This window comes from Mesorhizobium sp. ESP7-2, from assembly GCF_020164715.1.
Lineage (GTDB): Bacteria > Pseudomonadota > Alphaproteobacteria > Rhizobiales > Rhizobiaceae > Mesorhizobium.
In genome coordinates this window covers 1-45379 of record NZ_JAIUGQ010000047.1, presented here as the reverse complement: position 1 = coordinate 45379, position 45379 = coordinate 1, and the positions used below count along the sequence as shown (strand labels likewise).

Annotated in this window: 35 protein-coding genes and 1 pseudogene; 20 read left to right on the top strand and 16 right to left on the bottom strand. The window is 63.9% G+C overall.

The features are described from left to right. Positions 1-183: 183 nt before the first annotated feature. The 3 genes from LB543_RS29570 (at position 184) to LB543_RS29560 (ending at position 3544) form a co-directional block, all read left to right on the top strand. Positions 184-558 (top strand): YciI family protein, encoded by a 375-nt coding sequence (locus LB543_RS29570; RefSeq protein WP_224592736.1) that lies wholly within the window; start codon positions 184-186, stop codon positions 556-558. Further along, positions 555-1829, top strand: a complete 1275-nt coding sequence (locus LB543_RS29565; RefSeq protein ID WP_140755854.1) for an RNA polymerase sigma factor — start codon at positions 555-557, stop codon at positions 1827-1829. Before LB543_RS29570 ends, LB543_RS29565 begins: the two co-directional genes overlap by 4 nt. Before the next feature lie 200 nt (positions 1830-2029). Continuing rightward, positions 2030-3544: an aldehyde dehydrogenase family protein gene (locus tag LB543_RS29560; protein WP_140755852.1), complete on the top strand. Its 1515-nt coding sequence runs from the start codon at positions 2030-2032 to the stop codon at positions 3542-3544. Between the two features lie 212 nt (positions 3545-3756). On the opposite strand, the gene LB543_RS29555 is transcribed toward LB543_RS29560, so the two are convergent. From LB543_RS29555 to LB543_RS29495, 13 genes are all read right to left on the bottom strand, one after another. Continuing rightward, positions 3757-4584 (bottom strand): hypothetical protein, encoded by an 828-nt coding sequence (locus LB543_RS29555; protein WP_224616664.1) that lies wholly within the window; start codon positions 4582-4584, stop codon positions 3757-3759. A 422-nt stretch (positions 4585-5006) separates the two neighbouring features. Then, entirely contained in the window at positions 5007-7742 is a 2736-nt protein-coding gene (locus LB543_RS29550; RefSeq protein WP_411908795.1) for a molybdopterin-dependent oxidoreductase, read from the bottom strand. 122 nt (positions 7743-7864) lie between these two features. Then, positions 7865-8716 (bottom strand): formate/nitrite transporter family protein, encoded by an 852-nt coding sequence (locus tag LB543_RS29545; protein ID WP_224616662.1) that lies wholly within the window; start codon positions 8714-8716, stop codon positions 7865-7867. 63 nt (positions 8717-8779) lie between these two features. Beyond that, positions 8780-9118: a nitrite reductase small subunit NirD gene (gene nirD, locus LB543_RS29540; protein ID WP_181178317.1), complete on the bottom strand. Its 339-nt coding sequence runs from the start codon at positions 9116-9118 to the stop codon at positions 8780-8782. Continuing rightward, complete coding sequence (gene nirB, locus LB543_RS29535) at positions 9118-11571, bottom strand: nitrite reductase large subunit NirB (protein ID WP_140810479.1); 2454 nt, start codon at positions 11569-11571, stop codon at positions 9118-9120. Before nirB ends, nirD begins: the two co-directional genes overlap by 1 nt. Positions 11572-11612: 41 nt before the next feature. After that, on the bottom strand, positions 11613-13364 hold the full coding sequence (locus tag LB543_RS29530) for an ABC transporter ATP-binding protein (RefSeq protein WP_224616661.1): 1752 nt from the start codon (positions 13362-13364) through the stop codon (positions 11613-11615). Positions 13365-13374: 10 nt separating this feature from the next. Beyond that, positions 13375-14460 carry an ABC transporter permease gene (locus LB543_RS29525; protein ID WP_140810476.1) on the bottom strand — a complete coding sequence of 362 codons (1086 nt, stop codon included), beginning with the start codon at positions 14458-14460 and terminating at the stop codon, positions 13375-13377. Continuing rightward, positions 14460-15887: a CmpA/NrtA family ABC transporter substrate-binding protein gene (locus tag LB543_RS29520; protein WP_224616660.1), complete on the bottom strand. Its 1428-nt coding sequence runs from the start codon at positions 15885-15887 to the stop codon at positions 14460-14462. The genes LB543_RS29525 and LB543_RS29520 overlap by 1 nt, the downstream gene beginning before the upstream one ends. A gap of 362 nt (positions 15888-16249) precedes the next feature. Next, complete coding sequence (locus LB543_RS29515) at positions 16250-17476, bottom strand: CmpA/NrtA family ABC transporter substrate-binding protein (protein ID WP_224616659.1); 1227 nt, start codon at positions 17474-17476, stop codon at positions 16250-16252. A gap of 2 nt (positions 17477-17478) precedes the next feature. Further along, positions 17479-18081: an ANTAR domain-containing response regulator gene (locus tag LB543_RS29510; protein ID WP_224592763.1), complete on the bottom strand. Its 603-nt coding sequence runs from the start codon at positions 18079-18081 to the stop codon at positions 17479-17481. A gap of 122 nt (positions 18082-18203) precedes the next feature. Next, positions 18204-18524: a hypothetical protein gene (locus tag LB543_RS29505; protein ID WP_224616658.1), complete on the bottom strand. Its 321-nt coding sequence runs from the start codon at positions 18522-18524 to the stop codon at positions 18204-18206. Between the two features lie 112 nt (positions 18525-18636). Continuing rightward, positions 18637-19437 carry an endonuclease/exonuclease/phosphatase family protein gene (locus LB543_RS29500; protein WP_140755830.1) on the bottom strand — a complete coding sequence of 267 codons (801 nt, stop codon included), beginning with the start codon at positions 19435-19437 and terminating at the stop codon, positions 18637-18639. A 141-nt stretch (positions 19438-19578) separates the two neighbouring features. Next, positions 19579-21042 carry a phospholipase D-like domain-containing protein gene (locus LB543_RS29495; protein WP_224616657.1) on the bottom strand — a complete coding sequence of 488 codons (1464 nt, stop codon included), beginning with the start codon at positions 21040-21042 and terminating at the stop codon, positions 19579-19581. A gap of 321 nt (positions 21043-21363) precedes the next feature. Between LB543_RS29495 and LB543_RS29490 the strand changes: the two genes are divergently transcribed. The 7 genes from LB543_RS29490 (at position 21364) to LB543_RS29460 (ending at position 30110) form a co-directional block, all read left to right on the top strand. After that, positions 21364-21561 carry a hypothetical protein gene (locus LB543_RS29490; protein ID WP_224616656.1) on the top strand — a complete coding sequence of 66 codons (198 nt, stop codon included), beginning with the start codon at positions 21364-21366 and terminating at the stop codon, positions 21559-21561. 615 nt (positions 21562-22176) lie between these two features. Continuing rightward, positions 22177-22596 (top strand): AraC family transcriptional regulator, encoded by a 420-nt coding sequence (locus LB543_RS29485; RefSeq protein ID WP_224616655.1) that lies wholly within the window; start codon positions 22177-22179, stop codon positions 22594-22596. A gap of 197 nt (positions 22597-22793) precedes the next feature. After that, complete coding sequence (locus LB543_RS29480) at positions 22794-27638, top strand: beta strand repeat-containing protein (RefSeq protein WP_224616654.1); 4845 nt, start codon at positions 22794-22796, stop codon at positions 27636-27638. A 91-nt stretch (positions 27639-27729) separates the two neighbouring features. Next, positions 27730-28278 carry an invasion associated locus B family protein gene (locus LB543_RS29475; protein WP_224616653.1) on the top strand — a complete coding sequence of 183 codons (549 nt, stop codon included), beginning with the start codon at positions 27730-27732 and terminating at the stop codon, positions 28276-28278. A 13-nt stretch (positions 28279-28291) separates the two neighbouring features. Continuing rightward, complete coding sequence (locus tag LB543_RS29470) at positions 28292-28984, top strand: hypothetical protein (RefSeq protein ID WP_224616652.1); 693 nt, start codon at positions 28292-28294, stop codon at positions 28982-28984. 46 nt (positions 28985-29030) lie between these two features. Then, positions 29031-29492: a DUF4189 domain-containing protein gene (locus tag LB543_RS29465; protein WP_224616651.1), complete on the top strand. Its 462-nt coding sequence runs from the start codon at positions 29031-29033 to the stop codon at positions 29490-29492. Between the two features lie 69 nt (positions 29493-29561). Beyond that, on the top strand, positions 29562-30110 hold the full coding sequence (locus LB543_RS29460; RefSeq protein ID WP_224616650.1) for an invasion associated locus B family protein: 549 nt from the start codon (positions 29562-29564) through the stop codon (positions 30108-30110). A 272-nt stretch (positions 30111-30382) separates the two neighbouring features. Here the strand turns inward: LB543_RS29460 and LB543_RS29455 are convergent, their stop codons facing one another. Together LB543_RS29455 and LB543_RS29450 are read right to left on the bottom strand one after the other, a co-directional pair. Further along, entirely contained in the window at positions 30383-31684 is a 1302-nt protein-coding gene (locus tag LB543_RS29455) for an Nramp family divalent metal transporter (protein ID WP_411908796.1), read from the bottom strand. A gap of 411 nt (positions 31685-32095) precedes the next feature. Continuing rightward, positions 32096-32770, bottom strand: a complete 675-nt coding sequence (locus LB543_RS29450; protein ID WP_140755812.1) for a GntR family transcriptional regulator — start codon at positions 32768-32770, stop codon at positions 32096-32098. 310 nt (positions 32771-33080) lie between these two features. Here LB543_RS29450 and LB543_RS29445 point away from each other — a divergent pair, with 310 nt between their 5' ends. From LB543_RS29445 to LB543_RS29400, 10 genes are all read left to right on the top strand, one after another. Further along, on the top strand, positions 33081-34208 hold the full coding sequence (locus LB543_RS29445) for a BMP family ABC transporter substrate-binding protein (RefSeq protein ID WP_224616648.1): 1128 nt from the start codon (positions 33081-33083) through the stop codon (positions 34206-34208). A gap of 27 nt (positions 34209-34235) precedes the next feature. Beyond that, a complete protein-coding gene (locus tag LB543_RS29440) occupies positions 34236-35369 on the top strand; it encodes an ABC transporter permease (RefSeq protein ID WP_224616665.1) in 1134 nt (377 codons plus the stop codon). Beyond that, positions 35369-36295, top strand: a complete 927-nt coding sequence (locus LB543_RS29435) for an ABC transporter permease (RefSeq protein ID WP_140755806.1) — start codon at positions 35369-35371, stop codon at positions 36293-36295. The genes LB543_RS29440 and LB543_RS29435 overlap by 1 nt, the downstream gene beginning before the upstream one ends. 14 nt (positions 36296-36309) lie before the next feature. Then, on the top strand, positions 36310-37011 hold the full coding sequence (locus LB543_RS29430; RefSeq protein WP_224616647.1) for a cysteine hydrolase family protein: 702 nt from the start codon (positions 36310-36312) through the stop codon (positions 37009-37011). A 10-nt stretch (positions 37012-37021) separates the two neighbouring features. After that, on the top strand, positions 37022-38551 hold the full coding sequence (locus LB543_RS29425) for an ABC transporter ATP-binding protein (RefSeq protein WP_224616646.1): 1530 nt from the start codon (positions 37022-37024) through the stop codon (positions 38549-38551). After that, on the top strand, positions 38551-39219 hold the full coding sequence (locus LB543_RS29420; RefSeq protein WP_224616645.1) for a cysteine hydrolase family protein: 669 nt from the start codon (positions 38551-38553) through the stop codon (positions 39217-39219). Before LB543_RS29425 ends, LB543_RS29420 begins: the two co-directional genes overlap by 1 nt. Next, a complete protein-coding gene (locus LB543_RS29415) occupies positions 39212-39562 on the top strand; it encodes a cupin domain-containing protein (RefSeq protein ID WP_224616644.1) in 351 nt (116 codons plus the stop codon). The genes LB543_RS29420 and LB543_RS29415 overlap by 8 nt, the downstream gene beginning before the upstream one ends. Beyond that, entirely contained in the window at positions 39559-41409 is a 1851-nt protein-coding gene (atzF, locus tag LB543_RS29410; RefSeq protein WP_224616643.1) for an allophanate hydrolase, read from the top strand. Before LB543_RS29415 ends, atzF begins: the two co-directional genes overlap by 4 nt. A gap of 676 nt (positions 41410-42085) precedes the next feature. Continuing rightward, positions 42086-42934, top strand: a complete 849-nt coding sequence (locus LB543_RS29405) for a DUF4118 domain-containing protein (protein ID WP_224592824.1) — start codon at positions 42086-42088, stop codon at positions 42932-42934. 81 nt (positions 42935-43015) lie between these two features. Further along, positions 43016-44935 carry a potassium transporter Kup gene (locus LB543_RS29400; RefSeq protein WP_224616642.1) on the top strand — a complete coding sequence of 640 codons (1920 nt, stop codon included), beginning with the start codon at positions 43016-43018 and terminating at the stop codon, positions 44933-44935. 161 nt (positions 44936-45096) lie between these two features. Here the strand turns inward: LB543_RS29400 and LB543_RS29395 are convergent. Continuing rightward, a pseudogene (locus tag LB543_RS29395) lies at positions 45097-45379 on the bottom strand (transposase); the annotation flags it as partial.

Sequence of the window (45379 nt, the reverse complement as noted above, 5' to 3'; positions counted from 1 at the left end):
CGCATCACACCGACAGAATGCTCACACTACTTCGAAAACTCCGGATATGACCGAAACTAATCTCATCCCGCTCTAGCTCGGGCGACGGACGAACACCAAACCCACGGCTGCCGGATTTTTTTATCGACGCCGTGTCGGGATCGGTCATACTGTTTCGTCCTTTGATACAGAAAAGGACCGATCATGCTTTACGCCATCCTCTGCTACGCCTCCGAAGATGTCGTCTGCTCCTGGAGCAAGGAACAGGACGACAAGGTCATGGCCGACCTCCTCGGCGTTCAGGAGAGGTATGCCAACGCCGGCCGGCTTGGGCCCGTGGCGCGGCTTTTGCCGACAACAGCGGCAACGACGCTGCGAAAAGTGAAAGGCGAATCGCTGGTCATCGACGGGCCGTTCGCCGAAACCAAGGAACAGTTCCTCGGCTTCTACACGCTCGATTGCGCCGACCTCGATGAGGCCGTCGAATTCGCCCGCGAGCTTTCCGAGGTCAACCCGAGCGGCGGTTCCTATGAGATCCGGCCGGTATCGGTGTTCCTTCCGACCAGGATTCCAGCATGACTGAACTCGCCTGGATAAGCTCCGCGATCAGCGCTGCCCGCCCGCAGGCGATGGGCGCGCTGCTGCGCTATTTTCGCGATCTTGACACCGCGGAGGAAGCTTTCCAGGACGCCTGCCTCAGGGCAATCAAGAACTGGCCGCAAAACGGACCGCCGCGCGATCCGGCGGCCTGGCTGATCTTTGTCGGCCGCAACAGCGGCATCGATGCGGTGCGCAAGCGCGCCAAGCAGGCGCCGATGCCGGAGGAGGACCAGATCTCAGATCTGGAAGATGCCGAGAGCGACATCGCCGAGCGGCTCGACGGCGCGCATTACCGCGACGACATACTGCGGCTGCTGTTCATCTGCTGTCACCCTGATTTGCCCGCAACGCAGCAGATCGCAGTGGCGCTGCGCGTCGTCTCCGGCCTCACCGTCAAGCAGATCGCGCGCGCCTTCCTGGTTGGCGAGAGCGCCATGGAGCAGCGCATCACCCGTGCCAAGGCGCGCATCGCGGACGCCGGCGTGCCGTTCGAGACGCCGGGCGCGGTCGAGCGCTCCGAGCGGCTCGCGGCGGTCGCGTCCATGGTCTACCTGATCTTCAACGAGGGGTACTCGACCAACAGCGGCGAGGCGCCGGCCCGCGCGCCGCTCTGCGAAGAGGCGATCCGGCTGGCCCGGCTGCTGCTCAGACTTTTCCAGACCGAGCCGGAGATCATGGGGCTGACGGCATTGCTTCTGCTGCAGCATGCGCGCGCACCGGCTCGTTTCGACGGCGATGGCGAGATCGTTTTGCTCGAGGACCAGGACCGGAGCCTATGGAGTCGCAAGATGATCGACGAAGGGCTGGCGCTGGTCGACAAGGCCCTGCGCCACCGCAAGCCCGGTCCTTACCAGGTGCAGGCGGCTATCGCAGCGCTCCATGCGCGAGCGGAGAAGGCCGAGGACACGGACTGGGTGGAGATCGACCTGCTCTACGGCCTGCTCGAACAGATGCAGCCGTCGCCGGTCATCACGCTCAACCGTGCGGTCGCGGTCGCCAAGGTGCGCGGACCGGAAGCGGCGCTGGCGATGATCGAGCCGCTCGAACAGAGACTGTCTGGCTATTTCCATTTCTTCGGTCTCAAGGGCGGGCTCTTGATGCAACTCGACCGGGGCGAGGAGGCGCGCATCGCCTTCGACCGCGCCATTGCGCTCGCCAACACGGCGGCGGAAGCAGCCCATATCCGCATGCATATCGACCGTCTGATCAAGGACGGCGCCGTGCGCGCGCCGGCGAAAAAGGCAAACTGAGCGCGCTCTGTCCGGTCGGCTCAAGAGTCGCCTGGCTCAATCGTGCAGCTTGGGCTTGGACCATGCCGGGGTGGCGATTTTCCCCTGAAACAGGTAATGGCACGCCATGATAGCCCCTTCCAGCCGCGACGGCGCCGGGAAGGCATGGCGCAAGGCGTTGACCCCGCCATACGAGCGGCGGGATCTGAAAGGGACAAAAAATGACGATAGCGAAGGAAACGGCCGAGCTTCTGGCGAAACTGGGCGTGGCCAAGGAGGCGCTTGACGGCGGCGACCTGATCGTGCGCAGCCCGGTGACGGGTGAGCAGATCGCGGCGCTGAAGACGATCTCGCCGGCCGATGCGGCGAAGACGATCGATGCCGCCCACCAGGCATTCCAGTCCTGGCGGCTGGTGCCGGGTCCCAAGCGCGGCGAACTGGTGCGGCTGCTGGGCGAGGAACTGCGCGCACACAAGGCCGAGCTTGGCCGGCTGGTGTCGATCGAAGTCGGCAAGATCCCGTCCGAAGGGCTCGGCGAAGTGCAGGAGATGATCGACATCTGCGATTTCGCCGTCGGTCTGTCCCGGCAATTGTACGGTCTGACCATCGCCACCGAGCGTCCGGGCCACCGCATGATGGAAACCTGGCATCCGCTCGGCGTCGTTGGTGTCATCTCAGCCTTCAACTTCCCGGTCGCCGTGTGGTCATGGAATGCAGCGCTTGCGCTGGTCTGCGGCGATGCAGTGGTATGGAAACCTTCCGAGAAGACACCGCTGACGGCGCTTGCCTGCGAAGCGATCTTCAAGCGTGCGGTCAAGCGCTTCGGCGCGGACGCGCCGCAAGGCCTGGCACCGGTGCTGATCGGCGACCGCGCCGTCGGCGAAATCCTGGTCGACCATCCGAAGGTGCCGCTGGTTTCGGCCACCGGCTCGACCCGCATGGGCCGGGATGTCGGTCCACGCCTGGCCAAGCGTTTTGCGCGCGCGGTGCTGGAACTGGGTGGCAACAATGCCGGCATCGTGTGCCCGACCGCCGATCTCGACATGGCGCTGCGCGCCATCGCCTTCGGGGCCATGGGCACCGCCGGCCAGCGCTGCACGACGCTGCGCCGCCTGTTCGTCCATGACAGCGTCTACGACGCCCTGGTTCCGCGCCTGAAGAAGGCCTATCAGAGCGTCTCCGTCGGCAATCCGCTGGAGACCTCGTCGCTGGTCGGGCCATTGATCGACAAGGCCGCGTTCGATGCCATGCAGAAGGCCTTGAGCGAAGCGACCGCCCATGGTGGCAAGGTAACCGGCGGGACGCGGGTCGAGAATGGCCATCCGGATGCTTATTATGTCCATCCGGCGCTGGTCGAAATGCCGAAACAGGTTGCGCCCGTGACGGAAGAGACCTTCGCGCCGATCCTCTATGTGATGAAGTATTCCGATTTCGACGCCGTGCTCGATGAGCACAATGCGGTTGGCGCCGGCCTGTCGTCATCGATCTTCACTCGCGACCTTCAGGAATCCGAGCGGTTCCTCGGTGTCGACGGCTCGGATTGCGGCATCGCCAACGTCAATATCGGCACGTCGGGGGCCGAGATCGGCGGCGCTTTCGGCGGTGAAAAGGAAACCGGCGGCGGCCGCGAGAGCGGCTCCGATGCATGGAAGGCCTATATGCGCCGCGCCACCAACACGGTGAACTATTCCAAGGCGCTGCCGTTGGCCCAAGGCGTCTCCTTCGACATCGATTGAGAACGCAGCAGTAACGCTGGACAGCTTCTGACGCCTGTCCAGCGTCGGCTTTTCGTGACTGGGCGCTGGCCGAGCCAGCCGACGCTGCCGAGGTCCTCGGCGTCGCGCAGCCACGCAAACACGGAACCGGTCAATCGACCTGTTCTGGCGCAACTCCGGACCGAAAATCGTTTCACACTTTTTCCTGAAATTGCGCTCGTGCGCGACGCGACTCAGCCGTCGCTTTGCGATGGCGGAAAACAGGCCTTGAAGGCGGTGTCGACGACGGCCAGCTTGGCGGCCTGGACGGTCATGTATTCCTCGTAGAATCCGTGCGATACCCACATCACCGAATGGCCGCGCTGACCAAGCCAGCCAATGCTGCCGAGTTCCTCCGCCGTGCGCAGTTTGCGGCCGAGATGGGTCCGCGACAGCTTGAGCCATTTGGCGAAGTCGCCGATCGAAACCACGCTGGTCGGAATCCGCTCCAGGCCAGCGTGATCAGGGTCGATGCCCGACATCAGCCAGTCCATGACAATGCCGCCATTGTTGAGCCAGATGAATAGGGAAAAGGTCTGGTTGGGTTCGCGCACCGGCTTGGACGCAAGCAGGCCGTCAGCCACCAGGGGCTGCAGCGTGGCAAGCATCTCGGGCCGCTCCAGGAATCTGGCCAGCCGGTCGCCGCCGTCGATGTGGTCGAGCGTGCGCAGATGGGCTGTCACCCAGCCGGTGAATCGCTCTATGGTGGCCGCCGTCGGCTGCAGGGGATGCGTGCGGCCGTCCCCGCCCGCCACATACTCGGCGATGTTGTAGTGCAGCATCTCCTTGATGAAGGCGTCGGCCGTGTTGCGGCTGGCCACCGCGTTCTTGTGCACGACCTCGATGAAACGCGATACGGTCAGCTCCTTGCGGCGGTCGTTCGGGTCGCGCCTGAAGTGCATGGCAAGGCCGATATGGCCCAAAAGCCAGCGCTGCTGCGTGGCAAAGATGGAAGCCAGCCGCGGGCTTTCCTCGTAGATACGGATCAGGGACTGCGACTGTTCCTGAACGTAGCGGTGCAAGGCCGGATGGTCGGCTATGTCTTCCAGATTCAGCGTTGATCTCCCAATGCCTTGAATGAGCTCGGATGGCGAGGTTGCGTCCCCATTTTCCAGTCTTCAGCGCACATGTCCAGTCGTACGGACTGCGAAGAACAGGGCCAGCCGAGGCACAGATCGACGGCGATGGTTATATGGCGCATTCCGCTAACTGATTGCTATAGCTGGAGAACTCCTTCCCAATAATCGTTAGCCGAACAGCGGAATCCAGCCGCAGCGTTGTGCGACGGTCGTCTGCAGGGGCGCGTCCAATCGCTGGTCATGGCGGCATCTTTCACCCCCATCAACCGATACGGCCGAACCCCGCGAAGTTGGATTAACTGTTGGACAGGTTCGATCCCACATTCCGGCCGGAGTTGAAACCGGCCCAGCGGGTCATGTCGTCTTCACTCGGCGGCCTGAACCCGGTTGGCCAGGATGATCGCGCGAATCTCGGACCGGCAGGAGCCGCAATTGGTGCCTGCCTTCAGCGTGGCGCCGATGGCGTCCACGGTGGTGCAGCCAGCCGACACGGCAGCCGTGATCTGGTTGACCCCGACGTTGAAACAGGAACAGACGGTCGCGCCGGCATCGGGCCGTTCGGCACCGGCGCGACCGGCAACGATCCTGAAGCGCTGGTGCTGGCTGGCGTGGATCTCGCCGAGCCGCTCGGCCGCCCAGCCGCGTGAGACCGCGACCGGACCGGGCGCGATGAACAAGGCACCCGCGAGATGCTCGCCTTCGAAGGCGGCAATGCGGTGCTGGCCGGCCTCGCGGTCGTGATAGGCGAGAACCTCGGCGTCCGCGGTACCGAAGAGCGGACCGGCGAATGCCGTCCAGTCGACATCGTCATCGGCGAAGGCAAGCTCGACCCGCCAGCCGCCCCGGCATCTGGCTAGCGCCCAGTAGTCGGCGGCCATCGTCGCGGGTCTCTTGCGTGTCACGGCAAAGCCGAAGGCCCTGGCGGTGAATTTCTCGATGCGGGCCGCGACATGCTTCAACGCCGGCTGGCCCGACACCGGATCGGCAAGCGATGCCGTGAGCGTGTCGAGCCGGCCCCTGGCGGCGAATTGGTCGGTCCAATGCATCGGCGCGAACAGGCTGCCCGGGCGTTGGCGCGTGGTCACCAGCGCGCGGACCAGCACCTCGCCGCGCGGAGTCGAGACGCGTGCGATATCGGCATCGCCGATGCCGTGGCGCTGCGCATCCACCGGGTGGATCTCGACGAAGGGCTCGGCGATGTGCTGGGACAGTCGCGGGCTTTTGCCGGTGCGCGTCATGGTGTGCCAGTGGTCGCGGATGCGGCCGGTGTTGAGGACGAGCGGGAAGTCGGAGGTGATGCGGGTTTCGACGGTTGGGCGGAGGGCGACGAAGCGCGCCTTGCGGTCGGGCGTGTAGAAGTTGCCGTTGGCGAAGAAGCGGGTGGATCGATGCCCGGTCGGGGTGATTTCCTCTGGCCGAGGTTCGGTGTGAGCGCCTCGATCGACGTGAAGTCGAGCTTGAACGCCTGGGCTCGGCGCTGGCCATTGGAAGGGCGCTAGCGCGTCGTAGTCTTCTCCATCGACACCAGCATAAGCACCGATGTCGAAATCGCGCTCGCCATCGTTCTCGAACCCTGACAGCGCCGCGTGCTCGGCGAAGACCTCCGCCGGCGTCTCATGCGCGAACGCCTCCTCAAAGCCCATGCGCCGCGCCACCTCGGCAATGATCCACCAGTCGGGCCGCGCCTCGCCGGGGGCCGGCAAGAACGCGCGCTGGCGCGAGATGCGGCGCTCGGAATTGGTGACGGTGCCGTCCTTCTCGCCCCAGGCCGTCGCCGGCAGCCGGACATGGGCGTGGCGGACCGTATCGGTCTCGGCCAGCACGTCCGAGACCACGACGAAGGGGCAGGCCTTGATAGCCGCTTCGACGGCGCCTGCATCCGGCATCGAATCGACCGGGTTGGTGGCCATGATCCACAGCGCCTTGATGCGTCCGTCGGCAACCGCCTTGAACATCTCGACCGCCTTGAGGCCGGGCTTCCCTGCAATCGCCGGCGCCTTCCAGAAGCGCTGCACGCGCTCGCGATGCTCGGAGTTTTCGATCTCCATATGGGCGGCGAGCATGTTGGCCATGCCGCCGACCTCGCGGCCGCCCATGGCGTTGGGCTGGCCGGTGACAGAGAACGGCCCGGCGCCCGGTTTGCCGATACGGCCGGTGGCGAGATGGCAGTTGATGATGGCGTTGACCTTATCGGTGCCCTGGGACGACTGATTGACGCCCTGGCTGTAAACGGTGACGGTCTTTTGCGTCCTGGCAAACAGGCTGTAGAAACGGCCGAGCTCGTCTTCGCTGAGCCCCGTGGCGGCGGCGATGCCGGCAAGGTCGAGCGCCGAGGCGGCGAACAGTGCTTGCCCAAAGCCGGTCGTATGCGCCGTGATATAGGCACGGTCGAGCGCATTGTGCTGGCCGAGCCAGGCGAGCAAGCCGGTGAACAGGGCGACGTCGCCATCCGGCGCGATCGCCAGATGCATGTCGGCGATATCAGATGTCATGGTGCGGCGCGGATCGACCAGCACCACCTTCATCTCGGGCCGCTTTTCGCGGGCGGCCGCGATGCGCTGATAAAGCACCGGATGGCACCAGGCGAGGTTGGAGCCGACCAGCACGATCAGATCAGCCAGTTCCAGATCCTCGTAGCTTCCCGGCACGGTGTCCGAGCCGAAGGCGCGGCGGTGGCCGGCGACCGAGGACGCCATGCACAGACGCGAATTGGTGTCGATGTTGGCTGAGCCGACAAAACCCTTCATCAGCTTGTTGGCGAGGTAGTAATCCTCGGTCAGCAACTGGCCGGAGACGTAGAACGCGACCGCGTCGGGACCATGCTCGGCAATGGTTTGCGAGAAGGTCGAGGCGACGAGGTCGAGCGCCTCGTCCCAAGAGGAGCCGCGGCCGTGGATTTGGGGATCGAGCAATCGGCCGTCGAGGCCAATGGTCTCGGCGAGTGCGGAGCCCTTGGAGCAGAGCCTTCCGAAATTCGCCGGATGATCGGGGTCGCCACGGACGGACACCTGCCCGTCCGCGGCGACCTTCGCCAGCACGCCGCAGCCCACCCCGCAATAGGGGCAGGCGGTCTTTACCTGAAAGGGCGCCATGGCCTTCATCGACGGACCCAATCAGGTGAGGAGACAACCATGCTCGGAACGCATGGGCAGCGGCGCCATGTCGCCATGGCTCCCCGCCGTTCTGAACGGAGGGCGGCGGCCCAGATCAGCTTCGCCATGGACTATTCCGCGGCAGCGCGCGCGCCGGCCGCGAGGCGAGCCGCGGGAGCGACACGCTTCGGGCCGGTGCGGGCATGGGTGGAATAAAGCGTCAGGCCGACAAAGGTTATCCCGCCCACGAGATTTCCGAGCACGGTCGGAATCTCGTTCCATACGAAATAGTCCATAATCGAGAATTTCGCGTGGAGCATGAGACCCGAGGGAAATAGGAACATGTTCACGACGGAATGCTCGAAACCCATGTAGAAGAAGACCATGATCGGCATCCACATGCCGATCACCTTGCCCGACACGGAGGTCGACATCATCGCCGCCACAACGCCGGTCGAAACCATCCAGTTGCACAGGATGCCGCGGATGAAGAGGGTGAGCATACCCGCGGCGCCATGGGCGGCATAGCCAAGGGTGCGGCCTTCGCCGATTTCGCCGATCTTCTGGCCGACGACGTTCGGCTCCACAGTGAAGCAGAAGGTAAAGACGATCGCCATCATCAGGGCGACCGTCAGCGCGCCGGCGAAATTGCCAATGAAGACCAGGCCCCAGTTGCGCAGCACGCCGCCTGACGTCACGCCTGGACGCTTGTCGATCAACGCCAGGGGAACGAGCGTGAAGACGCCGGTCAGCAGGTCGAACCCCATCAGATACAGCAGGCAAAAGCCAACCGGGAAAAGGATGGCGCCGGCGAGTGGCTGCCCGGTCTGGACGTTGATGGTGACGGCGAAGACGGCGGCGAGCGCGAGGATTGCGCCGGCCATATAGGCGCGGATCAGAGTATCCTTCGTCGACATGAATATCTTCGCTTCGCCGGCGTCGATCATCTTGGTCACGAATTCCGCAGGTGCGACATATGCCATGGTCAGGTCTCCTTGCTTGAAAGGAACAGGGACGGCGTCCGTCCGGAACGTGAGGTTCTCATGCTACTCCGCCGCGACCGCCACCACCCACGATTGGCCTATGGAAATCCGGTCATCCTCGATCCTGACCGGAATGGTGCGTACCGCGCCCTCGTCGGCGCCAAGCGCCTTGCCCGTCTCCAACGAGATCACCCAATTGTGCAAGGGACAGGTCACCGCTGCGCCATGGACGATGCCCTGGCTGAGCGGTCCGCCTCTGTGCGGGCAATGGTCGTCAATGGCGAAGACCTGATCGTCCGCTGTGCGGAAAACGGCGATCTTGCCCTGCGGTGTCGCGACGCAACGCGCGCCGCGGCGGGGGATGTCGGAGATCTTGCCGATCGATACCCAGTTCATCATCATCACTCCGCCGCCTGCGCAAACCCGACCGACGCCATCGGCCTGAACTCGTGCTTATCCTTGCCGGAGACGCGCTCCGACCAGGGATCGACCTGCGCGAATTTCTGCGAAAAGACGAAGCGCTCGTAATAGGCTTGACGCTTCTCGCCATCGTCCATGATCTGGCGCTTGATCTCGGCGATGCCGATGCGCTTGGCCCATTTGTAGATGCGCTCGAGATAGCGGCCCTGCTCGCGGTACATCTGCGTCAGCGCTACGATATGCTCCAGCGCTTCGTCTTCGGTTTTGACCAGCCCCAGCACTTCCGTGCCTTTGATGTCGAGGCCGGCGGCACCGGCGAAGTGAATCTCGTAGCCACTGTCGACGCAGATGACGCCGACATCCTTGCATGTCGCCTCCGCACAGTTGCGCGGACAACCCGACACTGCCATCTTGACCTTGGCGGGCGTCCACGAGCCCCACATGAATTTCTCGATGCGAATGCCGAGCCCGGTCGAATCCTGTGTGCCGAAGCGGCACCAGTCGGAGCCGACGCAGGTCTTCACCGTGCGCAGGCCCTTGGCATAGGCATGGCCCGAGACGAAGCCGGCCTGGCCAAGATCGGCCCACACCGCCGGCAGGTCCTCCTTGCGGATGCCCAGCATGTCGATGCGCTGGCCGCCGGTAACCTTGACCATCGGAATCTCGAACTTGTCGACGACGTCGGCGATGGCGCGCAGTTCGGCCGCATTGGTCACGCCGCCCCACATGCGCGGCACCACCGAATAGGTGCCATCCTTCTGGATGTTGGCGTGGACGCGCTCGTTGATGAAGCGCGACTGGTAGTCGTCGGCATACTCGTCCGGCCAGTCGCAGACGAGGTAGTAGTTGAGTGCCGGCCGGCATTTGGCGCAGCCACAGGAGGTTTTCCACTCCAGCTCCTGCATGACCGCCGGAATGGTCTTCAGGTGCTTGGCCTTGATCAGCCGGCGTACTTCGTCGTGGCCGAAGGTGGTGCAGGAACACATGGGCTGCACCGCGGCGGGGTTGTAGGTGTCGCCGAGGGTCAGCACCATCAGCTTTTCGACCAGCCCGGTGCAGGAGCCGCAGGAGGCCGACGCCTTGGTGTGGGCGCGCACGTCGTCAAGCGAAGTCAGGCCCTTGCCCGTGATCGCGCCGGTGATCTTTCCCTTGCAAACGCCGTTGCAGCCGCAGATTTCCGCATCATCCGGCAAGGCTGCAACGGCCGCCATAGGGTCCAGCGGGGCACCCCCCTGGTAGGACTGGCCGAAGATTAACGTATCGCGCATTTGCGATATGTCGGTCTGTTTCTTCTTCAGGTCGTTGAACCAGGCGCCATCGGCCGTTTCGCCGTAGAGCACGGTGCCGATGATGCGATCGTCCTTCAGCACCAGCCGCTTGTAGACGCCGGCGGAAGCATCGCGCAGCACGATCTCCTGGCGGTCGTCGCCGTCGGCGAAGTCGCCGAGCGAGAAGAGATCGATGCCGGTGACCTTGAGCTTGGTCGGCGTGTCCATGTGGACGAAGGCGGCGGTTTCGTCGCCGGCAAGCTGATGGGCGGCAACACGCGCCATCTCGTAGAGCGGCGCCACCAGCCCGTAGACCATGCCGCCCACCTCGGCGCACTCGCCGAGCGCGAAGATGTCGGGGTCGTTGCTGCGCATGCCGGCATCGACGACGATGCCTCTGTTCACGGCGATGCCTGCATCCTTGGCAAGTGCTGCGTTCGGCCTGATGCCGACCGCCATCACCACCAGCGTCGCCGGAATGATGGTGCCGTCGGCCAGTTCCACCTGCTCGACCTTGCCATTGCCCGTGATGGCCTGGGTGTTAGCCTTGGTGATGACCTTGATGCCGCGCTCCTCCACCGCGCGCTGCAGGAGGTAGCCGGCGGCCGGATCGAGCTGGCGTTCCATCAGAGTCGGCATGACATGCAGCACGGTGACATCCATGCCTTGTGAATTCAGTCCGGCCGCGGCCTCGAGCCCGAGCAGGCCGCCTCCGATGACCACGGCCTTGGCGCGCGACTGCGCGGCAAGCATCATCGCGCGGACGTCATCCAGATCGCGATAGGTCAGCACGCCCGGCAAATTGTGGCCCGGCACCGGGATGATGAACGGCACCGAACCGGTGGCGATGACCAGCTTGTCGTAGGGTTCGGTCACGCCGTGGTCCGAGGTGACGGTCTTCGCCTGCCGGTCGATGGCTACGATCTTGTGGCCCTTGTAGAGGGTGATGCCGTGCTTGATGTACCAGCCATCGCCATGGATGATGATCTCTTCATAGGCCTTTTCGCCCGACAGAACCGGGGACAGCATGATGCGGTCGTAGTTCACGCGCGGCTCGGCGTTGAAGATGGTGACCGCGTAACGGTCCGGTGCCTGCTCCAGGAGGTGCTCCAGCATGCGCCCGGGCGCCATGCCGTTGCCGATGATGACGAGTTTTTCTTTTGCCATCGCTGGAAGTTCAATGTCCCTGGGGGTCATCCTTGGGCCTCCTATTCCGCCGCCGCGACTGAAAGCGCGCCGTCGCCACGGCGCGTGCGGTGCGCGCGTTTCTGTTTGATCTGTTGCAGCAGCGCCGGGTCGGGATCAGCGCCGCCTTCATACGCTTCGAGGAAGTCGAGCAATTCTTCGCGGTAAGCGTAGTAGTCCGGGTGGGCGAGCAGCGCCTTGCGCGAACGCGGCCGCGGCAAATCCACCTCCATGATGTTGCCGATGCGGGCGTTGGGACCGTTCGACATCATCACCACGCGGTCGGCCAAGAGGATCGCCTCGTCGACGTCGTGGGTGACGCAGATTGCGGTGACCTGGGTGCGCTTCCAGACATCCATGAGGACGTCCTGGAGTTCCCAGCGCGTCAGCGAATCCAGCATGCCGAACGGCTCGTCGAGCAAAAGCAGCTTGGGCGACAGCGAGAAGGCACGGGCGATGCCGACACGTTGCTTCATGCCGTTGGAGAGTTCGGCGGCCAGCCGGTGCATGGAGTCGCCGAGCCCGACCCGGTGCAGGTAATATTCGATGACGTCCTTGCGCTCGGCCGGCGTCGCATCGGGATAGACGCGGTCGACACCCAGCGCGACATTCTCGCGCGCTGTCAGCCACGGCATCAGCGACGGCGCCTGGAAGACGACGGCGCGCTCGGGTCCGGCGCCGGTCACCTCCTTGCCGTCAAGGACGATGCCGCCGCTGGAAATGCCGTTGAGGCCGGCCGCCATCGACAGCACCGTCGACTTGCCGCAGCCGGAATGGCCGATGAGCGTGATGAATTCGCCCTTCTTCATCTTGAGGTCGAATCCGTCGACGACGGTGACCGGATCCTTCGGTGTCGGATAGACCTTGCGCACCTCGAAGAACTCGACATAGCGCTCCTCGACCGGTGAGGCCGACGCCTCGCGATAGGCTTTCGGCGGCGTGCTCTTCTGTGTGATCGGCACGATTTTCGGCAGTTGGATGCCACTTTCGAGGTCGCCGCCTTCGGCGCCGGCATCGATCAGATACTGGGTCACGGCGGCACGCAGGCGGATGAATTCCTCGTCATGGTTCATCGCGGCGCGGTTGCGCGGCCGCTCGATGTCGACGCGGAACGACGGCCCGAGCGTCGCATTCGGCCCCGGTTTCAGGGGGATGATGCGGTCGGCGAGCAGGATCGCCTCGTCGACGTCGTTGGTGATAAGGATGATGGTCTTCTTCTCCTTGCCGCAGATGTCGGCCAGCTCGTCCTGCAGCTTCGAACGGGTGAGCGCATCGAGCGCCGACAGCGGCTCGTCGAGGAGAAGAATGTCCGGCCGCGTCGCCAGCGCCCGTGCGACCGAGACGCGCTGGCGCATGCCGCCGGAAAGCTCGGCCGGCTTGCGGTCGATGGCGTGCGAAAGGCCGACCAGTTCGATATAGTCCCGCGTGATCGCCTGCCGTTCGGCCTTCGGCGTGCCCTTCAGGACGGCATCGACCGCCAACGCGACATTGCCGTAGACCGAAAGCCACGGCATCAGCGAATAGGACTGGAAGACCACGCCGCGATCGGCACCGGGACCATCGATCTGCTTGCCGCGCACCAGCACGCCGCCGCTATCGGGGCTGATCAGGCCGGCGATCGCCGAAATCAGCGTCGTCTTGCCGGAGCCGGAAAAGCCGACGATGGCGATGAACTCGCCCTCCTCGACCTTGAGGTTGATGTCGGACAGGACTTCGGTGCGCCTGGCTCCCTCGCCATAGGCCTTCGACAGGCCGGTCACTTCAAGAATAGCCATCGCGTGCGCCCTACCTGTTGGCCGAGAAGGTCAGCGCCGACTGCAGCGCGAACATGATGCGGTCGAGCACGAAACCGATGATGCCGATGGTCAGAACCGCGACCATGATGCGGGCGAGCGACGTCGACGAGCCGTTCTGGAATTCGTCCCAGACGAATTTGCCGAGCCCCGGATTCTGGGCCAGCATTTCGGCGGCGATGAGCACCATCCAGCCGACGCCGAGCGACAGCCGCAGCCCTGTGAAGATCAGCGGCAGCGCCGAAGGCAGGACGAGCTTGCGGATCGTCGTGAGGGTCGAGAGCTGCAGCACCTTGCCGACGTTGACGAGATCCTTGTCGATCGAGGCGACGCCGAGCGCGGTGTTGATCAAGGTCGGCCAGAGCGAGCACAGCGTCACGGTGACGGCGGAAATGACCAGCGATTTCGGCAGCGCGTCGCTTGGATCGACATAGAGCGCCGAAACGACCATCGTCACGATCGGCAGCCATGCCAGTGGCGACACGGGCTTGAAGATCTGCACCAGCGGATTGACGGCGCCGTTGAACGTCTTGGAGAGCCCGGAGGCGATGCCGAGCGGCACGGCGACGATCGTGGCGATCAGGAAGCCGAGGCCGACGGTCTCGAGCGAGGTGAGGATCTGGTCGAAATAGGTCGGCTTGCCGGTGTAGGCGCGCTGCTTGACCTGGTCGGCCTTGCCCTCGCTCACCAGCTGCGCGTTGCGCGCCTCGAGCCGCTGGTAGAAGGCAGCTTCCTTTTCGCGCTCGGCCCAGTGGTCGGCCCATAGAACACCGGCCTGCTGCCAGACCTCGACCGGGCCCGGTATGGCGCCGAGCGAGGTCTGCACGCGCGGAGCGAGCACGCCCCAGGCAGCCAGGAAAACCGCAATGCCAAGCAGCGGGATGACAAGCAGGCGCTTCAATTCGCCAAGCTGCTCGGAGACATTGTCGCCGGCGGCGATCCTGAATATCGGCGCCAACCAGGCGAGGCCGAGCACTTCCAGCCATCGCGCCGCGCCGTTGATGCGCGTGAGCAGACGCTCCTTGCGTTTGGCGCGGGCCACGTCCAACGCGGCGTTTGTTCCGGTTGCAAACGTCATCAGCCGGCGATCTCCGTGCCCTGGATGACCTGCTTGGCCTTCAGCCCGATCGAAAGGCTATCGATATAGGCGTTGGGCTTCTTGCCGTCGTAAGCGATGCCGTCGATGAACTCGGCCGTAGGCGCCTTGTAACCGTCGCTGTCCCAGGGGAAGTCGGCCTTGCCAGCCTTGCCCTCGTCGACCAGCATTTTCGCGGCCTTGAGATAGATGTCGGGCAGGTAGACGGATTTCGCGGTGTCGGCATACCACTGGTCGTCCTTGCCGACCGGGATCTGCCCCCAGCGCCGCATCTGCGTCAGGTACCAGATGGCATCCGAATAGTAGGGATAGTTGGCGAAATGGCGGAAGAAGACGTTGAAGTCGGGAACGTCGCGCTTGTCGCCCTTTTCATATTCGAAGGTGCCGGTCATGGAATTGGCGATCACCGCCTCGTCGGCGCCGACATATTCGGGCTTGGCCAGCATCTTCACCGCCGCCAGCCGGTTGGCGTTGTTGTCCGCGTCCAGCCACATCGCGGCACGGATCAGCGCCTTGGTGATGGCAATCGTGGTGTTTGGGTATTTTTCGGTGAACTCCTTGGTCATGCCGAAGACTTTTTCCGGATTGTTCTTCCAGATCTCGTAGTCGGTGATGACCGGAACGCCGATGCCCTTGAACACGGCGGCCTGGTTCCACGGCTCGCCGACGCAGTAGCCGACGATGGTTCCGGCCTCGAGCGTGGCCGGCATCTGCGGCGGCGGCGTCACCGAGAGCAGCGCATCCGCCTTGATCTGGCCCGAAATGTCGTCCGGCGAATAGAAGCCCGGGTTGATGCCGCCCGAAGCCAGCCAGTAGCGCAGTTCGTAATTGTGCGTCGAAACCGGAAAGACCATGCCCATGTTGAACGGCTTGCCCTCGGCCTTGAACTTGTCGATGACGGGCTTCAGGGCATCGGCCTTGATCGGATGGACGGGCTTGCCGTCCGCGACCGGGATGTGGGCCTTCATCATTTCCCATACGGCGTTGGAAACGGTGATGCCGTTGCCGTTGAGATCCATGGAAAAGGGCGCGACGAGTTCGGCCTTGGTACCGTAGCCGATGGTCGCGGCAAGCGGCTGGCCGGCCAGCATGTGGGCGCCGTCGAGCTGACCGGTGATGACGCCGTCGAGCAGGACCTTCCAATTGGCCTGCGGCTCGAGCGTCACATAGAGGCCTTCATCCTCGAAGTAGCCGAGCTCCTTGGCGACGGCGAGCGGCGCCATGTCGGTCAGCTTGATGAAGCCGAACTTGAGCTCGTCCTTCTCGACGGCAAGCATTTCGGCACGGGCCGGAATTGGAAACAGCGTCTTTGCGGCGACGAACAGCCCCGCCGTCAGTGCACTGCTGGCAAGAAAATCGCGGCGCGTGAAATCCTTGAGGGAGGTGCCAGTTCCGATCCGTTTCGTCATCGTCGTCTCCGGTTGGGGCGCCGCTTGGGATCAGCGCCGTCGATTGCGTGTTCGGGTCAAAAACAAAAAAGCCGCCGTCCAGGCCTTCGCGCCCGTCTATCGGGGATCGCGTGTCGACCTGAGCGGCAGCTTTGCCTGTGGGCGCCCATCGTTGGACGCCTGTTCCGTTGCCCGTGAAGGGCTCGTTTATTTCAAAGCAGGAACCGTGCCAGTTTTTCCCTCAGCAGGAATTTCTAATGAAATCAGCTGGATCGCCGACTCATGGTTCGGCCGCGCCGGCAACGGATAAGGTCAAACATTGACCAATCCGGTCGATGGATCGCATAAATTTTGTGCAATGCACAAGAATGGCGCGCAAATGCTCAGGGGTGCGACTGGCTCGCAATATAGGCGTCGATCTCATCGGGATCGAAGATCTGGCCGTCGAAGAAGCCGTCCGGGCCGAGCACCAGGCTTGCGCCCGCCGAGCCCACCGGAGTCGCCACCTTCAGCGCGCCTTCGACCTTGGCATTGGCGCCGGGCAGCGCGACGCCGAGCGGCTTCAGCGCCGAGCGGTACAGGTCGGGCCGGTAGCAATCGCGGGCAATGGCAAGGTTTTCCGGCGTGTGTGCGACGTGGCCCCAGCGGACCATCTGCGTGTAGAACCACAGCGAATGGCTCTTCCAGGGAAAGTTGGCGGCCTTGCCGAAAGGCAGGAAGAAGTCCTCGACGGTCCGTTGTGCTCCGCCGCCGAGCTGCAGATGCCCGGTCAGGATCGGCATCTCAATGGCCGCCTTCTGGCCGAGGAAGCCGGGCTGTGCCATCAGCGCCGCCAGTTCGCCATGATTTGCCGCGTCCTGGCACCAGCGGGCGGAGTGGTGCAGCGCCCTCAGCAGCGCCGCCAGCGCGTCCGGCTTTTCTTGCGCCCAGGCCTTGCGCGCGCCGATGACTTTCTCCGGGCTGTTGCGCCAGAGCAGCGCCTTGACTGTGACGATATGGCCGGTGCCGGCCGCCACTGCGGCGCTGTTCCAGGGTTCGCCGACGCAATAGCCATCGATGCGGCCGGCGGCCAGCGCATCGGTCATGAAGGGCGGCGGCACGATGACGATCTCGATCTCGAGGTCCGGGTCGACACCGCAGGCGGCGAGCCAATAGCGCAGTTCGTAATTGTGCCCGGAATGCGGATGCACGACGGCAAAGCGCAGCGGCTCGCGGCCGGCGGCCGCCCGCTCGCGGATGAACGCACCGAGGGCTGCGCCGGCACGTGCCGGATCGAGGTCCGGTACGACTCCATGCGCCGCCATGCTTTCCCAGACGGCGTTGGAGACGGTGACGCAGTTGCCGCCGAGCCCCAGCGAAAAGGGCACGATGGTCTCGGAGGCGAGGGGGGTGAGACCAAGATTGCAGGCAAGCGGCATCGGCCCGAGCATGTGCGCGAGGTCGAAATGGCCGATGGCGATGCGGTCGCGGATGTTGGCCCAGGAGGTCTCGCGGTGCAGGATGAGATCGATGCCTTCGCGCGCGGCAAAGCCCAGTTCGCCGGCCGCGACCAGGACGGCGCTGTCGAACAGCGGCATGAAGCCAGCGGTGATCTGGTGCTCGGCGCCCATGTCTATTCGTCCTCCGCCGGTCCGAGAAGCCCGGCGGCAGTCACCAGGCTCTGGGCGATATCGCTGATCTTGCGGTTCTGATTCATCGCCGTCTTGCGCAGCAGCGTGTAGGCGGCTTCTTCGGTCAGGCCGCGCGACTTCATCAGGATGCCCTTGGCGCGGTCGATCACCTTGCGGCTCTCGAGTTCGCTGCGCGCCTCTTCCAGTTCGCGCGCCATGCGCGAGAAAGCGTTGAAGCGGCTCACCGCCATGTCGAGGATCGGCTTGACGCGCTCCTGCCTCAACCCGTCGACGACATAGGCCGAAACGCCGGCATCGACAGCGGCCTCGATCGAGGCTTGGTCGGAGCGGTCGACGAACATGGCGATCGGCCGCTTTACGGCGCGGGACAACTGGAACATGTTTTCCAGCATGTCGCGGTTGGGGTTTTCCAGGTCGATGACGATGACGTCGGGCTCGATCTCGGCGATGCGGCGCGCAATGCCGCTGACGTCATGGATGACGGTGACCCGCTGATGGCCGGCCTCGCGCAAGCCGGCCTCGATTATCGAAGCGCGGATGCGGTTTTCGTCGATCACCAGGACGGCGAGTGAAGTTCGGATCATGCCCGCATTGTGGGCATGCTCGGGAATTTGTGCAATGCGGCATACCCACCGGCCTTGGAAGGTCGGTGGCTAAGCCCAGAATGCTTGGTGGCGAAAAGTATCTGCCTAGCAGGAGACGCCGATCAGCCGCAGACGCGAACGTCTTCGATCACCCTGTGGTGGTGACGCCAATGCACGACCGTCTCGATGTGGCAGCGGTGGTGCCGGTGGTGCCAGCGGTAACCGTCATTGCCGTAGTCATCGTACTGAGCGTTCTGGTCGCCATTATACTGGTTGTCATAACGGCGCACATGATGACGGCGAACGACCACTCCGGAATTGTCATCCGAGGAATATTGGTTGCCGTCGTCGGACTGGATTGTCACACTTGCAGCCTGCGTAGGCGCAATCGCTGCCGCTGTCGCGGCAAACGCCAGCACCGAGGCCAAAATCAATTTCTTCATTCCATCCTCCTGAATGTTCAATGCACATAAACTCGCGGAAGAACCGGGTGTTCCGCTCAAATCCACACACGCTTTGCTACGCCGGCGACATCAAGGCGTTATCGGCCACGTGCTACAGGTGGACGAAGGCGGTCAGCGGCAGATGGTCGGAGGCCACGCGCGACAGCGGCGTGTCATGCGCTTCGACGGTCGCGATCATGCCGTGCCGGTTGGCCATGATCCGGTCGAGCGCCAGCAGTGGCAGGTTGGACGGGAAGGTGGGAACTGCCGGCGGCTGCGGGCCGAAAGTCGCGTGCAGCGTGTTCAGCGCGGAGCGGTTTCCGAGCCGCCATTCGTTCAGATCGCCGAGCAGGAGCGTCGGCTTCTCGTCGGGGCTGTTCATGAGATCGAGCACGACCTGGGCCTGCTGCGAGCGGGAGCGGCGCAGCAATCCCAGATGGGCAGCGATGATGCGCAAGGACTGATTTCCATCGAGATCGATCTCCGCCACCACGGCGCCGCGCGGTTCGAGACCCGGAAGCCTGATCTGATGCACGTCGCGAACGACGCCTCTTTTGAACAGCAGGACATTACCGTGCCAGCCATGGCCTTTGCCCGTTGCCGAAATGGGCACCGGCACGAGGCCGGTTTCCAGTTCGAGACGGTGCAGGTCGAGAAGCCCGACACGGTCACCGAAACGACTGTCGGCCTCCTGCAGGGCGATGAGGTCGGGGGCGATCTCGCGGATGACGCGGCTGGTGCGGTCGGGATCGAACTTGCGGTCGACGCCGATGCATTTGTGGACGTTGTAGGAGGCGACCAGCGTCCCGGTGACGCCACCCTTCTTCGGCGACAAGGCGTTGGCCTTGCGCATCCGCCTGTCGCGAATGGACAGGAGCACGCTGGCCGGCAGGCTGCGCCCGTTCATTCGCATAGCGCGCCCATCATCCTTGCTGTTCTCACCATGCACCTAGAAATAGAGTCTTTCGGCCGATGTTCCATGGTTGGCGACACGCTATCGGGCAAACACGTCGTTTTGTTAAAGACAGGGTTTTTCTCGGAGATAATGGTTTTTCTAGAGATAGGGCGATCCTAGCCAAAGGATGCGGTCGAACAGGCGGATGATGAACGGCCGGGCGCGCAAGGAGGCCAGCGTGACAGGGATGGCCGTTTCGATCGCCGATTCGATCCGGGTCTCGATCTCGGTGGCAAAACCTGCGTCGAGGACCTCCAGGTCGATCTCGAAGTTGAGCCGAAGCGAGCGGGCGTCGAGGTTGGAGGACCCGACATAGGCCCACACGCCGTCGATCGAAAGCAGCTTGGAATGGTCGAAGGGTCCTTCCGTGCGCCATATGCGGCAATAATTCTTCAGGATCTGGTCGAATTGGGCGGTCATGGCGCGGTCGACAAGGAAGAGGTTGTTCACCGCCGGCACCACGACATCGATCTCGACACCGCGCCTCGCCGCGGTGACCAAGGCACTGATCAGTTCCCGGTCCGGCAGGAAATAGGGCGACATCAGCCGGATCGACTTGCGCGCGACCGAGAAGGCGCCGATCACCAGTTTGTGGTTGGTTTCGTTGCTGGCATCCGGCCCCGATGCGACCGCACGCACCAGCATCGGCTGGCCGGCGGGCGGTGAAACCGGCGTGATCCGCCAGGCATCGCCCTTCAGCGCCTCCTTGGTGGCGAAGCGCCAGTCTTCCGCGGCGACCGAGAAGAGATCGGCGACAACAGGTCCGGTGACCTGGAAATGCGTGTCCCTGGCGCTGTTCGACCCGGCGAACTCCGCCGAAAAACCCTTGCGGATGTTCATGCCGCCGGTAAAGGCAACCATGCCGTCCACCACCAGGATCTTGCGGTGGGTCCGCAGGTTGGCATAGGGCAGGCGCAGGCCCATGACGATGTTGCCGTTGAAGACATCCGCCGTGATGTTGGCGCTGCGCAGATGCCCCAGGATGCTCGGGACGGAGTAGCGGGCGCCGACGGCATCGATCAGCACACGGACGGTGACGCCGCGCCGGACAGCGCCGGCCAGCGCTTCGACGAAAAGCAGGCCGACGGCGTCATTGTCGAAAATATAGGTCTCGAGCAGGACGCTGCGCTCGGCCCCGTCGATGGCCGCGCACATGGCGGGGTAGGCCTCGTCGCCGCTCTCCAGCACGTCGATTGCATTTCCCGGATTGAGCGCGCGCCGCGCCACCCTGTCGCCCAGCGTCCGGAGGCCGGTGAAGCGCTGTCCGTAGCGCTCGATGATCAACGCCTCTTCGGCGGCGACGTCGCGCTCATGCTTGGCCGACACCAGGCCATCGGCAAGCGGGCGCTGTGCGCTGATCGTGGCGCGGCGGATGCGGTTGATGCCGGCCACCAAATAGATCAGCACGCCGAGGATCGGCGACAGCACCATGACGCCGACCCAGCCGGTGGCGGCGCGGACGTCCTCCTTGGTCATGACGGCATGGGCAATGCCGATGGTCGCCATCACCACCGAGATGATCGCCAGTATTCGGGGCCAGTGAATCGCCAGGGTTTCGAACATTGCCGGGACTATCCAGCGAGCGCCCGCAGAAGGCAATGCAGCCGGCGATGTCCACACCGCCCATTGGCCGCGCGGCGCTGCCGGTTGCGTCTACGGATGCGAGAACGGCTGGCGCACGGTTATTTGAGCAAGCAAACCAGGACGCTGAAAGCGGCGTCCACCCCTGACCCCAGGAAAGCATAGAACCGGTGTGATCCGGCGTCGTCCCGTGCTGCTTTGGTCCTCCGGGGCTTCCTGTACTTTGGAACCGCATCCGTTGTATATCAAAGGGAATGAAATTGCCGATGTAAAACTTCGGCTGAAGGCGATGGGGGGCGCCGAATGATGACGTTCAACTTCGAGAGGCCGGGCGACGGCGATATGTCGGCCGATTGCCAGGATCAGTTGCTGCCTCTCATCAACGGGATCGTCCAGGCTGCGGTGGCTGCCGGCTGGAACCGGGACGACGTTCTTCTGGCTTTCGTGGAACTCGCCTGGGATCTGTACGAGAACCGATCTGTAGCAGCGGGCCGCCAATAACCGGCTACGCACGTGGCTTTCAGCCTCCATCAGTGGTTGACGAGAATACAGAATCGCATGACCGGTCGGCAAAACTCCGGGATGGCGAAGACCTCGCACCAAGCGAAAATGAGACGCTCGTCATCGCCGACCATTCTTTCCTTCCTTTCTCGAATAAAGATTTTTCTTTGCGCGTGGGAGTTCTTTCCAAGCCAAGGTGGCTGCGTTACGCTGTGGTTGGGTCGGGAAAGGGGATTTAAGGCGGCGAGACGGCTGAGGCAGTGCGAATGAAATATGCGGACGAGGCTCGGGAAAGCGGCGTTTCCCGGGGCATCGATCGGGAGCGGACAACTCGATACATCCTGGACGTCATTCCTGAAAGTGCCGGTCCGCGAAGGGCCACCGCACAAGGATGCGTGATCCTTTCCGTTCGCGGGTTCGCGGACATTCCTGGCTGGGAAACATCCCGTAGTGATGGTGCTTGCACCCATGCGGCCTGCACCGTCGGGAGGGATCTACCTATGAGCGCGACTGACGATGCGGGCCCGCTGCCATCAATCACGAATTGTTTTTGGGGGGAACGGGGACGAAGGCCTCGGGTTGAACTTCATCCGGGACATATCAGGAGGCCGAAGAATGCCGGGCGATGATCATTTCCCCGGGTCGGTTTCCCGAATCAGTTCGGCCCGGCAGCCGGAGTTCAACGCAAAAGGCGGGCTTTCTCCTCGCGGCGCACGCAAGGTGCAGGACTTCCTGCGCGAGAACTTCACCCGCAAGCTGACGCTTGCCGAGATGGCTGCGGTGTGCGCACTTTCGCCCTCTCACTTCGTGCGGGCGTTTGCCAGGACGTTCGGGGTGCCGCCGCATCAATATGTTCTCGACCTGCGGCTGGACCTTGCCGAAAGACTGCTTGCCGACAGCCGCATGACGATCGCCGACATCGCTCATTCCTGCGGATTTTCAAGCCAGAGCCATTTTACCACGGTTATGAAGAAATACCGGCAGGTGACGCCGTTGCAGGCGCGCGTTGGCGAGCTTAACGCCAAGGTTAGATGAGGATCGACTTGAGACGTTGTTTGATTCCCTGGTTTTAAAGCTCTGGCTAAAGTAACGAGCCGTTAACCTCTGCCCGGTTGCTCGGACCTTTTCTCACAAGACAGCAATATCATGAAATACCGCAAGCGGGAATCATGTCTTCCTGTCATGGATTGGAATTGTCAGACGATTCCATGCCGGCCAGCGGAGAGGGCACCATGACCGACAATCGGATTTCGAGCGGCTCGCTTGTCGTGCAGCGCCGCGCGGCGCATTTCGCCAGGCATTGGATCGCGGGGGCCGATCTGGGCTCGCGCTCGGTTCGCCGGCGCCTGATGGCCGTGCTGCGCATGGCCCATTGCGTGCTCGGGATGGGGCGTAGGCGCCTGGGGCTGGGGACTCTTGGCGCCGGCGGAAGCGTACGTTCAGCCCCGATCTCCGGCGTCAGCCTAGCGACCTTGATCGGCGGCCTGGCGGCGATCTCCACGCTCGGCCTCGCCACGCCAGCGGTGGCGCAGTATGCCGCTGGCGGCGGTTCGGCGACAGCCAGCGGCTCTATCGCTATCGGCACGACTGCGACGGCCTCTCAGCTCAATGCCGTTGCGATCGGGACCCGCTCTGTCGGGTCAACGCAATACGCAGTGGCAATCGGCCAGGATGCGCAGGCTACAGGCACCGGCGGCGCGGTGGCGGTCGGCGGCGGCGCGATCTCAAACAACATCAATACGGTAGCAATCGGCGTTCAGGCCAAGGCTACTGGGGCCGGGGCCAGCGCGTTGGGCACCAGCGCCAACGCTTCGGGAGGGAATTCCACCGCAGTTGGTGTCGGCGCCACGGCCAGCAACAACTATGCGTTCGCCGCCGGCTACGGATCCGTAGCCAGCGCCCAATACGCGTCCACCATAGGTTATCAGGCCAATGCCGGTGGCCTGCGCGGTATCGCGTTTGGATATCAAGCAACGCAGAGCGGAATCGATTCGCTTGCCCAAGGTACCAACGCCAACGCAAGCAACCAGAATGCTATCGCGATCGGCTTCCAGTCGGTCGCGTCGGACATCAACTCCATCAATATTGGTGCGCGTACTGTCGCGGGATCCGGTGCCCTTGCGCAGGGCGCCATCGCCCTTGGGACGGATGTGACGGCATCTCAGCAAAAAACCGTCGCCATAGGTGTCCTGACCAAGGCAACGGGAACGGGCGCCACGGCGATGGGCAACACGGCCAGTGCCTGGGGCAACCAGTCCATTGCATTAGGCGTTGGTGCGCAAGCAGGCGTTCAGGCCAACGCGGCTCTGGCCAACAGCATCGCCATCGGCACCAGTGCCAAGGCCGATTCCGCCAACGCAGTGGCCATGGGCACCAATGCGGTGGCAACCGGCGGCCAGGCGGTCTCCATCGGCGCGAACAACACGGCCTATGGCAACGGCGCGGTCTCGATCGGCGATCCGAGCTACGCCAGCGGCACCGGCGCCTTCACCGGCGGCGCCAACAACATCGCCAACAGCGACGGCACGGCGAGCGCCACCGCCGCCAACCAGGCCGCTGGCGCCGTCGCCATCGGCAACAACAACAAGGCCATCGGACAAGGTTCCGTGGCGCTCGGCAACGGCTCCACGGCGGGCGCCGCCGGTCTTGCGGGCAATGTCGCGCTCGGCAATGGCGCGACGGCGGCGGCGAGTTCCGGCGACGTGGCGCTTGGCTCGGGCTCCGTGACCGCCGTGGCAGTCAGCACGCCAAGCGCCACAATCAACGGCACAACCTACGCCTTCCAGGGCACCACGCCGGCCTCGACGGTCAGCGTCGGCGCGCCCGGCGCGGAACGCACCATCACCAACGTCGCCGCCGGTCGCATCAGCGCCTCCTCGACGGATGCGATCAACGGCTCGCAGCTCGCCGCCACCAACCAAGCGGTCGACGCCATTGGCGCCGTCGTCAACAACCTCAACACCGGCGTTGGCATCAAGTATTTCCATGCCAACTCGACGGCGGCGGACTCGTCGGCGACAGGTACGGACTCGGTCGCGATCGGGCCCGTCTCGACCGCCACCGGGACGAACGCCATCGCTGCGGGTACCAATTCGAGCGCCACCGATGCCAACGCCTCGGCCGTCGGCAGCGGTGCCGTCGCATCGGCCCTCGACGCGACGGCGGTGGGCTACATATCCAAGGCCTCGGGCCAATACAGCACCGCCATCGGCGCCAATGCCAATGCGACAGCCACGTCCAGCACGGCGATCGGCCAGAACTCGCTTGCATCAGGCGTTCAATCGACCGCTCTCGGGCTGGGAGCGAATGCCGGCGCGCAGAATGCGATCGCGCTGGGCGCACTCGCCAGCGCCGGCAACGCAGGCGACGTGGCGCTTGGCTCCGGTTCGACGACCGTCGCGGCGGTCGGTACGCCCAGTGCTGTGATCAACGGCACCACTTATGCCTTCCAGGGCATCAATCCGACCTCGACGGTCAGCATCGGCGCGCCCGGCGCCGAACGCACGCTCACCAACCTGGCGGCGGGGCGGATCAGCGCGCTCTCGACCGACGCGATCAACGGCTCTCAGCTCTTCGCCACCAACCAGGCGGTGGACGCCATCGGCGCCGCCATTAACAGCATCAATGTCGGCGGCGGCATCAAATATTTCCATGCCAACTCCACGCTGGCGGATTCGCAGGCGCTGGGCACCGATTCCGTCGCGGTCGGCCCGAATGCCGTGGCCAACAATGCCGGCGACGTCGCGATCGGCCTCAATTCGGCATCGGGGCCAACCACGGTTGTCGGCGGCGCGACGATCGGCGGCGTCAACTACAGCTTCGCCGGCGGCACGCCGGCCGGCGCCTTCTCCGTCGGCTCGGCCGGCGCCGAGCGCCAGATCCAGAATGTCGCGGCCGGGCAGTTGAACGGCGGTTCCACCGACGCCGTCAATGGTTCGCAGCTCTTCGCCACCAACCAGCAGGTGACGCAGAACACCACCGACATCGCCTCCATCGGCGGCAACATCGCCAATCTCGGCAACACGATCAACAACATCGCCGGCGACACCTCGACCGCCTATACCGACGCCAATGGCGTGGGCATCCGCTATGCCCGCACCAACGAGGCCGGACTGGCGCAGACCGATTCCTTCGCGCAGGGCGTCGGTTCGACGGCCGTCGGCTACCAGGCGACCGCGACCGGCGACAGCGCGCTGGCGCTCGGACGCGGCAGCGCGGCCAGCATCGACGGCAGCGTGGCGCTCGGCTCGGGTTCGGTCTCCGATCGCGCGATCGCTCCCGCTTCCGGGCAGATCGCCGCCGGTCCGTCGAACTTCGTCCAGTACAACACCACTGACAAGACGCTGCTCGGCGCCGTTTCGGTCGGCACCGCCACCGCCTACCGGCAGATCACCAACGTCGCCGACGGCACGCAGGACCAGGACGCCGTGACGGTGCGCCAGCTGGCGGGGGCGATCGCGGCGGTCTCAGCCACCTCGACGAAGTATTTCCATGCCAATTCGACCGCCGGCGACTCGCTGGCGGTCGGTGCGGAATCGGTCGCGGTCGGCCCGACCACGGTCGTCAATGGCGACAATGGCGTCGGCATCGGCAATGGCGCCATCGTCGACCAGACGGCGCCCGGCGGCACGGCCATCGGCCAGAACGCCCATGTCATGCTGGCCGACGGTATCGCGCTCGGCACCGACTCGACAGCTTCAGGCGTCCAGTCGGTGGCGCTCGGCGCCGGCGCCCAGAGCACCTTCGCCAACAGCGTCGCACTGGGTGCCTCGTCGATCACGTCGGTCGGCGCGCAGGCCGGCTACACCGCCTTTGGCCTGACCGCCGCGCAGACTTCCGCCGGCGAAGTGTCGTTCGGCGCCGCCGGCGCCGAACGCAAGCTCACCAATGTCGCGGCGGGCTCGGCCGACACGGACGGCGTCAACGTCTCGCAGCTGCGCGGCGTCTCGCAAAACGTTTCCAACCTGTTCGGCGGCGGCACCACGGTCAATCCAGACGGCTCGATCACCGGCCCGACCTACACCATCCAGGGCAACAACTATTCGACCGTCTATGATGGCTTCACCGCTGTCGACAATGCGCTGACCAACATCAGCAATGGCGGCGGCATCAAGTATTTCCACGCCAATTCGACGCTGGCCGACTCGGTCGCCGGCGGTGCCAACGCCGTGGCGATCGGGCCGGAGAGCGTGGCGAGCGGCACCGACAGCCTGGCAGCGGGCCATGGCTCGGCAGCCGCGGGCCAAGGCGCCGTCGCGCTTGGCCAGGGCGCACAGGCCAACAACGCCAGCGATGTCGCGCTCGGTTCGGGCTCGGTGTCGCAGGCGGCAGTAGGTACTCCCAACACCGTCATCAACGGCAAGACCTATGCCTTTGCCGGGACAACCCCGACCGGAACCGTCAGCGTCGGCGACGCCGGTTCCGAGCGGACGATCACCAATGTCGCGGCCGGACGCGTATCTTCCGGCAGCACCGATGCGATCAACGGGTCGCAGCTCTACGCCACCAACACGGCGATCGAGGATCTGACCAAGACGATCGGCGGCATCGGCGGCACCGTCCAAAACACCGTGCAATACGACACCATCAACAATCCGGACGGATCGACGACCAAGACCAACAAGATAACGCTGCAGGGCGGCGACCCGAATGCGCCTGTCGTCATCTCCAATGTCGGCCCCGGCGTTGCCGGCACCGACGCGGTCAACGTCAACCAGCTGAACCTGAACCTGGCCCAGAGCAAGACCTATACCGACCAGGTGGCGGTCACGACGCTGCAGCAGGCCAACAATTATACCGACCAGAAACTGGGCCAGCTCAATTCCGACATCAGCGGCATCAGGGACGAAGCACGGCAGGCGGCGGCAATCGGACTGGCGGCGGCCTCGCTGCGCTATGACGACCGTCCCGGCAAGCTGAGCGTGGCGGCCGGCGGTGGCTTCTGGCGGGATTCGAGCGCCTTTGCCTTCGGCGCCGGCTACACCAGCGAGGACGGCCGCATCCGTGGCAATGTGTCCGGCACGGCGGCGGGTGGAAATGTCGGTGTCGGCGCCGGCCTGAGCTTCACCTTGAACTGAGGTGGATAACAGGGCGGCAATGACCAGGCGAACCGGCCATCACAGGCTAGACGCGAATCCGGGGAAACCGTCTGGTTTTCCCGGATTTGCCATGGCGTGCCTGACCTGCCTGGCGCTTGCCGGCGGGCTGGCGCCGGCTGCCGGGCAGGTGGCTTCGCCCTACAGGGTCAAGCCCTCCGACGTGATCGTGCCTCCCGACGTGAAGCTCGGACAATACCAGCGCACCATCCGTCCCTTCGAGAACTGGACGCTGATCTGCGACGAGAACCTCAAGGCGCGCAAGAAGGTCTGCAACGTCTCGCAGGTGATCGAGGACGGCGCCGGCAAGATGGCGTTCAGCTGGTCGCTAGCAGCCACCCAGGATGGCAAGCCCTACATGATCCTGCGCACCGCGCCGAACGCCAGGAGCGACGGGCTGGTATCGCTGAAGTTCGATGGGCGCGCCGAGTCGATCGACGTGCATCTGAATGGCTGCAACGAAATGGTCTGCGTCGGCATGCTGCCGGTCGGACCCCTGATGCGCCAGGAGATCGCGCAGAAGGCAACGCCGGCGATTTCCTATCCGACCGTCGATGGCCAGACCATTACCGTCACCGCAACGCTCAAGGGGCTGTCCGAGGCCCTTGCGCCAGTCAAATAACAGAGTCAGCACCGTGAGCCAGCAAGACCCATTCATCTCCGCGACGCGCAGCAATCCGACCGTTGAGCCGGACCGCAGAAGGATCGTCGAGCCGGACCGCAAGAGCAGTGTCGAGCCGCCGCGGCGGTGGCCGCGCATCGTCGGATTGTCGCTGCTGGGGCTGGTCATGATGGGCATTGGCTTTGCCGGCGCGAACTATGCCGCGATCGCCGGTCTGGTCGGCAGCCCGACGGCCGCACAGGCCGAGGCGGCCGCCCCTCCCGCGCTGCCGGACTCGCCCTTCCTCCAGCACGTCAAGCAGGCCGGCGTACAGGCCTGCTCGACCGTCTTTCCGGTGCTCGGACAGCTTTTGACGACCGGCACGAAATACAGTGTCAAATCCCTGTGGAACGACCAGGCCGCCGACAAGCACGCCGTCCAGGCCTTCGTCGGCATGGACTATGCCACGGACCGTTACAGCGGGCCGGCGGCCGGCGTGGTCTTCGCGTCGCCCACCGCTTCGGGCTGCGAGGGCGCGATGGTGCGGGTGGCGCCGTTCGCCAGTCCGTGCGCGGACATTCCGTCCGTTCTTCCGCAAGGCAGCAAGATCACCGACCATCTCGGACAGGTCGAGGTGTACGAGCTTGGCGGCAACACGGGCGAAGCGCTTCTGCTGCCGACGGGCAATACATGCGTGGTGATTTCCATCGCATCGGCGGCCAAGTGAGGATGTCAGGCGAACGGGCGAGACGCCCTGGAAAGGATTGCGGACCATGAAATCGCGACGTTTGACAGTCTTGTGCATGGCCTTGCTGTGGAGCGGACAGGTGGTCTCGGCCGACTTGGTGGAGCCGTCCGAGCCGCCACAGGAGGAGAAAGGCATCTGGGCGGCAATCGCCTACTCCCAGACCGATACCAGGTACGGCTTCTTCTGGGGCGCCGACAAGCGGCAGGAAGCGAAGGACATAGCACAGAAATATTGCGAGAATGCCGGTGGAAAAACCTGCAATGTCGTTGCCGTGTTCCGCAATCACCGCCATTGGACGGACGACGACGAGACCGGATTTCCCTACAAGCATTGCGGCGCGCTCGCCGTGGCCGACAAGGTGGAGCACCGGTTCACCCCCTGGGGCGTGAACTCGGCCGAGACCCGCCGGGAAGCGGAGGATCTCGCCCTGCAGGCCTGCGAGGCAGGGGGGATCCAATGCAAGATCCGAGAATGGGTCTGTACGTGACAGTAAACTCGGGCTCTCGAAGCCGATACTTTGGGCATTTGCCCGGCACCGAAAAGAAGGCCGCATTCATTGGTTCGTAGACATTTTTGCCTGAAGGCAATCGCCATCTGCGCGGCTGCCTTCGCTGCTTCGCTGCCGGCTGCTTTCGCGCAACAGCAGCAGGCGGCGTCGCTTCCGAACGGCGCATCGTCCCTCCAGGAAACCTATCAGGACTGGCAACTGGCCTGCGGCATGCAGGACAATGCCCGGGTCTGCACGGTCACGCAGGACCAGACGCAGAAAAACGGCCAGAGGCTTCTGGCCGTGGAATTGCGCGTGGGGCAGAAGGGCGGATTGACCGGAACCTTGCTGCTGCCCTTCGGCATCCTGTTCGACCCCGGCGTGGCGGCGCAGATCGACGACCAGCAGCCCGTCGGACCGTTGAAGTTCAGGACCTGCCTGCCGAATGGCTGCGTGGCGCTGTTTCCGATCGACCGGGCGCTGACGCAGAGGCTCAAGGCAGGCACCGAACTCAAGCTCAACGTCACCACCGCGGCCGAGACCCCGCTGAGTTTTCCGGTGTCGCTGAAAGGCCTCGGCGCCGCCCTTGATCGCATGGCCGCGCTGAGCGCACGTTGAGGAGTTCGGCCCGGGCGGACCGGCCCTGGCTGGAAATCGCAGACGGTGCGGTCGGGCGAAAGCCGTCTGCCAGCTCTGACATCCACATGAGGAACCGGCGGTGCAAGCTTCAAGGTATTTCCCTCGTTGGCTTGCCGGGTTGCTAGACTAGTATGGCGCCGGCAGGTGCTTGCCAGGGCGGCTCGATGAATCTTCTCGTGGCTGGGTTCCTTCGCCCGCTTTCCAGCCTGCCCATGACCGTTGCAGCAAGCCCCTCCCAGCCGATCGGCTGTTCAAAAGGCCCATTGCAGCGCGAGGCCGACCACGGACAGTCCCATTGTGATCGTCGCGAGCCATCCGAGAAGGCGCAGCCAACCCTCAACGGGGAATTCGCCCATGATGTCGCAACGTCCGGTCATCAGCATCATGACGATCATGACTGGGACGGCGCATATGCCGTTGATGACGGCGCTCCAGTAAAGCGCCTTGATCGGATCGATCGGCGTGAGCATGATACCCATGCCCAGCACCACCGCGGCGGCCAAGGTCGCATAAAATGCTATCGCGTGCTTCGGCTTGCGCTCCAGTCCCACTGGCCAACGGCGCGCCTCGCCCACGGCGAATGCGGCCGAGCCCGCGAGAACCGGCACCGCCAGAAGGCCCGTGCCGATAATCCCCATTGCAAAGATCACAAATGCGAATTTGCCCGCGACCGGCTCCAGGGCCTTGGCCGCATCGGTGGAGGAATTGATGTCGGTCACTCCGGCCTTGTGCAGGGTGGCGGCCGTTGTGACGATGATTGCAATGGCTATCAGGTTCGAAAAAGCCATGCCTGCCAAGGTGTCGGCGCGAATGCGCTGGAAGGCACGGGTCGCCTGCCATGGTGCCCGCTTGAGCGGCTTGGCCTTCGGGTCGATCGTCTCCTCTTCGACCTCTTGCGATGCTTGCCAGAAGAACAGGTAGGGAGAAATCGTGGTGCCGAATATGGCCAGAAGTGTCGTGAAGAACGCTCGATTCCATTCCACGTGGGGAAGAACTACCCCCTTGAGGGCCTCGCCCCATGGGATATCAGCCAGAAACGCGGCCACCACGTAGGCAAAAAGGCTCAGCGTCGTCCATTTCAGGATCGTGACGTATCGGCTGTAGTCGAGAAAGACGATCGCCAAAACGCATGCCACGCCGAACGCGACGACGTAAAGCGAGCTCGGGCCGCCCACCAGCAATCGCAGCGCGTCAGCCATCGCGCTCAGGTCCGCCCCGATGTTGATCACGTTGGCGACGAACAAAAGCAAGGCTACAAAATACATCAGGGGAGACGGGTAGTGTCGGGCCAGATTGCCGGAAATACCTCGGCCTGTCGTCCGGCCTATCCGCGCCGCTATCTCCTGGATCGCGACCATGAGCGGAAAAGTGAATACCATGGTCCAGCCGACGCTGAACCCCAGCTGGGCGCCCGCTTGGCTGTACGTGCCGATGCCCGAAGGGTCGTCGTCCGAAGCGCCTGTGATGAAACCAGGTCCGATTGTGCGCAGGAATCGCTGGAATGGCCCTCTTGCCCGAATGTTGCTCTGCTTCCCGGAGACTTCGGCGCTCATGTTGCCCATGCAGGTGCTCCAGAACGCGGTCCCTTCGATATCCGCTCGAAGCAAAATTCAGCGATCGCCGTTCGGTTCCTTTAGCTATTGCTGAAACATCGTTGGTATCTTGCTTTCGGAGGCGCCTTGCCCATCGGAATGCCGCGCATTGGGCGGCACCGTTCGCACTGACGGCCGGGCGAGCAATCGAGCCAGCCGGCTCAGGCCAAATCGCTTCTGGTCGACGGCTTTGTGGACCGATAGCGGGAGTGCGCTACCGCCTTTCCCCACATTCAGAAACCCGCGATATTTCTTGCGGTGCTGGGCATGACAGCACCCGTTTTCAGGGATGCCTCAACCTCATTCGAATGAGCTGCTACAATGCCATGAGCGCGCAGTGCCGGGGTGGAACCATTTCCTCTCGAGTGACCTCTAGGAGTGTAGCGGCGCGCCTCGTGCATGGCCGTCAACGACAAACACCGCGCTCGCTTCGCTGACGATGGACACGTGTTCCCTGGCGGCTTTACCAGCAGCAGCGCCATCGCCACGCAGGATCGCGGTGACGATGGCGTCATGCTCCTGCCAGGACTTCGCCAGGCGTCCGGCCAGCCTGAACTGGGCGCGGCGAAAGGGGGCCAGCCGGCTGCGCGTCGTCGCGGTCAATTCGTGGATGTGCGTGCTGTGGGCACCGCGATAGAGCCGGCTGTGGAACTCGGTGTTGAAGTATTCATAGTCCTCCTCGGCACCCAGCCGTACCAGCCGCGCCGAGGCCTGATGCTCGACCTCGAGCGCGCGGCGCTCGCTGCCGGTCATCCGCTCGGCGCAGAAGCGCGCGCATATGCCTTCCAACTCGGCCATGCTTTCGAACATCGAGGCGAGGTGCTCCTGCGTGACGACGGCGACGATGGCGCCCCTGTTGGGCCGCCGCTCGACCAAGCCCATGGCGCTGAGTTGGCCAAGCGCCTCGCGCACCGGCGTGCGTGACACCTCGAAGCGGGCGGCAAGCGAGACCTCGTCGAGTTTTTCGCCGGGACGCAGCACGCCGGTTACGATGCGGTCGCCGATTGCCCTCACCATCTGATCGACGGTCGTGCCCGCCCGGATCAAGCTGCGCTTTCCCGACAAAACTGCTTCGCCTCCCGTGCTTCGGTGTTCCAGGTCCCTGAAACCCTGCGGCCGAACGGCACGATCCCGACTCGGCCGCACCCGATATGCCTATGTTTTAATCTTCTTGTCAAATTGTCTGTTTTCAAGGCAAAAAGTGCATGCAATTGCCTTTCGCTTGTGCATGGTTCCTCACAAGGATGATTGATTTTATTGATGAAATTTTGAAACTCGAATTGGCACAACGATTGCATGCACTTTCTTGAGAAGGCGTTAACCGACCCGGAAAGGGTCCTATAGGGGAGCATAAGAGATGACCGACAGATTCGTGCTTAGCCGTCGCCAGTTGCTCAAGACCTCCGCCGCCGGAGCCGCATTAGGGCTTGCCTCCGCAGCCTTTCCCGTCAGCAAGGCGTTCGCCGCCGCTGCCGTGGTCGGCTTCATCTATGTCGGTCCGAAGGACGATTACGGCTACAACCAGGCGCATGCCGAGGGTGCCGCAGCGCTGAAGGGAATGGAGGGTATCACCGTCGTCGAGGAGGAGAACGTGCCGGAGACGGTCGATGTCCAGAAGACGATGGAATCGATGATCAACCTCGACGGCGCCTCGCTGATCTTCCCGACCTCGTTCGGCTATTTCGATCCCCACATGCTGGCCATGTGCGCGAAATTCCCCGACGTGCAGTTCCGCCATTGCGGCGGCATGTGGGACAAGGCCAAGCATCCGATGAATGCCGGTTCCTATTTCGGCTATATCGGCATGGGCCAGTATCTCAACGGCGTGGTCGCAGGCCACACCTCGAAGACCAAGAAGCTCGGCTTCGTCGCGGCCAAGCCGATCCCGCAGGTGCTGCTCAACATCAACTCCTTCCTGCTCGGCGCACGCTCGGTCGATCCGTCCATCACCTGCCAGGTCATCTTCACCGGCGAGTGGTCGCTGGCGGTCAAGGAAGCGGAAGCCACCAACGCGCTGGTCGACCAGGGCGCCGACGTCATCACCTGCCATGTCGACAGCCCGAAAGTGGTGGTCGAGACGGCCGCCGGGCGCGGCGCCTTCGTCTGCGGCTATCATGCCAACCAGAGCCCGCTGGCGCCCGAGAAATACCTGACCGGTGCCGAGTGGAACTGGGCCAAGGTCTACAAGATGTTCGTCGACGATCTGGTGGCCGGCACGCCGCTGCCCAACTTCACGCGCGGCGGACTGGCCGACGGTTTCGTCAAGATGAGCCCGCTCGGCCCTGCCGTCGGCGAGCCGGCGCGCAAGCAGTTCGACGCCACGCTGGCCGAAATGATGAAGGGCGGCTTCGCCGTCATCAAGGGACCGCTGAAGAGCAACAAGGGCGCTGTCGTCGCCACCGCGGGCCAGGCGTTCCCGGAGACCGCCATCGAACTCGAAAGCATGGACTATCTGGTCGAGGGCGTCGTCGGCTCGACCGCCTGATCTGAGGGGAACGGGGCGATGACGGACATGGTGACAGGAGCCGGCATGCCGGCACTATTCGGCGCCAGGGGCTACCCTCCTGCGCTGGAATGGATGGCGCGGCGGGCGGAGGCGTTCGTCATTCCGCTCGCGGCGCTGATCGTCGGCATGGCGCTGTTCAGCCTGTTCATCGCCTTGGTCGGCAAGTCGCCGGTCCTGCTCTACGAGACCATGTGGCGGGGCGGCTTCGGCTCGTGGTTCTCGGTGCAGAACTCGCTGTCGCGGGCCGCACCCTTGCTTCTGGCGGCGCTATGCGTGGCGTTGCCGGCTCGGCTCGGCCTTGTCGTCATCGGCGGCGAGGGCGCCATCGTGCTCGGCGGCGTCGCCGCCGCTGCCATCGGCGTGGCGCTAAGCGGCGCGCCTCCCTCAATCGTCATTCTTGCCATGGGCGTGGCGGGCATGGCCGCCGGCGGCATCTGGATCGGTGCCGTCGGCGCGCTACGCCACTACCGGGCGGTCAACGAGACCATCTCCAGCCTGCTGATGGCCTATATCGCCATCGCGCTGATGAACCAGTTGGTGGAGGGGCCGCTGCGCGACCCGGCCTCGCTCAACAAGCCGTCGACCCAGCCGCTGGCGGATATCTACCGCATCGGTAACATTCCGGGCATGGACGTGCATTGGGGGCTGGTCGTCGGCGTCGTCGCCTGCATCCTCTCCTGGGTGCTCATCGAAAAGACGCGCTGGGGCTTCGCCGCTCGCATCGCCGGCGGCAATGTGCGGGCAGCACAGGTGCAGGGGTTGGCCGTCGGGCCGCTCATCGTCGGCTTCACGGCGCTGGCAGGCGGCTTTGCCGGGCTCGCCGGCATGCTGGAGGTCGCCGCAGTGCAAGGCAGCGCCAACGCCTCGCTCGCGGCCGGCTATGGCTACACCGGCATCCTCGTCGCCTTCCTTGCTCGCCACAATCCGCTGGCCATCATCCCGGTCGCCATCCTGCTTGGCGGCATCGATGCCTCGGGCGGGCTGATCCAGCGCCGCATGGACCTGCCCGACGCCACCGTGCTGGTGCTGCAAGGCATGATCTTCATCGTCATCCTGTTCAGCGAAACCTTCTACGGCCGCTTCAAGGCCTTCAATCCCGATCTCTGGGTGAGGCCCGATCTCCCGAGGGAGACTGCCTGATGGACGCGACCGGCATCGGACTCTGGGGCGTGCCGCTCGCCATCCTCGGCGGCGCCATCCGCGTGTCGACGCCCTTCATTTTCGTCTCGCTGGGCGAGGCGATCACCGAGCGTTCCGGCCGCATCAATCTCGGGCTGGAAGGCACGCTCGTCTTCGGCGCCATGACCGCCTATGCGGTCGCGGTGATGACCAACTCGCCCTGGCTCGGCCTGATCGCCGCCGCCGGCGCAGGCCTCTGCTTCGGCCTGTTCCATGGCTGGATCTGCAAATTTCCGAAGGTCAACGACATCGCCATCGGCATTGCACTGATGCTGTTCGGCTCGGGTCTCGCCTTCTTCTTCGGCAAACCGTTCATCAAGCCGAAGGCGCCCAACCTGCCTGCCATTCCCTTCGGCGGCTGGTCCGACATCCCGCAGGTGCAGGCAGCGCTCGACGTCAACGTGCTGTTTCTCATCGGGGCCGTGCTGTCGGTCGTCCTGTGGTGGGCGTTCCGCAACACGCGCGCCGGGCTGATCGTGCGCGTCGTCGGCGACAGTTCGGACGCGGCCCGCGCCATGGGCCTCCACCCCGACACGGTGCGCCTGCTCGCCACCGGGGTCGGCGGCGCCCTGGCCGGCATCGGCGGCGCCTATCTGTCGCTCTATTATCCCGGCAGCTGGACCGAGCGCATTTCCTCGGGCCAGGGACTGATGGCGGTGGCGCTGGTCATCTTCGCGCGCTGGAACCCGCTCGGCTGTTTTGCCGCCGCCCTTCTGTTCGGCGGGGCAGGCGCGCTCGGCCCGGCGCTGCAATCGGTCGGCGTGACGCAGGGCTACTATCTGTTCTATGCCGCCCCCTACATCCTCACCCTCATTATCATGATCGCCACCTCGTCGCCGACACGCTCGCTCGCCGGTGCGCCAGGCGAATTGTCGATCACCAAATGACTGGAGTTTTGCCCGTGAACGCCAGAGCCGAAATCACCCAGCACACGATCGACGCAGAGCCTTATCCGTGGCCCTACAATGGCGATCTGCGACCCGACAACACGGCGCTGATCATCATCGACATGCAGACCGATTTCTGCGGGCCGGGCGGCTATGTCGACCACATGGGGTACGACCTGTCGCTGGTGCGGGCGCCGATCGAGCCGATCAAGGCGGTACTCTCGGTGATGCGGGCCAAGGGCTACACCATCATCCACACGCGCGAGGGGCATCGGCCCGATCTCGCTGACCTGCCGGCCAACAAGCGCTGGCGCTCGCGCCGCATCAATGCCGGCATCGGCGACCCAGGTCCGTGCGGGCGCATCCTGGTGCGCGGCGAGCCGGGCTGGGACATCATCCCCGACCTCTATCCGATCGAAGGCGAGCCGATCATCGACAAGCCGGGCAAGGGCTCGTTCTGCGCCACCGATCTGGAACTGATCCTCAACCAGCGCGGTATCGAGAACATCGTGCTCACCGGCATCACCACGGATGTCTGCGTGCACACCACCATGCGTGAGGCCAACGACCGCGGCTATGAATGCATGATGCTGGCGGATTGCTGCGGGGCGACCGACCACGGCAACCATCTTGCGGCGATCAAGATGATCAAGATGCAGGGCGGCGTCTTCGGCACGGTGTCGAATTCGAAGGCGCTCGTCGCGCAACTGCCGTGAGGAGGGCGCTATGAGTGGCAGCGTCAGAAAGGCCGTCGGCGTCGAAACCATCGGCATGACCATGCGCTTCGGCGGCTTCACGGCGCTGGATGCCGTGTCGGTGAAGGTGCCGGCAGGTTCCTTCCACGCGCTGCTCGGCGAGAACGGCGCCGGCAAGTCGACGCTGGTCAAATGCATGATGGGTTTTTATCACCCGGCCTCCGGCGACATGCTGGTCGATGGCCGGGAGGTCAAGATTGCCAGCCCCAGGGATGCCTCGGCGCTCGGGCTCGGCATGGTCTACCAGCACTTCACGCTGGTGCCGTCGCTGACCGGAGCGGAGAACCTCGTCATCTCGCGCGAAAAGGTGCCCGGCATTGTCGACTGGCGCAAGGAGCGGGGCGATCTTGCCATGTTCATGGAGCGCATGCCGTTCAAGCTGCCGCTCGACGTCAAAGTGGCGGAGCTTGCGGCCGGCGAGAAGCAGAAGCTCGAAATCATCAAACAGCTCTATCTCGGCCGCTCCTTCCTGGTGCTGGACGAACCAACTTCGGTGCTGACGCCCGGCGAGGCGCAGGAGGTGCTGGGGCTGGTGCGCGACATGACCAAGGCCGGCGACCTCACCGTGCTGATGATCTCGCACAAATTCCATGAGGTCACTGCCTTCGCCGACGATGTCAGCGTGCTGCGCAAGGGCAAGCTTACCGGGGCCGGCCGCGTCGCCGACCTCGGCCGCAAGGCGATGGCGGCGATGATGATCGGCGACCAGCCGATCGCCACGCTTGACAGCCGCGCGACGCCGAAACGCGATGCCGAGATCGTGCTCAAGGTCAAATCGCTGAAGGCGCCGGATCGAACCGGGCTGAAGTCGATCAGCATCGAGGACCTCGGCGTGCGCTCGGGCGAGATCGTCGGCATCGCCGGCATTTCCGGCAACGGCCAGAAGGAATTCCTGGAAGTGCTGGCCGGCCAGCGTCCGCGTGACGCCGGCGAAGTGTTGGTGCGCGGTGCCGCCTATGCGGCGACGCGCGCCGAGGCGCGGGCGCTCAATGTGCGTCTCATTCCCGAGGAGCCGCTCAAGAATGCCTGCGCGCCGAAAATGACGGTGGCCGAAAACATCTCCTTCCGCACCTTCGACATGGACGGCAATGGCAGGCCGGTGAACTGGATCAGCACCAGCGCCATCTGCGCCTTCAGCGCCCGCCTGGTCGAGCAGTTCAAGGTCAAGACCGCTTCGCTGTCCTCGCCCATCGCCGCGTTGTCGGGCGGCAATGTGCAGCGCGCGGTGCTGGCGCGCGAACTGACCGGCGAGGTCGACCTGCTGATCGTCTCCAACCCCTGCTTCGGCCTCGACTTCTCGGCGGTGGCCGAAATCCGCGCCCGCATCATGAAGACGCGCAATGCGGGTGCGGCCGTGCTGTTGATGTCGGAAGACCTCGACGAGCTGCTGGAATTGTCCGACCGCATTTTCGTCATGTCGGATGGCGCGCTGGTCTATGAGACGCCGACCGCCGGCGCGAGCGTACAGACCATCGGCGAGCATATGGCGGGACATCACTGATGGCGCAAATCGACGCGCAGCCGTTCGCCTTTGCGTTCAAGCCCGACACGATGGCGCTGGTCGTCATCGACATGCAGCGCGATTTCGCCGAGCCCGGCGGCTTCGGCGCCAGCCTCGGCAACGACGTCAGCCGCATCCAGGCTATCGTGCCGACGGTGAAGAAGCTGATCGAGGGGTTCCGCGCCGCCGGCCTGCCTGTGATCCATACGATGGAGTGCCACCGCGCCGATCTCTCCGACCTGCTGCCCGCCAAGCGCAACCGCGGCAATCCGTCGATCCGCATCGGCGATGTCGGGCCGATGGGCCGCGTGCTGATATCGGGCGAGCCGGGCACCGCGATCATCGCCGAACTTACGCCGCTGCCCGGCGAGATCGTCATCGAGAAGCCGGGCAAGGGCGCCTTCTATGCGACCGGCTTCGGTGACGAGCTGAAGCGGCTTGGCGCTCGGCAACTGGTTTTCGCCGGCGTCACCACCGAGGTTTGCGTGCAGACGACGATGCGCGAGGCCAATGATCGCGGCTATGAGTGCCTGCTCGCCGAAGATGCGACGGAAAGCTATTTTCCGGAGTTCAAGGCGGCGGCCATCGCCATGATCCGCGCCCAGGGCGCGATCGTCGGCTGGACGGCGATGACCGACCAGGTGCTGCAGGGAATCGCGAATGGCTAATCTGAGTTTTGCCGGCCTCGTCGGTGGCGGCTGGCGCGAGCTGGCGTTCGAGCCTTTTCGCGACGGCATCACGGTGCATTGGCTGCTCAAGGGCGGACCGGTCGAGCCGTCGGTGGCGATCCTCGACTATCGGGCCGGCGCCGGCGTGCCGCGCCACCGCCATGTCGGGCTGGAAACCATCGTCGTGCTCGAGGGCACACAGAGCGACGAGAACGGCGATTATCCCCGGGGCAGCGTCATCCTGAACCCGATCGGGACCGAGCATTCGGTGTGGACGAAAGACGGCTGCGTCGTGCTGATCCAGTGGGACCTGCCGGTAAATATTCTTGGGGAGGCCACATGAGCGAGATCCGCTTCGATATCGTCAGTCTGCACGCGGCCTATGCCAGCGGCGTGACTGTCGCGGATATGATCGATGCTGTGCATGCCCGCATCGTGGCGGCTGACGATCCCGGCATCTTCATCCATCTCGCCAGCAAGGCGGACATGCTGGCGCAGGCGCAAACGCTCGGACCGTTCGATCCGGTGGCCAAGCCGCTGTGGGGCGTGCCGTTCGCGGTCAAGGACAATATCGATGTCGCCGGCATGCCGACCACAGCAGCCTGCGCCGAATATGCCTATGTGCCGGAGACGGACGCTACTGTCGTGGCGCGGCTGAAGGCGGCTGGCGCGCTGGTCGTCGGCAAGACCAATCTCGATCAGTTCGCCACCGGACTGGTCGGCGTTCGCACGCCTTACCCGATCCCAAGGAACGCCGTCGATGCCAGCCTGGTGCCTGGCGGCTCGTCCTCAGGGTCAGCGGTGGCGACGGCGCGTGGCATCGTCTCCTTCGCGCTCGGCACCGACACGGCCGGGTCCGGCCGCATCCCCGCCGGCCTCAACAACATCGTCGGGCTTAAGCCGACAGTCGGCGCGCTCTCCGCCGCCGGCGTGGTGCCAGCCTGCCGCACACTTGACTGCATCTCCGTGTTCGCACTCACCGTCGACGACGCCTATGCGGTGTTCCGCGTCGCGGCGGCCGAGGACCCGGCCGACGACTATTCGCGCGCGATCAAGGTGCCGGCGCTCGAAGCGCGGCCGCCCGTGCTGAGCATCGGGGTGCCGGCGAAGAGCGACCTGAAGTTCTTCGGCGACGCTTCGATGCAGGCCGGCTTCGAGACAGCACTTAGCCTTCTGGAAACGCTTGGCTGCCGGCTGGTCGAAATTCCGTTCGGGGATTTCTATGCCACCGCCAATCTTCTCTACGAAGGCGCCTGGGTCGCCGAGCGCTACGCGGCGATCCGCGACTTCATGGACGCCAACGAGGCCGCCATGCATCCGGTGACGCGCAAGATCATCGGCGGCGCCAGAAGTCTTTCGGCGGCGGACGCCTTTCGCGGCCTCTATGCCTTGCAGGCCTACAGGGCGAAGCTCGCCCCGGTCGTCGCCTCGGTCGACCTCTTCTGCGTGCCGACCGCGCCTACGCATTACACTACAGCCGCGGTGCTTGCCGATCCGGTCGCGACCAACAGCCGGCTTGGCACCTACACCAACTTCGTCAACCTGCTCGATATGTGCGGCATCGCCGTGCCGACCGGCAGGCGCGGCGACGGCCTGCCGATGAGCGTCACCTTGCTGGCGCCGGCCGGCCGCGATGCGCTGACGGCGATGCTCGCCCGCGACCTGCATGCGCAGAGCGGCCTGCCGCTCGGCACAACGGGTTGGCCGCAGCCCGGCCCGCGGCCGGCCGCCGTGCCGCCCTGCGACGGCATGATCGACCTGGTGGTCGTCGGCGCGCATCTGTCGGGCATGCCGCTCAACGGCCAGCTCAACCAGCTCGGCGCACAATTCCTGCGAGCGACCAGGACCGCCGCCGCCTACAAGCTCTATGCGTTGGCCGGCCAGTCCGTGCCCAAGCCCGGCCTGATCCGCGTTGCCGATGGCGGCATGCATATCGACGTCGAGGTCTGGCGGCTTGGGCCGGAGGCCTTCGGCCGTTTCGTCGCCGCTATTCCGGCTCCGCTCGGCATCGGCACGGTCGAACTCGACGACGGCACCCCCGCCAAGGGTTTTCTGGTCGAAAGCGCGGGCTTGGACGGTGCCTCCGACATCTCCTCATTCGGCGGCTGGCGCCGCTTTGTCGCACGCAGCAAAGACATGGCCGACCAAAGTGAAAAGCGGCAGAACTGGCCCGCTGGCGTCCCGATCTGATTGTCGCGCAAGGCTGGCCTTGTCGGACTGGCCTATCGCACGCCGGTGGAGGCGTCCTTCTCGACAAACAGTTGCACAACGCTTCCTATCTCATGAACCCGCGATGATCAGATGCGCGGGCGTTCAGGAAGAAACGTGTTGCTCGTCATCGCCTCTGAAGTTACTTACGCGCGGTGTGCTGCATTGAAATTGTCGGCCAATTTCAACCGCAAGTGCTACCATCGAGAAAAAATTCTTTCTATATTTCAATATCTTAATGGATTTTGGTAGCGGCAGATCGCTACATCGCAAGACCGACTATTGAGCGGGCGCTCTTTTGCTATCGTCGGCAAGCATGACAGCAAGTCGGGATTGAGCGTCACGAGGTCGAAAATCACGACTCGTCGCGAATGACGGATGGGAAGGATACACAAATAATATCAGTAAGTTATCAGTATTCGTGCGCAAAAATTGTGCACGAAAGTTCTGCTTCTCTTCTTTTTTCGTTCCCACGAGAGAGCCGCCGACCGCCCTTTTTGGGCGCTCTTCTGCCGAAGGCGGCAAGCGTGCACAGAGTTCCCGGATCCGCCGCCTTTCGACTATGGAATCTTTATATCTTTGGCCTGCCGCACGAATGGAATCTTTATGCGTATCGGCCTAGCTTTGGGCATGCGGCAACGCCGGCGGGAGTGAACCGATGGCCGATGTCAATCCGAGGCTGCAACAGGACATTACTGCGTCGCCGGGTGCCGATTCGCTTTTCGGCTTGGCCGATGCTCCCGCCGCGGTACGCTATCTTGCTTCGTTTGCAATGACCGCCTTCGCGACGGTGGTGGCTGCCGGTGTCGACAGCCAGGTGGCGATCCCGAACATCTCGCTCATATTTGTGGTGCCGGTGATCATAGGGGCCGTCGGCCTAGGTTTGGCCCCCTCGCTCTTTTCGGCGATACTTGGTGCACTCGCCTACAATTTCTTCCTCACCGAGCCTCGCTACACGCTGATCGTCGATGACCCGGCAAACGTCTGGGCCATTGGACTGCTTTTCGTCGTCGGACTTATCGGCAGTGGCGTGGCCTTTACCTCCCGGCGCCGCGCAATTGAAGCGGCGCTCCTGAGGAGGCAGGCAACGATGCTGCAAAATTATAGTCGCGACGTCGCGGGGATCGACAACGCTAAGGCGATCGTCTCGATCACTTGCCACATGCTTGCAGCGCTCTTCCAAGTTCCTGTCGTCATTCTCGTTTTGGACGGCAAAAGGGTTTCCGTCGAGAAAGTCGGCAATGTAGAGCCCCAGGAAGCCGAGATAGAGGCGGCGCAATCGTCATTGGCAACAGGACTTGTCGTGAGCGCCGGAGTCTATCCGGCGTTGACCTCGCGGTTTGACTTCTGGCCCGTAAAAACAACGGCAGGGGGCCCGCGCGCGGCCATTGGGCTCGCATTCGACCCCGATGAACGTCCTGCGACGCCTTCGACGTCGGTCGATATCGTGAGTCGCTTCCTGGCCCTGGCCCTTGATCGTCAATATTTCCGGCATGCTCGAACGTAAACACCCGGGAAGGCGAAAGTCAGCAAACGGCGCGAGGACAGTGACAACCGAAACGTTTGCTCTAGCCGGAGGAGCAGCTTCATGAGCAATGCCGATGCAGGCGACGGCGGGGCTGCAGCAGCACAGTCCGCTGCGCATGTCCACTCCCACCAGAGCGTGCGAATACTGGTTCTGGGCGCTCTCGGCGTCGTCTATGGCGATATCGGAACAAGCCCTCTCTATGCGTTTCGCGAAGCCCTGTTTGTTGCGGCATCGGACGGATCGGCGACACGTGAGGATGTGCTTGGCATTCTTTCGTTGATCATTTGGGCGCTGACCCTCATCGTAACGGTTAAATACGTCACATTTGTTCTCCGAGCGGACAACAAGGGCGAAGGCGGCACGCTCTCCCTGATGTCCCTGGCCGGCAGTAGTCTTCCGGCTCGCTCGGCTGCCATTTTGGTATTGGGCGTGCTTGGCGCGGCGTTGTTTACGGGCGACTCTATGATCACGCCAGCGATCTCGGTGCTCGCTGCAGTGGAAGGTCTTGAGACGGTCACGCCAGCCCTTGAGCCATACGTCTTGCCAGTCACGCTTGTCATTCTTGCAGGGCTCTTCGCGGTCCAACGATTCGGGACCGGCGCCATTGGAGGCGTTTTCGGGCCGATTACATTCGCATGGTTTCTCGCGCTGGGGGTTTCCGGAGTAAGCCACATCGTCACCAATCCCGGAGTGTTGTGGGCCGTCAATCCCTACTACGCCGTCCACTATCTCGTGGCCAATTCAGCACTTGCGCTCGGTACAATCGGCGCTGTTTTTCTAGCTGTGACCGGCGCTGAGGCGCTTTACGTCGATCTTGGCCACTTTGGCCGCAGACCGATTGTGACGGCTTGGCTGTGGATCGTGTTCCCGTGCCTTCTGCTCAACTACATTGGGCAGGGCGCCTTTGTTTTGAACCGCACCGAATTGCCGGAGAATGTTTTCTTCGACATGCAGCCTCGCTGGGCACTGGTGCCGATGGTCGTCTTGGCCACCGCCGCGACGATCATCGCCAGTCAGGCTGTGATTTCCGGGGCGTTTTCGCTGGTGCGTCAAGCCGTTCAGCTGAATCTTCTGCCGCGATTCAGCATCCTACACACATCCGAGACGCAAGTTGGCCAAATCTATCTTCCGAGGGTCAATTTGCTGCTCGGCATCGGCGTCATGATGCTGGTGCTCGGGTTCCAGAAGTCGGGCAACCTCGCATCGGCCTACGGCATCTCCGTCACCGGTCAGATGGTGGTCACGGACCTGCTTCTCTTCATCGTCATGCGCCGAATCTGGAACTGGTCAGTTACCGGCGCCCTTGCAGCGTCGGCACTGTTTCTGATCGTGGACTTGGTATTCCTCGGCTCGAACATCATTAAGGTGATCGAAGGAGGCTGGGTTACGCTGACCATTGCGTTGGTGATGTGCCTCATTATCTGGACTTGGGTGCGCGGCGGCCGCTACCTGTTCGACAAGACCCGCCGCAACGAGATCCCGCTCGATTTCCTCGCCGGCAATCTGTCGAAGAAGAAGCCCCATCTGGTTTCGGGCACGGCGGTGTTCCTGACCAGCGATCCGCTGAGTGCGCCGACCGCGCTGATGCACAGTCTCAAGCACTACAAGGTGTTGCACGAGCAGAACGTCATCCTTTCGGTGGTGACGGCGCCACAGCCGGTAGTGCCCGACAGCGAGCGGGTGAAGATGGAGACGGTCAACGAGCTGTTCATGCGAGTGACGCTGACCTTCGGCTACATGGAGCAGCCGAATATCCCGCGTGCGCTCGCGATCTGCCGCAAGCAGGGCTGGAAGTTTGACATCATGTCGACATCCTTCTTCCTGTCGCGGCGCTCGCTCAAGGCCTCGCCCAATTCTGGCATGCCGGTGTGGCAGGACAAGCTGTTCATCGGGCTGGCCCGGACGGCGGCCGATGCGACGGAGTATTTCCAGATACCGACCGGGCGAGTCGTTGAGATAGGTACCCAGGTGGTGATCTGATCCGACTGGGTTGCCCCCCGTCGAATGTGTTTCTGGGCTCTTGAAGGCGCGTACTCCCCTTGCACGCGCCGGATTGCGGTCACGCTGAGCAAGATCGTGTCCCTCTGGGTGGTGTAGCTGGCGGCATTGGTCGCCGTGCTCTCCGGCATGGGCCGGGCTGATCAGCGCGCCACGGCTGGCAGGCTGATCAGGGGATCATCGCTCATCTGGCTGATCGTTTCCAGAGTCATATATCTGGCCCGCTGCACTGCCCATTCATCGTTCTGTTCGAGCAGGATTGCGCCGACGAGGCGCACGATCGCATCGTCGTTCGGGAAGATTCCGACGACCTCGGTGCGCCGCTTGATCTCGCCAGGCGCTCGATCGGATTCGTCGAGTGGAGCTTGGCGCGATGTTCCTTCGGGAAGGTCATGTAGGCCAGCACGTCGGGCTCGGCGTCGTCCA

Bases quoted from the DNA above. Each gene is read 5' to 3' on its own strand.
- LB543_RS29570 (WP_224592736.1), top strand. From the start codon at position 184: ATGCTTTACGCCATCCTCTGCTACGCCTCCGAAGATGTCGTCTGCTCC.
- LB543_RS29565 (WP_140755854.1), top strand. From the start codon at position 555: ATGACTGAACTCGCCTGGATAAGCTCCGCGATCAGCGCTGCCCGCCCG.
- LB543_RS29560 (WP_140755852.1), top strand. From the start codon at position 2,030: ATGACGATAGCGAAGGAAACGGCCGAGCTTCTGGCGAAACTGGGCGTG.
- LB543_RS29550 (WP_411908795.1), bottom strand. From the start codon at position 7,742: ATGAAGGCCATGGCGCCCTTTCAGGTAAAGACCGCCTGCCCCTATTGC.
- LB543_RS29545 (WP_224616662.1), bottom strand. From the start codon at position 8,716: ATGGCATATGTCGCACCTGCGGAATTCGTGACCAAGATGATCGACGCC.
- nirD (WP_181178317.1), bottom strand. From the start codon at position 9,118: ATGATGATGAACTGGGTATCGATCGGCAAGATCTCCGACATCCCCCGC.
- nirB (WP_140810479.1), bottom strand. From the start codon at position 11,571: ATGGCAAAAGAAAAACTCGTCATCATCGGCAACGGCATGGCGCCCGGG.
- LB543_RS29530 (WP_224616661.1), bottom strand. From the start codon at position 13,364: ATGGCTATTCTTGAAGTGACCGGCCTGTCGAAGGCCTATGGCGAGGGA.
- LB543_RS29525 (WP_140810476.1), bottom strand. From the start codon at position 14,460: ATGACGTTTGCAACCGGAACAAACGCCGCGTTGGACGTGGCCCGCGCC.
- LB543_RS29520 (WP_224616660.1), bottom strand. From the start codon at position 15,887: ATGACGAAACGGATCGGAACTGGCACCTCCCTCAAGGATTTCACGCGC.
- LB543_RS29515 (WP_224616659.1), bottom strand. From the start codon at position 17,476: ATGGGCGCCGAGCACCAGATCACCGCTGGCTTCATGCCGCTGTTCGAC.
- LB543_RS29510 (WP_224592763.1), bottom strand. From the start codon at position 18,081: ATGATCCGAACTTCACTCGCCGTCCTGGTGATCGACGAAAACCGCATC.
- LB543_RS29505 (WP_224616658.1), bottom strand. From the start codon at position 18,524: ATGAAGAAATTGATTTTGGCCTCGGTGCTGGCGTTTGCCGCGACAGCG.
- LB543_RS29500 (WP_140755830.1), bottom strand. From the start codon at position 19,437: ATGCGAATGAACGGGCGCAGCCTGCCGGCCAGCGTGCTCCTGTCCATT.
- LB543_RS29495 (WP_224616657.1), bottom strand. From the start codon at position 21,042: ATGTTCGAAACCCTGGCGATTCACTGGCCCCGAATACTGGCGATCATC.
- LB543_RS29490 (WP_224616656.1), top strand. From the start codon at position 21,364: ATGATGACGTTCAACTTCGAGAGGCCGGGCGACGGCGATATGTCGGCC.
- LB543_RS29485 (WP_224616655.1), top strand. From the start codon at position 22,177: ATGCCGGGCGATGATCATTTCCCCGGGTCGGTTTCCCGAATCAGTTCG.
- LB543_RS29480 (WP_224616654.1), top strand. From the start codon at position 22,794: ATGACCGACAATCGGATTTCGAGCGGCTCGCTTGTCGTGCAGCGCCGC.
- LB543_RS29475 (WP_224616653.1), top strand. From the start codon at position 27,730: ATGGCGTGCCTGACCTGCCTGGCGCTTGCCGGCGGGCTGGCGCCGGCT.
- LB543_RS29465 (WP_224616651.1), top strand. From the start codon at position 29,031: ATGAAATCGCGACGTTTGACAGTCTTGTGCATGGCCTTGCTGTGGAGC.
- LB543_RS29455 (WP_411908796.1), bottom strand. From the start codon at position 31,684: ATGAGCGCCGAAGTCTCCGGGAAGCAGAGCAACATTCGGGCAAGAGGG.
- LB543_RS29445 (WP_224616648.1), top strand. From the start codon at position 33,081: ATGACCGACAGATTCGTGCTTAGCCGTCGCCAGTTGCTCAAGACCTCC.
- LB543_RS29440 (WP_224616665.1), top strand. From the start codon at position 34,236: ATGGTGACAGGAGCCGGCATGCCGGCACTATTCGGCGCCAGGGGCTAC.
- LB543_RS29435 (WP_140755806.1), top strand. From the start codon at position 35,369: ATGGACGCGACCGGCATCGGACTCTGGGGCGTGCCGCTCGCCATCCTC.
- LB543_RS29425 (WP_224616646.1), top strand. From the start codon at position 37,022: ATGAGTGGCAGCGTCAGAAAGGCCGTCGGCGTCGAAACCATCGGCATG.
- LB543_RS29420 (WP_224616645.1), top strand. From the start codon at position 38,551: ATGGCGCAAATCGACGCGCAGCCGTTCGCCTTTGCGTTCAAGCCCGAC.
- LB543_RS29415 (WP_224616644.1), top strand. From the start codon at position 39,212: ATGGCTAATCTGAGTTTTGCCGGCCTCGTCGGTGGCGGCTGGCGCGAG.
- atzF (WP_224616643.1), top strand. From the start codon at position 39,559: ATGAGCGAGATCCGCTTCGATATCGTCAGTCTGCACGCGGCCTATGCC.
- LB543_RS29405 (WP_224592824.1), top strand. From the start codon at position 42,086: ATGGCCGATGTCAATCCGAGGCTGCAACAGGACATTACTGCGTCGCCG.
- LB543_RS29400 (WP_224616642.1), top strand. From the start codon at position 43,016: ATGAGCAATGCCGATGCAGGCGACGGCGGGGCTGCAGCAGCACAGTCC.